The following is a 46597-nucleotide window of genomic DNA, read 5'->3' as shown; positions in this document are numbered from 1 at the left end:
GGAGAATTACTCAAGAGGCTGAAGAGGACGGTTTGCTAAATCGTTAGGTCGGGTAACTGGCGCGGGGGTTCGAATCCCCCATTCTCCGTATACAGAGTGCTGTGACGTGAGTGTGGGGAGTTCGTATAAACTTATTAATTAATGTTTTGGAGAATTACTCAAGAGGCTGAAGAGGACGGTTTGCTAAATCGTTAGGTCGGGTAACTGGCGCGGGGGTTCGAATCCCCCATTCTCCGTGATATAATTTGAGAATCTTTATCAACTCTAGTGGATTGGTAAAAAGTCATATTCTGGAGAGAGCCACATTGGCACTCTCCTTTTTTTGGCTCTTTGTCAACTGTAGTGGGTTGAAGAAAAGCTAAGATCGAGAAAGGACAAATTTTGTCCTTTCTTTTTTGATGTTCAGAGTGATGAAAATCCTTTTTTTGAAGTTTTCAAAGTTTCGAAAACCAAAGGTATTTCGTTTGATGAGCTTAATGAGATTATAAGTCGCCTCTAATTTTGCGTTAGAATAGGGTAGTTGAAGGGCGTTGACAATTTTCTCTTTATCTTTGAGGAAGGTTTTAAAGACAGTCTGAAAAAGAGGATGAACCAGCTTTAGATTGTCCTCAATGAGTCCGAAAAATTTCTCGGGTTCCTTATTCTGAAAGTGAAAAAGCAAGAGTTGGTAGAGATGATAGTGGTGTTTTAAGTCATCTGAATAGCTCAAAAGCTTGTCTAGAATTTCTCTATTCGTTAAGTGCATACGAAAAGCAGGGCGATAAAATCTCTTATCGCTGAGTTTACGGCTATCTTGTTGAATGAGCTTCCAGTAGCGCTTGATAGCCTTGTATTCATGGGATTTTCTATCGAATTGGTTCATGATTTGGACCCGCACACGGCTCATAGCACGGCTTAAGTGTTGAACAATGTGAAAGCGATCTAGAACGATTTTAGCACATGGAAAAAGCTGTTTAGCCAAGTCATAGTAAGGGCTAAACATATCCATTGTAATGATTCTCACCTGACAACGAACAGCTCGATCGTAGCGCAGAAAGTGATTTCGGATGATAGCTTGTGTTCTTCCCTCAAGAACAGTGATGATATTAAGATTGTCAAAATCTTGTGCAATGAAGCTCATCTTTCCCTTAGTGAAGGCATACTCATCCCAGGACATAATCTCTGGAAGATGAGAAAAATCGTGCTTAAAACGGAAGTTATTAAGCTTGCGAATGACAGTTGAAGTTGAAATGGACAGTTGATGGGCAATATCGGTCATAGAAGTCTTTTCAATCAACTTCTGAGCAATTTTTTGGTTGATAATATGAGGAATTTGGTGGTTCTTCTTGACTAGAGAAGTCTCAGCTACCATCATTTTCGAGCAATGATAGCACTTAAAACGACGCTTTTTAAAGAGGATTCTAGTAGGCATACCAGTCGTTTTAAGGTAAGGAATCTTAGACGGTTTTTGGAAGTCATATTTCTTCATTTGGCTTCCGCGATCAGGGCGAGATGGGGCGTCATAGTCCAGTTTAGCGATGATTTCCTTGTGTGTATCCCTATTAACAACATCTACAAATTGGATATTAGGGTCTTTGATGTCTAGTAATTTTGTGATAAAATGTAATTGTTCCATAAGATTCTTTCTAATGATGGTTTGGTCGCTTTTCATTATAGGTCTTATGGGACTTTTTTTCTACACAAAAATAGGCTCCATAATATCTATAGGGGATTTACCCACTACAAATATTATAGAGCCGTAGTTTGACAACAGGCCCTCTTGAAGCTGTTATCAAATGAAATCAAGGGCTAGCTAGAAGCTAGTTGAATCAGCTCATTTTTAGGAAGTTTGGGTGGCTAACTTTATTATATAACTTTCATAAATAATATGCTTTGAAAATACCATTTTTAAATAAAAATACTTGCCTTAAAGTTTGAATAATGTTAAAATAAAATAAAAAATATAGTAGGAGTGAAAATATGTCAGGACAAATTCGTGTATCTCCAGAGACTCTCCAATCACGTGCACGTGAATATGGAAAAGCTGCAAACGACATCAGAGTTATTTTGAGCAATCTTCAACGCTTGCAAGATACCTTGCGTTCAGAGTGGGAAGGTGCTGCGTTCCAAGGCTTTGATCAACAATTCCTTGAATTGAAACCAAAGGTTGAAAACTTTGCTGATTTGATGCAACAAATCAATACACAACTTGATAAGACTGCTCAAGCGATGCAACAAAATGACCAAGATTTATCTAGAAACTTTGGTCTTCAATAATCTAAAGTTGAGGTTGAGGAGAAATCCTCAACTTTTTTACTATATCTAGTTAAGGAGAAAATGTGAAAAAGAAAGTTTTATTTAGTTTAGGATTGTTATTGTTGTTTGTTACACTGCTAGTGTCTTTCTTTGCTATTGTAAAACCAACACCTATCAGTCGAACGAATTCCGAGTCTTCAGTACAACAAGCTCCCATCAAAGTTGCAGTTGTTAATGAGGATACAGGCAAGATATATAATGGACAGCCAATTAATATCGCTAATACTTTAGTAAATTCGTTTATTTCTAAAAATAATTACAAAGTGGAAGTGGTTTCTCGATCAATTGCTGAAAGTGGTTTGAAAAATGAGAACTATCAGTTGATGGTAGTCTTCCCAAGTAAGTTTTCAGAAGAGGCTTTAGCTCTTGAATCCTCATCACCTGTTCAGGCGAAGTTTCAATATCAAATTCAGTCAAGTGATCAATTAACTGTTAAGCAGGCAGAACAAGCTGTAGTAGCTTTTAAAGAGCTTTTTAATAAGGACTTGATTAATATTTATTTTACTAGTATTATTGGAAACTTAAGAACTGCACAAGGGCAGGTCTCAGATGTAGTTGCAAATGAACAAGAGTCACTAGCGTCCTTTAATAATAACTTGGTAAATCCTCTTGCTCAATATAGCCAGCAATTTAATGGCTTAGGTTCATCGCCCAATAATCTATTATCAACTTATTCGTCATTTAACAAAGATTTATTAAATAGTAATGATGCATTTAAATCAATTATTTCTGTTGATAAAACATACGAGGGAACAATCGAACAAATAAAAGCTCAACAAAAAAAATGGCAAAGTTCTTTGGATACTAGAGAGCAGGCTTTGTCAAACTATGATAATGATTTTTCTAAATTGTCAGTTGAGGGACAATTATCTAAATTAACAGATATAAATACTCAGATTACTGAGAATTTATCAGAGCCCGCTATTTGGAAAGAAACTTCTGACACAGTAACTTCCTATAATAAAGATATAGCAGATCTTCTTGATATTTTAAAGAATAATAACAAGGATATTGATGATACTTTATCTAATTATGATACAAAGATTAGAGAAGCAGTAGAGTCTTCCTTAACTAAAAACTCTTCAGTGGTAGATGGAGCAAGTAAAACTCTCGGTAGTTACATCAAGTCGTTGAATACTAGTATGCAAAATCAAATTACGAGCAAGTGGCCAAGTGTATATTACGATGATGCAGCTATTAATAACCTTTCCTTATCTGATACTGATAAACAACATTTGAAAAATATTAGTGCTTTTATACAGTGGTATAGTAAGAAGACAGGGAAAGAATTACCAACTTTGCAAGCTACAACACTTGAAAATAATGAACTTTCTCATTTAAAGGATGATATAAAATCTAAGAGTACAACAAGACGTGAGCTAACTTTACCTTCATTTGAAGGAAAAGTTTCAAAATTAATTCTAATGGTACCAAGTGGATACTATCTTAAGGAATCAAACTATGAATTTTCTGATCTTGGGGGTGGTAACTATCAACTTAATATTCCTATTGAAGCTTCTGCTGGCTTGTCTATTTCTTATACACTAGGAATCAAGAATGAAAATGATATCAGCGTCTTATCGCCTGTGGTTGTGAAATATAAATTAGATACGACTGAGGATGTGAAGGTTGTAAAGGAAGATGCTCCATACGTAGAGGAAACAACAGTGACAGAGACAGCTCATGTAGCGCCTGTCACTCCATCTACTCCTGTAGCATCATCTACCGTTTCAGGAACGAGTGCCCTTACTACTGAAGAAAAAAAACCAGTAGAAATTATCACTGTAACGAAGACTATCACAACTACCAAGACAAATCAGACAGAAAAAAAAGTTTTGAATCGCCATTATGAGATGCAAGACATTATTTCTAACTGGGAATATAATCCTACGAAACTAACTCAAGCTATTTATAAAGATGTAGATGCATATCTACAATTGTCAGGTCTTGTCTCTGCGTATTATGGTTTAGATTTATCTAAAAATACGTACTCAGAACATATGTTTATTCCAGCAGAAGGTTCTCTTGCTGCTTTAGCAAATAATGATGACCTCAAGACTATTGTGACCAATCTAATCAAAGCGACCACAGTTGAAGCTTTAAAATCAGATTTGAAGATTTCGGATAAAAAATTGACGGATATTCAGTCTCGATTAGCTAACGCTGAGAAATTAACATCTAATATTGAACAGCTGAGAACAACAACCAAAGATTTAATGAAACAGTTAAGTCAGTTGATTGAGCAGAGCAAATTAGTGGATAAAACGATTAAAGATAAACCTAGTTTTGTTGAAACAGAAAAAGTAGATAATACCGATATGGTTACAGTTAGTATGGATATGAACAGTGACCTGATTAAACTGATGTCAGCTAGTACAACGTTGATGAACAATACAAAAGCAAATCAGGCTGTTTCTGAGATGATAGAATCTACTATTAATCAGTTGGCGAATGATATTAATGCTTTGGAAAAAGACGGTGAATCATTGAGTGGTCGTGTCTCTGAGTTGAAAAATATCATGTCTAGTGAATATGGATCAAACGAAGAATTTCTTAAAAACTTTTCTACAGTTTTGAGCAATACTAGAACAGGTAACACCAAAAATGAAGCTGTCTATGAATATTTGTCTAATCCTGTTGATGCTTCCAAAATTGGTAATGTAGTGTCGGCTGCTACCAATGCTCAATCACAGTCTAATCGTCAAGATGAGAGATCAGGGCTTCTTATTATCTTAATTAGCTATCTTGTTAGTTTAGTTGTTGCTTATCTTTTCCAACATGCAGATAAAGAAGAATTACAAAGATTAATGAGTTTGAAAGATCGTTTATCATGGAAAAATTCTTCTGGCCCTATGCTCTTCCTTAGTGCTATTTCAGTGGTTGCTGGTTTTATAATTGCGACTGTTTCTGGAATTAAACTTGGTTTCTCTCTAGCACAATTGAGTTGGTTTATAGTACTTCTTATGTTAGTAAGTCTAATGATGACATATGGTCTGAATATTCTTATTGATAAGCTAAAAAGTTTAGGATTTTTGATAAGTGTAAGTCTAATACTACTTTACATCATCTCAGCGACTCAATTATTTGACGAATATTATGTGAACTCAGCTCCTATTTTAGCAACACTTTCTCCTTTGACTTATCTAGAAGGTGTGGTGAAATTGTTTATTAATCAACAAAGTGGAGTGGAACAGTCAGTAGTTGTAATTGTAGTTTTAACGATTGCTTTAGGACTTGGGAATGTTTTCTTGTATCGACAAGTTAAGGATAACAAGTAATATGAAAAAAGCTATTGTCTTTATTTTTCTATTGTTTTCAATTTTTACAGGGGAGAGTGTCGCTTTTGCAAATGATGGCTCCTTGCAAATAGACACCTCTTTAGATAAAAATACAAAGAAAACAGAGATTCAGTACTTTGAACAGGAAGGGAATTTAACAAAGTTATTTCGTCCTGAGACATATAAATTGATTGATACTACTAAAAAAGTTGATGAAGAAAAGTATCAATTAGTTAAAACAAACTTATTTATCACTAAGGTAGTATCAGAGAATGTTGTTAATGATTATCAATCTGCTTTATTTAACAGTCAAATTCAAGCCAATCATAGTGATAAAAAGAATGTTTCACTTAATAATGTAAATTCTCCTGTTTCTTGGACAGCAATTTTATTGTTTATACTAGGGGTAATTGTTACAATCTATTCACTCATATATAAAAAATTACATACATTTAAACAATAAAGTCAATAGAAAAATATTTTAGGAGATACAGCTGTATCTCCTTTTTTTATAAGCAGAAAACTCTTTAATATTCATGTTTTGCGTGATATAATAAACATAATGGTATAAGATTAGGAGATTTTTATGGAAGAGTACATTAATATTAGTCTTGATTGTTCACCTTTTTTATCTGAAATATTAGATTTAAGAGTTCCTATTGAGTTAACCATTAAAGAATTGATACAAATCGTATCCGATACTTATGGCATAGAGGTCAAGACATTGAATCCAAGTGTAAGAAATCAACAGTCTGGAGAGATACTTGCTAGTACTAGTAGTCTAACATTAGTAAAAGACGGAGTGTTATTAAAATTAGAAAGAATATAATTAGGGAGTAAAATATGGAAATTCAAAAACATGAATTAGTTATTGGAGATATCAAAGGAAATCGTGAAATAGCATATGCTCTATTAACGGCAGAACAACCTTATTTTGTAGCTCAAAATGCAATTGAGGAGGAAGATAAATTAACGATTGAAAGTCTTTTGACAGATGAATATTATTCTTGGGATAAGTTGATTACGATGATTGATGAAGAAAAATTGCGTCATCTGATAAATATTGGTCAATTATTTAATTCGCTGAAGGATTCTATTTATACTTATGAATTATCACCCAATAATCTAGTATTTTCACGAAATGGGAATCCCCTATTTGTTTTTCGTGGTGTCAAAGGACAAGTACCACCATATGATGCATTAAGTTTAGATGAGTTTACAGTTAACTTCAAAGCCATGATTGTATCTCTACTAGATAAAAAGGTAAGTTATGAGGAATTGATAGAGGGACAGTCACCGTTTTATAAAGGAAAACTATTTTGTGAAACTATCATGAAGACAGAAAGTTTGGATGAAATTCTGTCTTTATTACTAGAAAATTATCTGGAAGAAAAGGAACAAAATAAAGAAAAATTTTCACGTGTGTCTAATAAACTTGTTTCACGATTGAAGTTGACTACCATAATCACATCACTGATTGGAGTTTTTTCAATTATTGGAATACTTTACTTTGTATTGTTCGCCATGCCTAGCCAACAAATGATTTCTGATTTGCGTTTAGCTTTTGTTCATCAAGATTATTCAACAGTTGTATCTACTGTTAAAAATACAGATTCTAAATCACTTAGCCAGGATGACACCTATATGGTGGCCTATTCAGTAATTAAAACTGAGCCTTTAACTGAAGCGCAAAAGACGGAGCTATCAAAAATATCAACTCAATCAAATACAGATTATCTTCGGTACTGGGTGTTGATTGGTCAGTCTAAAATTGACGAAGCTATAGATATTGCAAGTTACCTAGATGATCCGCAGTTATTGATGTATGGTTTGACTAAAAAGATTGATGAAGTCCAGAGAAATCCTAACTTAACATCAGAACAACGCACGGAGCAATTGAATAGTTATAAAGGCAAGTTGGAAGAGTTGAAGAAAAACTACTTAACACCAGAAGCTAACAAGTCGAACACAACCTCAACTTCCGCAGAGTCAAGATAGGAGTGGTGTATGAATTATTTATTTTTTGAAGACAATGTTTATCCACTCTATACAGGAAACACCTATCAAATGGGGCCTTCAGTAGCTTCTAATATTTATCTTCCTAGCCTTGAAAATGTTACGTTAGAGGTCAAGGAAACGGGAATTGAACTGCTAGGAAGGTCTTACACCCGTGGACATCATTTAGTTTCTATAGACGATAAAATAAATATCTCCTTACTAATTATTGAGAATACAGAGTATTACCTCCTTCCTGAGAAAGTACTTTATTTATCAGATAAGAAAGAAGCATCTATTCGGTTAGTCGATTTTTCTACAGAAATCATTTTGACTTTTGATGGAATAAATAAGACGATTTACAGTGCTAGTCCATATTATATTAATGGTGAAAGAAAAACAGGAAAGCAAAAGATTCAAGATATGGATCAAATTGTTTTTGAACAAGGTGTCGCTTTATCTATTCAAAAACAAGTTCTGTCTATCCACTCACTATTTTCTATCGAGACCTCTTTGTTGCATTTTTCAGAGGTGATGGTTGAGGATCGTTCAAAAGAATTTCATCGTTCTCCTCGGATTATTTTAAGAGAGCCAGAAGAGAAAGTAATAATTGCTCCAGCACCAACAGAGGACGAAGGTAAAAAACAATCATTACTAAAATTACTTATTACTCCGTTAGCAATGATTGCTTTTACCTTACTGACGGTTTACTTTACACGTAGTGGTGGAATGATGTTTATGATGATGGGGATGTCTGTTATTACTATTGGAACCTCCATTCATACTTATTTTTCTGACAAAAAATCACATAAAGAACTTCAGGAACAGAAAATTGATGAGTATATGAAATATTTGGAAACCAAGTATTCACAATTAGCCAACCTACGTGAAGAACAAGTTGAGGCTTTGGTGTATCACTTTCCTGACATGGATCAAATTTTGGAGATGGTCGAAAAAACTGATAGACGTATTTACGAAAAAACACTCTATCACTTTGATTTTCTGTCTTATCGTTTAGGTTTGGGTGAAGTTGGCTCCAGTTTCTACATTGAGTACTCTGATTCGGAATTGACTAAATATAATGTAACTGCTAATCAAAAAATTCAAGAATTACTTTCTTACTATCGTGTGACTGATCAGGTTCCTATTACTCATACATTAACGAGTCCCACAGGATATATAGGGACACGTCAAATAGTGATTGAACAAGTTCAACAGATGATGATGCAATTAGCGACTTTCCAAAGTTACCATGATTTACAGTTTATTCCAATTTTCCGAGAGGAAGAGTTGGAGCTATGGAATTGGAGCCGATGGTTACCTCATACGAAAATTAAAGCACTAAATAGCCGTGGTTTCGTTTATAATCAACGTACTCGCGATCAACTATTAACGTCACTCTATCAAGTTATTAAAGATAGGAAGTTAGATAGTGAGCAGGACAAAGGGAAAGAAAAGCAATACAGCCCTCATTATATTCTCTTTATTACAGATTTAAGCCTGATGTTGGATCACAACATTATGGAGTACATCAATGAAGATTTATCCCATTTAGGGATTCATTACGTTTTCGTAGAAGAAGTACTTGAAAGTTTACCAGAACACGTTAAGACTGTTGTTGACTATCGAGGAGATAAAAAAGGTACCGTATTACTTCAGGATGGCAATTATACAAATAAAGAAATTACGCCTCTTCCTCCTGTAAGTTTATCGGAAAAGGAAAATTTTGCGAGAAATCTTGCGGGGATTCATCATGTTCAGACTTTACGTAATTCGATTCCGAATAGCATTACCTTCCTAGAGATGTATGGAGTCAATAAAGTAGAGGAACTAGATCTTTTAAAACGATGGCAAGACAATGAGACTTTCCAAACAATGGCTGTTCCTCTAGGAGTACGAGGTCGTGATGATATTCTTTATCTAAACATTCATGAGAAGGCTCATGGACCTCATGGATTGATTGCTGGTACTACGGGATCAGGAAAGTCTGAGCTTATTCAGTCCTACATTCTATCTTTAGCTGTGAACTACCATCCGTATGAGGTTGCTTTCCTCTTGATTGACTATAAAGGGGGAGGAATGGCCAATCTCTTTGCAGACCTACCTCACGTCGTTGGTACGATTACGAACTTGGATGGCAACCAGGCTAATCGAGCTCTGGTATCTATAAAAGCTGAACTGAAGAAACGTCAGCGTATCTTTGCAGAAAATGACGTTAATCATATCAACCAATATATGAAACTCTTCAAAGAAGGGAAGGTCAAAGAACCATTACCACACCTATTAATCATTAGTGATGAGTTTGCAGAGTTGAAGGCGAATCAACCAGACTTCATGGATGAATTGGTCTCTACGGCTCGTATTGGTCGTTCATTGGGAGTTAAATTAATTTTAGCCACCCAAAAACCTAGTGGGGTTGTCAATGATCAAATTTGGTCAAACTCTAAATTTAAAATAGCTCTTAAAGTACAGGATGTTGCAGATTCTAGAGAAGTAATCAAAACACCTGATGCTGCAGAAATCACACAGACGGGTAGAGCCTATCTTCAAGTCGGAAACAATGAAATCTATGAATTGTTCCAGAGTGCATGGTCGGGTGCGGATTATAATCCAGAAGGACGAAATCATGTTCAAAAAAATACAACTGTGTATGAGATTACAAGTAATGGTCAATACAATGCGATTAATAAAGACTTGAGTGGTTTAGTCAATAAAAAAGAAGCAAAGGCTGTTCCAACAGAATTGGACGCCATTGTAGAAAAAGCTCGTGAAATATTTGACGGCCTTCATATTCATCAGGTAGCTAGTCCTTGGTTGCCACCACTTGAAGAAAGGATATATGCAAAAGATACACAATCGACTAAATTCAAGGATTATTGGGGGCGTTCAGAGGAATTACAACCTATTTTAGTTGGGTATCAAGATATTCCTGAAAGACAGGAACAATCCTCCCTTTATTTCAATATGGAACAAAGAGGCCATATTTTATTAGTTTCTAGTCCAGGATTTGGGAAGTCCACTTTTCTACAGAATTTTGCGATGGACGTGATTCGTAAGCACACACCAGAACAAGTTCATTTCTACCTCTATGACTTTGGTACTAGTGGCTTAATCTCTATTTCTGATTTTCCTCATATTGCAGATTACTTCACCTTGGATGAGACTGAGAAAATTATGAAATCTCTTCGATTCTTGAATAGAGAGATAAAAACTCGGAAAAGTGCTCTTTCTCAAGCAAGAGCCACAAATCTAACGCAGTACAATCAGTTATCAGATGAGAGTTTTCCAACTATTTTCATCGAGATAGATGGTTTTGATAGTGTGATGGATGCCCCATTCGTAGATACCTTTTATGATACTTTAAATGTCATTGCTCGAGATGGAGCTTCTCTAGGAATCTATCTAGTCGTGACACTTTCTCGTCTCAATGCGATGCGTTTACAGTTACAATCCAACTTTAAGACCAAGATTTCTCTCTTCTTATTTGATAACAGTGACTTATCAGGTGTAGTAGGACGTTCCAATATTCCACTCGATGAAATCAAAGGCCGTGCCATAGCTAAATTTGATGATATCGTTCAATTCCAGGTGATGTTGCCGTACAGTAGTGAACATTACACGGACTACATAAAGGAAGTTCGTGCAGAACAAGAAGCAATGGCTGTGGCATACGATGGACCAATTCCTACAGGCATCCCAATGTTGCCAGAAAAGGTAACCAAAGAAGTGATGGCAGAAATCTTAGAAAGCAGTCAAGACTTTATCTTGGGACTTGAAAGAGAAGCAGTTGTCCCAGCATCCTTTAGTTTTGAACGTCCGATGCTTGTAGCTTCAAATAGTCCTGCTTTTGTAACGAATTACTATAAATTACTAGAATATCACCTAAACCGTTTATCAGGTAAGTACAATACTGTTATTTTAGATCCTAGTCAGCGCATTAACAATCAGTTCTTTGATGGGATTCAACGTTTTGATACTTCTTTAGAGGTTGATAATGTCATGAAGACGATATTAGAAGACTTTAAGAAACGAGTTGCGTCTCCAAATCAGGACTATCCAAAATGGTTAATTTTGATACCAGATCTTGCTGCGACGGCTATGGCGGCTGGAGTGAGTGAACTGGACTTCAAGCAACTCCTTAGTGAAGGAGCTCAGTATGGAGTAACCTTGCTCTTTATAGGCGCCTACCAAGATCTAGTAGCGAACAATTACGACACTTTTGTAAAATTGGCGAATCAGTTAGTGGATCAAGTCTTTCTTGGTGTACGTATTAGCGATCAAGATCATACTCGCTATCCTTACATCACAAATGAGCCGGCACTGAAACCGAACCAGGGTTACATCCTTTATCCTGATCGCTATGAATCGATTCAATTATTAGAAATTTAGAGAGGGTATTTATGTCAGATACTAAATTATTACCACTAGGCAGTGTTATTGTTTTAAAGGGAAGTACTAAAAAGATGCTCATCATTGCTCGTGTGATTGCAGCACCAGTCAAAGGAGATCTCTACCGTTTTGATTACGGAGCTTGTCTCTATCCAGAAGGGATGGTAGGAGATAGTCTTATCTACTTTAATCATGAAGATGTTTTCAAGGTTGTTCAAGAGGGTTATAGAGATGAGGATAATGAGCTTATGCTAGAACATATTGCTTCGGTTGTATCTACAACAGATATTCCCAAGGGTAATGTTGCTGAGTTGAATGAAGCAAATGAACTAGGAGGATAATACATGGGTGAAATAGACTATGATCAAATCTATTATCTTCAAGGTAGAGTGAATCAACACTACTCCAGCATCTCCTCCGCCCAATCACGGATTACTTCCATCGATGAAAAATTGGAACGTCTTCGCACGGCCAAGAAGTCTGTAAGTGAAATCCAACAGAATGTTCACAATATCAAGTATCCCATCATGCATCGAAATATTCAACCTGAATGGCAAGGTAAACAAAAAGATGACTTCACCAAGCAGTGGGAAACCTTCTCCAGTGACTACACGAGTTTCCAAACGGAGATGAATACCTTCTATGATGCCATCTGTGATGAAATCACTAGACTAGAAAACCAAAAGAACGAAGAAAATGGCATTATTGGCTGGTGTCAGAGTCAGATTAACAATCTGGGGAATTTCATCGAGAAGCTACTACATACGAAGGAGGGGTAAGGTCATGTATGGAACGATTCAATTATCCGAGGTTCTGTTTAACTCGCACATCAGTAGTTTGACCAAGGCTCAGGCTAGTTTGGCTGGAGTGAGTAAGCCAACCTTCAAAACGACATCGGAATCCAAGGTGCTCGATTTGTATCAGGAACAATTTGAGGAGCTCTGTCAGCTGATGACGAGCTATGCATCCTTATTGGAAACAGACATTGCCTTGATGGCAGCTACAGGAAAAGAATTGGCTCGTACAGATACAGTATTGGGACAAACTCTGTTTCCTGGCTTGCAGTAGGGAGGTTCTATGAGTTACAATATAAAATTTGATGATATCACCTCTGTCCAAGTGGAAAGTCAAAAGACCATGAATGCTTGGGGAGAGGCCATCAATAATCTCAATACCGCTATGACAGACTTCATCAACAATCAAAACCTCCAAGGTCAGGCCGTCTCGAGTATGCGAACTTACCTAGTAGAGGTTCATGGGACCCTCCTTCAAACTCTGGTCAACTTGATGAATGACTACTCATCTAACCTCTTGCTTTACAAGGACGGTTACTATCAGATTGATTCGAGCAATCATGCAAAGCTACCAGGTCAGGTGTTTACAAACCTTCATAGTGACTTAAAGAGTTCACGGGACAATCTAAAGAGTGAGATTGAGCTCTTAAATGCGACCAAGGACAAGATTTCAGACTTGGTGAGCTATTCAGGAAGTAGTCATACCAGTACGGTCATGGACTATAACTTCCTCATGAACCAGGTCAAGAACTTGGACAGCTCCATCATCCAGTACGAAAGCAGCCATGCGGGTCAGGATTTGGTTGCCTTTAAGGAACTTTTAGCTGCGACCAAGGCCTTGATAGCAGAGCATGCGGGCAAGTCTCGCACTGTAGGAACTTATCAGTCAGGAGATTTCGCTAAACTCCAATCTGTCCAACGCTTTGCGATAGCCTACCAACAAGCAACCAAGCAGATGGAGAGTCGCGTTGAACGAGTGAAAGCTGCCCAGGAGCGGGACAAGGCTCGTTTTGAAGCCTTGGCTGCGGAGGATCGAGCCAAGAAGGGGTGGATAGACCTGGGTCTTGGTGTGGTGACCGTTGCGATTGGTGCTTTAGCGATTTGGGCAACTATGGGTGCAGCGACACCCTTGGTTGTTGGATTTTGGCTAACTGCAGGTCTGGGGACGACGGCTTATGGGGCGTCTAATATGTACGAGGCAGGTCAGAATATCCAACTTGGGAATGCAGGGGATATCCATACAAAGGCAAAAAATCCTATCCGAGATACGCTTTTCATGGGGAATGACAAGCTGTATCATCAGGTTGGTGGGCTCTTTGTGACGGCGAGTGCTATCATGATTCCTATAGGGCATACGCAGAGCGTTGTCAAGGGCTTGACCCAGTTTGCGATAGGGGAAGCTGGCGCCTATACAGCGGGTCAGGTTGCCTATCATGGAACCAAGCTCCTAGGTGGTAGTGAAGAAGATGCCCAAACCGCAAACTTTATCGGGAATATCGTAGGAGGTTATGCGGCCTCCTCAGCAGCCAGCAAGTTTAGTCTCAATAAGGTGAAAGTAGATGTCGAAGCACCGAAGTATAACCGCGAACAGATCCTGAAGAATATAGAAGAAAGCAAGCTTGCGAGGGAATCCAGTAACTTTGATCAATATCTCGCGAAGGAATCATTGATAAAGTATCCAACTTTATTAGATAGTAAAGTCAAAATTGTTGATAAAGCAAAATTACCAGATTGGATTGGAGAATCCTTTACAGATAGTAATTATAGGACGGTTATTACAACAGAAGAAATAACACTCTATCGAACATTTGGTGGATACTCTGATGCGGGAGGAGGGTTTGTCACTACAACACCTGCTTCAAGTCGTATACAAGCTAAAATAGATACTGCACTATTACCTGAATGGAAGAATACTAGACAATATGAAGCAGTAATAAAAATTCCAAAAGGAGTAGAATTAAATATTGGAAAAGTTGCTCCTCAAACAATAAATTCCTCAGGATTTATATTAAAAGGAGGAGCTGATCAAGTTTTATTACCAAATCCATGGCCATTAGACTGGATAGTAGATATACGAGTTGTACCAAATTAAGGTTTTGAATTATGAAAAATAAATATATGAAGTATACAGACAAATTACAAGATTTAATTGACTTAGAATATCCAAGTCAGAAGTTATACCCGGGAGTTATACAGGATATATATAACCTAACTAAGCGCATAGAACGAGAGGAAAATATCAATAATATTAGTTTTTTTAGTTTAGCAAGAAGATTTGTAGATGAAACAATGGATTATAAAAGCGAAATTTTAGTAGTCTTAAAACAATTAGAGAAAGAGTTTAAAAAAGAAAATTGATGGACAATAGATTAATTGATTTGATAATGAATCTAAGAATTTGTTATGATAAAAGTATAGAGATACAATTATTTAAAGAATTATTAAAGACAAAATTTTTGTGCCCTATCAGTATTGATGATCAACAAAATTTAACTATTAATAGTGTAGTAGATAGTAATGATTTAAACTTTTTACCCCTTTACATAAAGGAAACCGATATCAAGGGAAAAGACAGAGAACTTGAATATTTAGAAATATCGATTGAAAATGCTACTAATCTATTAATTAGATTAAAAAATTTTAGTGGTGTGTCTATAAATCCTAGAACCACTAACTTTAATATAAGATTAGATGATTTAAAAAATATTATTGAAGCATTTTCAGAAGATAGCGTCGAGATTATATCGGAAATATCAAATGAGCCAATTTCTGAAAAATTAGAAGAATTTGATGATATTTTTAATAAATTCAAAGTAATTGATAGGGTTTTTCTGTTAAAGATAAGAAAAGCAACAGAAACAAATTTTCATTGGCTATTTGTTATTGATTGTTTAGACTTTAATTTGATAATTGCTCAGTTTTCTAGCGAGGTTAGTTCTTTTTTCCCCAAAAATGAAGTTATAGATTTCCTTCCATTAAAAACTCACTTTTCGTATGATGTAACAAGAGATGTATTACCAATCTATAAACGTTGTTTATAACACATTTTTAAATATGCTCAGTGCTCTCTTAATGCGAAATCTAAAAAAAATAATTTAAGAATGAATCTTATGAATTTCAAAAATTTAGGCCTAGTGAAACTTAGAATAAGGGAAACGTTGCTGAGTTGAATGAAGCAAATGAACTAGGAGGATAATACATGGGTGAAATAGACTATGATCAAATCTATTATCTTCAAGGTAGAGTGAATCAACACTACTCCAGCATCTCCTCCGCCCAATCACGGATTACTTCCATCGATGAAAAATTGGAGCGTCTTCGCACGGCCAAGAAGTCTGTAAGTGAAATCCAACAGAATGTTCACAATATCAAGTATCCCATCATGCATCGAAATATTCAACCTGAATGGCAAGGTAAACAAAAAGATGACTTCACCAAGCAGTGGGGGACCTTCTCTAGTGACTATACGAGCTTTCAAACGGAGATGAATACCTTCTATGATGCCATCTGTGATGAAATCACTAGACTAGAAAACCAAAAGAACGAAGAAAATGGCATTATTGGCTGGTGTCAGAGTCAGATTAACAATCTGGGGAATTTCATCGAGAAGCTACTACATATTATAGAGAGTTTTCAACTAGAAAGATTGGTAACTTCAAGACAAATTTCAAAGATGTTGAAACGAAAATAACTGTTGAGCCTCGTAATGCAGCAGGTGAAATTCAGCGTATCCAATTAAAAGCAGTCGGTGTAGATAAAACTGGAAAAATTCGTATTCCAGATTATACAACTGCAAAAGATGGTTTGTCCATTAAACACCAAACAATCCTTGATAATATCGAAAGAAATGGCGGAGTCATTGTTGGTAAGGGGAATGGTAAATTTGTTGGTAGTGTAGAAATTCCAAAGAGAACTCGGATTGATGTAATTAATAGTAGCAACCCCAAAATTAAAAACTTTAAGATGGAGCTGGAAAAAATACAGCGAGCAGATATGTCTAGAAAAATCGTTGATGGTTTGATTAGTACAGAAAAGGGTCAACGTTTAGATCCTTCCAGATATCTTTCACACCAAGAGATAGAGACACATCTAAATATGTTTAAGGATGGAGTTGTAAAGGTTATCAGTAAAGAAGGATTTAATAAATCTGTAATGGAATTTGGTGGGAATATTGGACCAGAAAAGGGACATTATGTAATGCCAAAATTTATATATGATAAAGCTGTATTGGCATCAGATGGGAATCCGAGAGTATTAGAGGAACTACTAGGCTTAGATAGAGGGTATTTAGGTGATTCACCTCTTACTATTAATGTTAAACACCCTAAAAATTTACGTATGCCATCAGGCAATGAGCCAGGTGCTTGACAAGGCCTTTGGGAACCAGGAGGTTTTACAAAGGGAGGTATACCAGAGGCAGTTGTAGATCAATTTAAACCAGGCGATTATACAATAGGAAAGATATTTGAATAGGTGTTTGTATGACAACAGAAATTCAGCAATACAAAAATTGTACGATATTAAAAAACAATAATGATTATCAGATTTTGTGGAGTAGAGGAAAAGAAGTGCTTAACTTTCCCATTAGCCAGGAATTAGCAGAACGTGTTTCAAAATCAGACAAAGATTCTTTAGAAGTAATGTTTTATTGTGAAAATCATCGTTGGCCTAAGGCAGATGAGTTAGAAGATTATAATCAATCGGATACGATCATACATAGAGGCAATGGATTTATTGTATATGAGACAGATGGCTATTACGAAATAGGCTTTTTCAAAGAAATTGGCGGAGCCATGGGTCCAGAAGTTCGCTATCCTATTTCTAAAGAACTAATGGATAAAGCATTTGAATCTTCTAGGGGAGCATATGAAGTCATGACCTATGCTGAAACAGGGCGCTGGCCCCTAAAGCAAGACGATATTGATAGAAACTACATACGTAATCATCCTGAAGCTGTTCTACTAAATATAGAGGATAAACGTGAGTTATTTGATGTTAAAGAGTTTAAATCTCTTGTACAAAAGGCTGTATCTTCGAAATTAAAGCCAACTGAACTTGATGCAATTGGTACAGTTGATAATCATTTGGAACTTCTTCTAGTAGACCCTCTCAAGTGGCAGGAAGAAATTGAAGCAGTTCATTTGGAACTTCTGCAGGAAAAAATGAACAACTATATCTACTTCCTCGAAAGCAAGCAGTATGTGGAACGATACGGTGATAAGTTTGACAAAAAAGTCATCCATATCACATTCCAGCATTCTCCATCTGACAACGGTTTGGCCTTTCTCGCAGCGGTTCAGAAAGTGTTACAACCCACAGATATGAGCTTGAAGATAGAATTGCCAGAGTGATAAAGGGAGCGGAAACGCTCTCTTTTTGTGGTATAATGGGAGAAGGATTGGCCCTATATCAAAAATAATTTAATGAACTCCACCCACTGATGACGAGCTATACATCCTTATTGGGAGCGGACATCGCCTTGATGGCAGCTACAGGAACAGAATTGGCTCGTACAGATACGGTATTGGGACAAACGATGTTTTCTGGCTTGCAGTAGGGAGGTTCTATGAGTTATAAGATAAAATTTGATGATATCACCTCTGTTCAAGTGGAAAGTCAAAAGACGATGAATGCTTGGGGAGAGGCCATCAATAATCTCAATACCGCTATGACGGAGTTTATCAATAACACCAATCTCCAAGGGCAGGCCATTTCGAGTATGCGCACCTACCTAGTAGAGGTGCATGGGACTCTCCTTCAAACTCTGCTCAACTTGATGAATGACTACTCATCTAACCTCTTGCTTTACAAGGACGGCTACTATCAGATTGATTCGAGCAATCATGCAAAGCTACCAGGTCAGGTGTTTACAACCCTTCATAGTGATTTAAAGAGTTCACGGGACAATCTAAAGAGTGAGATTGAGCTCTTAAATGCGGCCAAGGACAAGATTTCAGACTTGGTGAGCTATGAAGGAAGTAGTCATACCAGTACGGTCATGAACTATAACTTCCTCATGAATCAGGTCAAGAACCTGGACAGCTCTATCGTATCGCAGAAAATGATTTCGGATAACAGCTTGTGTTCTTCCCTCAAGAACAGTTCGGTTAAAATCATGTTTAAAGTGAAAGTCATTGAGCTTTCGAATAACAGTTGAAGTTGAAATGGCCAGCTGATAAGCAATATCAGTCATAGACGTCTTTTCAATCAACTTTTGAGCAATTTTTTGGTTGATAATACGAGGGATTTGGTGATTTTTCATGACGAGAGAAGTCTCAGCGACCATCATTTTCGAACACTGATAGCACTTGAAACGACGCTTTTTAAGGAGAATTCTGGTAGGCATAGCAGTTGTTTCAGGGGAAGGAATTTTAGATGGTTTTTGAAAGTCATATTTCTTCATTTGGCTTGCAATCAGGACAAGATGGGGCGTCGTAGTCCAGTTTAGCAATAATTTCCTTGTATGTATCTCTATTAACAACATCCATAATTTGGATATTAGGGTCTTTAATATTGAGTAGGTTTGTGATAAAATGTAATTGTTCCATATGATTCTTTCTAATGATGGTTTGATCGCTTTTCATTATAGATCTTTTGGGACTTTTTTCTACGCTTCATAATCTCCATAGTGGTTTTACTCACTACAGAATTATAGAGCTCTATTATCTAATGCTGTTTCAGTAACTTTCATACTAGAAAAAATCATAAATAGACTAGACTTAGTGGTATACTAGAGTTAGGGACTTTAAGTGGCTGGGGGATAATTGAGATGAAAAATGGAGTAAAATTTTATAGTATTTTTTATAGATTTATGCTATTTATCTTTGTAGTATTTCTAACTGTGATTTCAATGTTCTTAGATGCAAAAAAAGCGCAAATTCGCTTTTTTAACCTATCCTTGATTATTGGGCAAGAGGAGTTGAGGATTGTTACGGTTGCGGTTTTGCTCCTTACTTTTCTTTTATCTTTCATGTTCAAATGGAAGTGTTTAATCCATAAAACTGGGATTTACCTAAGAAAAATTGATTTATTTATAGCTTGGGATGAGATTAAAGGTCTTAGCCATGTCTGGATTAATGACTATCATCGTGGACCTCATGGTTTCTTTTTTTATAATCGTAAGACGATAGTTATTTATAGGAAAAATTATCAACCGATTTGCCTTTATAATATTTCAATATTGGCCTTATATGTGGCTAAATGTTATCATCCAAAATTGAAAACCAATATAGTCTCAGCAACGTTAGCAAGTCTCTTCAATATGGCTTTAAATGCATGGTTCCTGTACGAGATGTTTAGTAAAGATTTGGTAAATATAAAAGCTGAAGTCTTTATGTTTTGGCTGCTTTTGTATGCTGTTAAAGTTTTTGCGCTGCCATTGATTATGCTTGGATATGAGAATCACTGCTATGGAGCTTCTTTGGTACATAGCACGGCATATAAAAAGAATGCCTCGAAAGCTATTCCACCTGTAAAGTGCTGGTAGGAAGCTAGCTATTTATATATCAGTTGCTTTCTACATTCAAAAAGCACTATATGTTGCTAGTTGCATATAGTGCCATTGTTAAGTCCAGCTAGTGAGTGAGATTTCACCACTATGGAGCCAGATTTCTGTCTGATCATCAAGCTGGATAAGGAGTTGCCCTTTGTCGGAGATGTCCTTGGCGACTCCTTTTTTTTCAGTCTGTTCTTGGATAAAACTGACCTCTCTTCCTATGACGAGAGAGTGTTCTTTATAAAGATAGAGTAGTTCTTCGGGTGCTGTTTGGTAGAAACAACGCCAAATTTCTGAGATTAGTTCGTTTCGTGTGATAGGAGCTGGTGGTGTAAAGAGACTTCCAGCTTTTTCTTTTATCTCTTTGGGAAAATCCCTGATGGCAAAGTTGATTCCAACGCCGATAATGACGTCTGTTACTAGGCCTGTTTCCACGGATGTCATGGCTTCGGTGAGGATACCTGCTATTTTTTTATTTTTAAAGTAGATATCATTTACCCATTTGATACCCACGTCAATCAAGGTGAGGTTTTTAATAGCTTTGTAAATGGCACCTGCTGTAAGTAATGTGTAGGCAGGAAGCTGGTCATAGGCGAGATTTGGCTGAATATGTAATGACATATAAATACCTCCCTGAGCAGGAGAGTAGTAAGGGCGTTGAAAGCGACCACGACCTGCTGTTTGACATGTAGAAAGATAGAGACTATTTCCCTGGCTTCCACCTTCAATACCTTCTTTTGCATCTGTTTGAGTAGATTTTGTTTCAGGTTTGTAGAGAATGATTAAGTTGGTTTTATCTTGAATCAAATCAGGCAATATCAGATCGCCTTGAATAAGCTTGTATCCTCTATTTTTGATACTGTCAATCACGAGCCCCTCTTGTTGGAGGCGTTGGATTGCTTTCCAGATGGATGTACGACTTAACGACAGTTCTTCTGCAATTTTTTCTCCGCTAACATAGTCGTTTTTTCTAGCTAATATTTGGTAGACTAGTTGGTGTGATTTCATTGACTTTCCTTTCTAGCTAAGAGGGAGTGAGAGAATTCTTTTCGAGTTTGACTCGGTGTTTTATGAAAAAACTGCTTGTAGGCTTTTGAGAAATGAAGAGGATCTGAAAAACCCACGGAGTATGCAATGACTTTGATCGTTTCGTTGGTATGTTCTAGTAACTGTTGCGCACGATTCATTCGAACGAAAAGCAAATATTCTTTTGGAGAGAGTTGGTGAAATTCTTTAAACACACTAGTTAAGTAACTTCTATGAACCGATAGCTCTTTTGCTAAATCTTGAATGGTGAGTGATCGAGGGTAGTGACTATCTATCAATCGTTTGCAGTCAAGATAGAGTTGGTGGGTTGATGAAATATTCTCTTTTTTCTGATTGGGAGCAATAGTTCCTAGATGAAACATTAGTTCATGGAGTTGCCCCATGATATGGAGTTGTGCTAGTTCGTTTGATTTTGTTATCTGAGCGAAACGGACAATACTATCAACGAGTTTTGCAGTTGTATGTGTATGACAGTTTTTTGATTGGATGAGGTAGGATTGATCAGAAATTTGAGACAGAGCAAAATAGTCAGGTGCCCTCCCTCCAGTAATCCCCAACCAGTAGTAAGCCCAAGGATCCTGGCTATTTGCTTGATAGAAGGTTAATTCATCTGGTTTTAGTAAAAAGAAATCTCCTGCCTTTAAATCAACAATTTTACCCTTATAATGGAATTGACCTTTTCCTTTAGTAATGTAATGTAGTACATAGGTATCTCGAATAGCTGGGCCAAAAGAGTAGTTAGGCGTACATTCTTCATAACCGTAAAAGCTAAGCGAAAGATCAATTGTTCCAGTCTGGTATTCTGAAAAAACGAGCATGTGCCACCTCCTACCTAACATTTTACCATACTTTGTAGACATTTCTCTATTTTAGAAAGCGCTTTTATGTGATAAAATTTTATCAAGAAATCGAAGAGGTGAAATATATGGGAGTTCGAATAGAGAATAATCTATTTTACGTTGAGAGTAAAGGTCTAAGTTTGATTATTGAAAATAGGGACGGGTTCTTGTTATTAAAACATTTAGGAAAGACTATTAAGAACTATAATGGTGCCAATAGTGTTTATGAACGCGATCATGCTTTTTCAGGTAATCCAACAGCTACTAATCGAACCTTTAGTTTGGATACGCAACGTCAGATTTTTGGACAACATGGTTTGGGTGACTTTAGAAGACCAACCTTACAGGTTCAGCACAATGCAACTGAAGTAACGGACTTTCGATTTGTAGAAGCAAGGATTTTAAAAGGTCAGAATGGTCCACAGGGTTTACCTTCTCCACACAGCATGGACGATACAGAGACTCTTGCCTTGATTTTAAAAGATTCTAAGGCTCAACTTAGTCTTACTTTGTATTATACTGCTTTTGATAATGATGCGACAATTGCTAGCTACAGCAAATTGGAAAATAATAGTAATCAGGAAGTTGTCATCCATAAGGACTTTTCTTTTATGGCTGATTTTCCTGCTGCAGCTTACGAAATAGTGACTTTACAGGGAGCTTATGCTCGTGAAAAGACTGTCCGACGTCAACAGGTAGAACAAGGAATCTTTTCAATTAGTTCGAACCGTGGTGCTTCTGGTCATGCTCAAACACCAGCTCTTCTATTATGTGATCAAGGAGTCACAGAGGATGCTGGAAATGTGTTTGCCCTGCAACTACTGTATAGTGGAAACTTTGAAGCTTTTGTTCAAAAGAATCAATTGAATGAAGTTCGGGTGGCTATTGGCATTAACCCGGAAAACTTTTCTTGGAAGTTAAATCCTGAGGAAAATTTTGAAACACCGGTAGCTTTAGTGACCTTTTCAGATCAAGGATTAACTGGTATTAGCCATGAAAGTCAAAATTTTGTACTTAAGCACATTATGCCAAGTCAGTTTTCTAAAAAAGAACGTCCAATTCTAATCAATAACTGGGAAGCAACTTACTTTGACTTTCAGAGAGAAAAACTGTTAGAGTTGGCAGATGAGGCTAAGAAAGTTGGAATTGAACTTTTTGTATTAGATGATGGGTGGTTTGGCAATCGCTTTGATGATAATCGTGCTTTAGGTGATTGGGTTGTTAATGAGAAAAAACTGGGTGGAAGCCTAGAAAGTCTGATTTCAGCTATCCATGAAAGAGGTTTGCAGTTTGGGCTTTGGTTAGAACCTGAAATGATTTCTGTTGATAGTGATTTGTATCGTAAACATCCTGACTGGGCTATTCAGGTTCTAGGATATGAGCATACCTATTCTAGAAATCAATTAGTACTTAATCTTGCGAATTCTCAGGTAGTAGAATACTTGAAAAATGTTTTATATGAACTCCTCTCTCATCATAAAATTGACTACATCAAATGGGATATGAATCGTAATATTACTAATCTGGGGAATGGTTCGAACTATCTAGAGACACAGATGCAGTCTCATCAGTATATGTTGGGACTTTACGCACTAGTTTCTTATCTGACAGAGAAGCACAGCCATATTCTCTTTGAGTCCTGCTCTGGTGGTGGTGGCAGAAATGATCTTGGTATGATGCGCTATTTCCCACAAGTCTGGGCTAGTGATAATACTGATGCCATAGCACGTTTACCAATTCAATACGGCTCATCCTATCTCTATCCAACCATTTCCATGGGAGCTCATGTGTCAGCAGTACCAAATCATCAGATGGAACGAATGACACCATTGGAAACTCGTGGTCATGTGGCAATGATGGGAAATCTGGGCTATGAGCTTGATTTGACAAGTTTATCAGATGAAGAGAGGGCTGAGATTGCTAATCAGGTGAACTTGTATAAAGAATTGCGACCAGTAGTCCAGTTGGGAAACCAGTATAGGTTAATCAATCCAGATGCTGAATCCAATGAAGCAGCTGTACAATTTAACTATGGAAATCAAACGATTGTAACCTACGTCCGAGTCTTATCAGTTGTGGAAACAATGGAAACAACTTTAAAGTTAAAAGATTTGGATGAAGAGGGACGGTATGAATTACAGGAAAATGGTGTAGTTTACTCAGGTGCAGAACTCATGTATGCGGGTATTACTATGGAGCTTCCGCAGGGAGATTATCTCAGCAGGCAGTTACATTTCATTAGAAGATAAGGAGATAAAATCATGAGATGGTATAAAAAGATGAGCTTAATTGCTACTACAGGACTCTGCCTTTTGGGACTGTCAGCTTGCAGTAGCCAAGAGGAGTCAACTGATGGCAAGGTAACGATTGAGTTTTTTAACCAGAAGACCGAGATGGCGGATACCTTGCAAAGGATAGTGGATGATTTTGAAAAGGAACACCCTAAAATTGATGTGAAGCTGACTACAGTACCCGCAGCTGGAATTGTTCTGAAAACTCGGATTTTATCAGGAGATGTTCCAGATATTATTAATATCTATCCTCAAAATATGGATTTTCAGGAGTGGGCAAAAGCAGGTTATTTTGCAGATATGACAGGGAAATCTTATCTTGAGAACATCAAGAACGACTATGCTGAAAAGTATGCAATCAATAACAAGGTTTATAGTGTGCCTTTAACGGCTAACCTTTATGGAATCTATTACAATAAAACGAAGTTCAAAGAATTAGGACTTGAGGAACCGAAGACTTTTAAAGAGTTTCAAGAGATTGTTAAAAAGATAAAAGATAGTGGGCATTCTCCGTTTGCAGTTGCAGGCAATGAAGGCTGGACATTAAATGGTTACCACCAACTTTCTCTCATTACCCTTACAGGCAGTGGAGACGCAGCTAATAACTATCTTCGCTTTTCAAAACCGAACGCTATCTCTGCAGATGATGCTATTTTAAAAGCCGATGCAGAACGACTAGATTTATTGGCAGATAATGCTCAAGATGGTTGGCGTGGTGCTTCTTATAATGATGCGGTGGTAGCATTTTCGAGTGAAACAGCTTTGATGATGCCACAAGGATCGTGGGCATTAGCGGCAATTAATCAACAGGATCCAAAATTTGAGGTGGGGATGTTTGCCTTCCCAGGAGAACAAGTAGGAAAAGAAGTTACTGTTGGTGCAGGGGACATGGCATTATCAACTTCGGCTACTACTAAACATCCGAAAGAAACCGAAGAATTTATCAGCTATATGACTAGTCCAAAAGCTATGCAGTCATATTATGATGTAGATGGATCACCAGTTGCTGTAAAAGGCATACAGGAAAAAGAAGACTCAGCGCTTACAGAGATTTCTAAACTGGCATTTACTGACAAACATTATGTTTGGTTGGGCCAACACTGGAATTCTGAAGAAGATTTTTTTAATCTAAGTGCGGGTTACTTGATGGATAAAAATCTGAAAAATATGGCAAACAATCTCAATGCTTTCTTTAATCCAATGAAGGCAGATTTGGACTAGAATAGGAGTTAAGATGATATGGCTATTCGAAAATTTTTAAATAAATACTGGGGTTGGACTTTTTTGCTCATCCCGCTTGCTTTACAAGCTGTCTTCTTTTACTTTCCGATGGTGCAAGGTGCTTTCTATAGTTTTACTAACTGGACTGGATTGACCTATAATTACAAATTTGTTGGTTTGAATAACTACAAATTGCTGATGATTGATGGGAAATTCTTCACAGCTATAGCCTTTACTTTGATTTTAACTCTGGCATTGATTATTGGAGAGATCACGATTGGGATGGTTGTGGCACGAGCCTTAAATTCTAAGATGAAGGGGCAGACCTTCTTTAGAGCTTGGTTCTTTTTCCCAGCTGTTTTATCTGGTTTGACAGTTTCTTTGATTTTTAAACAATTCTTCAACTATGGTCTTCCAACGATTGGAAGAATTTTAGGGATTGGTTTTTTACAAGAGAGTCTATTAGGAACACCTGTCGGAGCGGTAGTGGCAACTATTTTTGTTCTTCTATGGCAAGGAGTAGCAATGCCAATTATTCTCTTTCTTGCTGGTCTTCAGAGTATTCCAAATGATATTTTAGAGGCTGCATCAATTGATGGTGCAACAAGTAAACAAACTTTTTGGAAGATTGAATTGCCCTATTTATTGCCAACGATTTCTATAGTTTTTATTCTGGCTCTTAAGTCCGGTTTGACAGCCTTTGACCAGATTTTTGCATTGACAAGTGGTGGTCCAAATAATGCTACAACGTCTCTTGGACTTTTAGTCTACAACTATGCCTTCAAGAGTAATCAATATGGATATGCGAATGCAATTGCCTTGATTTTATTCTTAATTATTGGAATTGTTTCTCTTATCCAAATCAAGCTATCTAAGAAATTTGAAATCTAATAGAGGAGTCCTACACATGAAAAAAGAAGAAAAATTGAATCAGTTTTGGAAATATGTCCTCTTGATAGTCGGTGGTATTCTTATACTTGTTCCTTTGTTGGTAACAGTATTTAGTTCTTTCAAAACAACTAAGGATATCATGAATCATTTCTTTAGTTTGCCTAATCCTTTTACATTAAGTAATTATGAACGCTTGATTTCGGATGGGATTGGAGGCTATTTCTGGAATTCAGCTGTTATTACGGTGTTATCATTGATTGTAGTAGCTTTCTTTATACCAGCTGCAGCTTATTCCATTGCTCGAAATATGTCCAAGAAAAAAGCCTTTGCAATTATGTATTCGCTCTTGATCTTAGGGATATTTGTTCCATTTCAGGTGATTATGATTCCCATCACAGTTATGATGAGTAAACTAGGTCTAGCAAATATGTGGGGGCTAGTAATACTCTACCTAACTTATGCTATTCCACAGACTCTCTTCTTGTATGTCGGTTATATAAAAATCAGTGTACCAGATAGTTTGGATGAAGCTGCGGAAATCGATGGGGCTGATCGTTTTACAATTTATCGTCGAATCATTTTTCCAATGTTGAAGCCCATGCATGCGACAACTTTGATTATCAATGCTCTCTGGTTCTGGAATGACTTTATGTTGCCACTCTTGATTCTGAATAAGGATTCCAAGATGTGGACTTTACCTCTCTTCCAGTACAACTACCAAGGTCAGTACTTCAATGACTATGGCCCAAGTTTTGCATCTTATATTGTGGGAATTGTAACGATAACCATTGTCTATCTCATCTTCCAAAAACATATCATTTCAGGAATGAGTAACGGAGCAGTGAAGTAAGAAGTGCTTAGGGAATCTATAATTCCATACACAGATGAACGGTTTAGCTTATTGACAATTCTATGTAGAAAACAAGAAAGTCGTACTTAGTTGCTTGCAGTTTAGTACGAGTTCAATGTGAACAAAAATCTAAAAATATCTTTTATTTACGAAGCCAGGTCATATGAGACTTGGCTTTCATCAGAAAAAGGAGAACATTTATGACCATTCAAAATAAAACTATGTTGATTACTTACTCAGATAGTCTTGGAAATAACCTTAAAGACCTGTATGAGAATTTGGAAGAACATTTTGGCGATGCTATTGGGGGAGTTCACCTTCTACCATTTTTCCCATCAACAGGTGATCGTGGATTTGCACCAGTCGACTATGATGAAGTGGATCCAGCGTTTGGTGATTGGGAGGATGTTAAGAGTTTAGGCGAGAAATATTATCTTATGTTTGACTTTATGATTAACCATATTTCTCGTCAATCTAAGTACTATAAGGACTATCAAGAAAAACATGAAGCCAGTGAATTTAAAGATCTCTTTTTAAACTGGGACAAGTTTTGGCCAGAAAATCGTCCGACACAAGCTGATGTAGATTTAATTTACAAGCGTAAGGATCGTGCACCAAAGCAAGAGATTCTTTTTGCAGATGGTTCAGTAGAACATTTGTGGAATACTTTTGGTGAGGAGCAAATTGATCTTGATGTGACCAAAGAAGTAACGATGGCATTCATCCGTAAGACCATTCAGCACCTGGCAAGTAATGGTTGTGATTTGATTCGTCTAGATGCCTTTGCTTATGCAGTGAAGAAATTGGATACCAATGATTTCTTTGTGGAACCAGATATTTGGAATTTATTGGACAAAGTTCGAGATATAGCAGCTGAGTACGGTGCAGAGCTCCTACCTGAGATTCATGAACACTATTCGATTCAGTTTAAAATAGCGGACCATGATTACTATGTTTACGATTTTGCCCTTCCAATGGTGACCCTTTATACTCTTTACAGTTCCAGAACAGAGCGTTTGGCTAAGTGGTTAAAGATGAGCCCGATGAAGCAATTTACGACACTAGATACTCATGATGGGATTGGAGTGGTGGATGTCAAAGATATCCTGACCGATGAGGAAATTGACTATGCTTCAAATGAACTCTATAAGGTTGGAGCGAATGTCAAACGTAAGTACTCTAGTGCAGAGTATAACAATCTAGATATCTACCAAATCAATTCAACCTACTATTCTGCGCTTGGAGATGATGATGTCAAGTACTTCCTCGCTCGTCTGATTCAAGCTTTTGCTCCAGGTATTCCTCAGGTTTACTATGTGGGTCTATTAGCAGGAAAAAATGACTTGAAATTATTAGAAGAAACCAAAGAAGGTCGAAATATTAATCGTCATTACTATAGCAATGAGGAAATAGCAGAAGAAGTTCAACGTCCTGTGGTGAAGTCTCTTCTCAATCTATTTTCTTTCCGTAATCGATCAGAGGCCTTTGACCTAGAAGGGACTATTGAGATAGAAACACCAACAGCTCACAGCATTGTAATCAAACGTCAAAATAAAGACAAGTCCGTAACAGCAGTAGCAGAAATTGATTTGCAAAGTCAGACCTATCACGTTTTGGAAAATGGCAGCAAAATTCAGTTCTAGTGCTATATTAATGAAAGAGTTTTTTGTGGCGAAAACGTGTTCATTGTTCCCAAATGACGGAAAAAATGGTAGAATATAAAGATAGTTTAGCATTTATCTTCTGGAGAAATCCAGAACAGAAAGGATCCGTTTTGAAATCAATTGGATTACTGGATAAGATAAGAGGGCTTTCGAGAAAAGATTTCTTTTTGTATCTGATGATCATGAGTATCTTTTTACCTTTTTATTTGTTCTTAGCACTCTTTGCTTTATATTTGATAGGTTTACTTATTACTGGGGAGATGAAGGGGATTATCAAAGGATTGGCCAAACATCCTGTACTTCTCTTTTTTATTGCCTACAGTAGTATCATCTCCATCGTCGCCAAGAACTGGCTTGGATTGGTTGCATCTTTACTGATGTTTCTCTTCCTTATTTTCTTTAGTTTTTACCAGAAACGTCTGACACATGCTTTCTTTCGACTGATTCTGCAGACAATCTTGTTTGGTAGTGTGCTCTCTGCTGTTTTTGCTACTTTGGAGCATTTCCAAATTGTAAAGAAATTTAATTATGCCTTTCTTTCGCCCAATATGCAAGTATGGCACCAGAACCGTGCAGAGGTGACCTTCTTTAATCCTAACTACTATGGGATCATTTGTTGCTTCTGTATCATGATTGCCTTTTATCTCTATACAACGACGAAGCTAAGATGGTTGAAAGTCTTTTGTGTGCTAGCAGGTTTTGTGAATCTATTTGGTTTGAATTTTACGCAAAATAGAACAGCATTTCCTGCCATCATCGCTGGTGCCATCATTTATCTCTTTACAACCATTAAAAACTGGCGTGCCTTCTGGCTCAGTATTGGAGTTTTCGGGATTGGCCTTTGTTTCCTCTTCTCAAGCGATTTGGGTGTCCGTATGGGAACACTAGATTCTTCAATGGAGGAGCGTGTTTCAATCTGGAATGCGGGTATGACTTTGTTTAAACAAAATCCGATCTGGGGTGAGGGTCCACTGACCTATATGAATTCCTATCCGAGAATCCATGCACCCTACCACGAACACGCGCATAGTCTTTACATTGATACTATTTTGAGTTATGGTTTGATTGGAACCATTCTCCTATCCATTTCTTCTGTTATCCCGGTTCACATGATGATGGATATGAGTCAGGAGTCTGGTAAACGACCAATTATCGGTCTTTATCTCTCTTTCCTTACAGTAGTCGCTGTACATGGGATTTTTGACTTGGCTCTCTTCTGGGTTCAGTCAGGATTCATCTTCTTGCTGGTTATGTGCAGTCTACCACTGGAACATCGAACACTGGTATCCGAAATGACAGATTAAGTTGATCAAGATTAGAGATCTTCTACTTTAGGTAGGAGGTCTTTTTTTGTTTGGTGGAAATTATTTCTAAATCGAAATAGTTGACAGATGGAATGATAAGTATTACAATGGAATATAATTCGATATAGAAATAAATTGGAGAAGTCATGAAAGATAGTCATTTAGTAGCCCATCATATTCGTTTGTTGAATGGGCGGATTTTTCAAAAGTTACTGAATCAGGATCCTGAAGCCCTTTATCGGAGTGAACAGGGCAAGATTCTCACTGTTTTATGGAATAGTGAGACAGGATGCGCTACGGCCACAGATATTGCGCTGGCGACTGGTCTTGCCAACAATACACTAACAAGCATGATTAAGAAACTTGAAGAGCAAAACCTGGTCATCATCAGCCCCTGTGGAATAGATAAGAGAAAAAAATATGTCAAGTTGACGGAGCGTGGTTGGTCTCAGAAAGAAGTTGGCAGTCGTGTCAGTCAAAAATTAGATGCGATTTTTTATAAAGGCTTCTCAGAGGAAGAAATTCGCCAGTTTGAAAGTTATCAGGAACGCATTTTGGACAATCTGAAAGAGAAGGAAAATGAGGTTTAGAATGGGGTAAATTAGTTATTAAAAGTTTGGTAACTTGATCAACCGAGGAAAGTTTTAAAATGAGGACTGAGAATGATTGAATACAAAAATGTGGCGCTACGCTATACAGAAAAAGATGTCTTGAGAGATGTCAATTTACGGATTGAGAATGGGGAATTTATGGTTTTAGTTGGGCCTTCTGGGTCCGGTAAGACGACCATGATCAAGATGATTAACCGTCTCTTGGAACCAACTGATGGAAATATTTATATGGATAGCAAGCGCATCAAAGACTATGATGAGCGTGAGCTTCGTCTTTCTACTGGTTATGTTTTACAGGCCATTGCTCTGTTTCCCAATCTAACGGTTGCGGAAAATATTTCTCTAATTCCTGAGATGAAAGGCTGGAGTAAGGAAGAAATTGCTCAGAAAACAGAAGAACTTCTAGCAAAAGTTGGCTTGCCAGTAGCTGAGTATGGGCATCGACTTCCAAGCGAATTATCTGGTGGAGAACAGCAGCGAGTTGGTATTGTCCGAGCTATGATTGGCCAGCCTAAGATTCTCCTCATGGATGAACCTTTTTCAGCCTTGGATGCTATTTCGAGAAAACAGTTGCAGATTCTGACGAAAGAATTGCATAAAGAGTTTGGGATGACAACTGTTTTCGTAACTCATGATACGGATGAGGCATTGAAATTAGGTGATCGTATTGCTGTTTTGCAGGATGGAGAGATTCGTCAGGTGGCGAATCCCGAGACGATTTTAAAAGCGCCTGCCACGGACTTTGTAGCAGACTTGTTTGGAGGTAGTGTTTATGGCTAATTTGATATCAACTTTTCAGGATCGTTTTGGTGATTGGGTAACAGCCCTATCTCAACATTTGCAGTTATCACTTTTGACCTTGTTACTAGCTATTTTTATTGCGATTCCCTTGGCTGTTTATCTTCGCTATCATGAAAAGTTGGCGGATTGGGTCTTGCAGATTGCTGGAATTTTCCAGACTATTCCGTCTCTGGCTTTATTGGGACTTTTTATCCCCTTGATGGGAATTGGGACCTTGCCAGCTTTGACAGCTCTAGTGATTTATGCGATTTTTCCGATTTTACAAAATACCATCACTGGGCTGAAGGGAATTGATCCGAGTCTGCAGGAGGCTGGGATTGCCTTTGGGATGACTAGATGGGAGCGTCTCAAGAAATTTGAAATTCCACTTGCTATGCCTGTTATGATGTCTGGTATTCGGACGGCAGCGGTTTTGATTATCGGTACGGCAACCTTGGCTGCCTTGATTGGGGCAGGGGGGCTGGGTTCCTTTATTCTTCTAGGAATCGACCGTAATAATGCCAGTCTGATTTTGATTGGGGCACTTTCTTCTGCAGTGCTGGCCATTGCCTTTAACTTCCTACTAAAAGTGATGGAAAAAGCAAAATTGCGGACGATTTTCTCTGGTTTTGCCTTGATGACGGTCTTGCTGGGTCTGTCTTATAGCCCAGCCCTCTTAGCTCAAAAAGAGAAAGAAAACTTGGTGATTGCTGGGAAATTGGGACCGGAACCAGAAATTTTGGCCAATATGTATAAGTTGCTGATTGAAGAAAATACCAGTATGACTGCGACTGTTAAACCAAATTTTGGGAAGACAAGTTTCCTCTATGAAGCTCTGAAAAAAGGGGATATTGACATCTATCCTGAATTTACTGGTACGGTGACTGAAAGTTTGCTTCAACCCTCACCTCAAGTGGGGCATGAGCCAGAACAGGTTTATCAAGTGGCGCGTGATGGCATTGCCAAACAGGATCATCTGGCTTATCTCAAACCTATGTCTTATCAAAATACCTACGCTGTAGCTGTTCCGAAAAAGATTGCTCAAGAATATGGCTTGAAGACCATTTCGGACTTGAAAAAAATGGAAGGACAGTTGAAGGCAGGATTTACTCTCGAGTTTAATGATCGTGAGGATGGAAATAAGGGCTTGCAATCAATGTATGGTCTCAATCTCAACGTAGCGACCATGGAGCCGGCCCTCCGCTATCAGGCAATTCAGTCAGGCGATATTCAAATCACGGATGCCTATTCGACCGATGCAGAGTTGGCACGTTATGATTTACAGGTTTTGGAAGATGACAAGCAACTCTTCCCACCTTATCAAGGGGCTCCTCTGATGAAAGCAGCTCTTCTTAAGAAACATCCAGAGTTGGAAACGGTGCTTAATAAACTGGCTGGTAAAATTTCTGAAAGCCAGATGAGCCAGCTCAACTATCAAGTTGGTGTCGAAGGCAAACCAGCAGAACAAGTAGCCAAGGAATTTCTACAAGAACAAGGTTTGTTGAAGAAATAAAAAGAGAGGAAAGTCAGTGGTAGCTACTAGCCACTTTCCTCAGCAGACAAAATCCCATCTCGTCTATAATTCGAGATGGGATTTTTAGTGTTAGAGTAAGATAAGCAAGAGCGTGATCAAAGCCGCTAGTGTGCCCCTTATAATGTGGTGCGATATATTTTGACTTTCTTGCTGTTGCCCATTCCAGTAAGCACCGTAGCAGATGATGCTAGAGCCCACTATCCATAAGACGACAGTTGCAAGCGGGATAAAGAAAAAGATAGCAAGAGCTAGTGAGGTGAGACAGCTCCCTACCAAGATACACATATTTCCCCGACAGTAGTTTTTTTCTTTCATGGCTGCGAAAGCAGCCGCGAGATGGAGAAGTGAAAAACCGAGAGCTAGTACAATCGTCAGAATTCCTAGGATAATAGAAGTTAACATGGTTGATTCCTTTCTTCGTAATAGGATTAGATATCAAGTGATTTTGTAGAAGTCATCTCAATCACATCTAAGTAAAATCTCACTACTTGGTCTTCTGTATAAGATTTTCCTTTTTTTAGCCACCAGGTCAGTGTTTCGATAAAATTAGTTACTACAAAATGTTTGAGGTAGGAGGCTGGTATGTTCGGATAGGCCTCTTGCAAATCCTCCGCTACCATGGGGTAAACATGGTGTTCGAGTTCCTTGTGTAGTTGGCGGAGAAAGTAGTCGTTTTTGGAAAAAAGAAGACTGGTTACATGGTCTTGGTTTTTTTGAAAATGTAAAAAGATATGTGCGAGGTAGTCTTCTGTAGTCAAGTGTTCTTCCCTTTCAAAGAGATGATGAAAGAGGTAGCGACAGAGCTCATCTAAAAGCAGTTCCTTGCTCTCGTAGTGACAGTAAAAGGTCGAGCGCCCAACATCTGCCAAGTCAATGATATCTTGGACAGTAGTGGCATCATAGCCCTTGTCGTTCAAAACTTGTAGAAAAGCTTGATAAATGGCTTTTTTCGTCTTACTAACCCGACGGTCTCTTTTTTGCATATAGACACTTGAGGCAAACTATTCAGAACTGAACAAGGCTGACAGTTTGCTTCTATCCTTTCTTTGGATTTTATTAGATAATACAAATGAAAGAAGTATATATACCTATTATACCAAAGGAGGGAGAGAAATGAGTTCTAAAACATCTATCTGGCTAGCCTTTTTCTTGAATCTATCATTTTCTGTTGTCGAATTTATTTTTGGGGTTATCTTCAATTCAAGTGCTGTATTAGCGGATGCGGTTCATGATTTGGGCGATGCTCTTGCCATAGGTTTATCAGCTTGTTTGGAAACTATTTCCAATCGTCAGGAAGACAAACGTTATACTCTTGGTTATAAACGCTTCAGTCTGCTAGGCGCCATGCTGACTGCCTTGATCCTTTTGACAGGATCTGTCATGATGCTCTTGGAGAATATTCCTCGCCTCCTATCCCCTCAGCCTGTCAACTACCAAGGGATGCTGTGGTTGGGAGTTATTGCGATTCTTATCAATCTCTTGGCTAGTCTGATTGTTCGTAAGGGGCAGACCAAGAACGAAGCTATCCTGACCTTGCATTTTTTAGAGGATATTCTAGGTTGGCTAGCGGTCATTCTGGTTGCTTGTGTTTTGTATGTAACAGATTGGTACTTTCTTGATCCACTCTTGTCTCTTTTAATTTCTAGTTTTATCCTCTGGAAAGCCATTCCTCGTTTTTGGTCAACACTTAAAATTTTCTTAGATGCTGTGCCTGAAGGGGTCGAGACTGCCGAGCTAGAGAAAGAGTTAGTAGCGCTAGCTAATGTTAAAAGTGTTAATCAACTCAGTATTTGGTCCATGGATGGTCTGGAAAATGACGCCATTGTCCACATCTGTATCAAGGACTGGGAGCAGATGATGAAAACTAAAGAAGCAGTGCGTCAACTCCTAGAAGAAAGAGGTGTGCAGAATATCACTATCGAAGTGGATGCCAGCCAAAGCAATCATGCCAAACACAAGCGGAATGTGCATGACCTAGAGCATCTCTCGGGACACCATCACCACCATCATCACTAGAAAAAACGGCCTCTTTATGAGATCGTTTTGTGTGCTCTCTAAAGGTCATTCTAGGGATTTTATAACCGTGAAGAACTTCTTTGTTGAGAATATTAAAACCATCCCAGTCCCCCTCCTCAGTATAGAACGTGATGCTAGAGAGAATGGTAAATAGGTATCATTGTCCGGTAATCCTATATCATTCCCCTATCTTGAATGAGATTGATTGCAAACTAAGAAAGTGTAGAATTGTAGAGTAATTTTTCAAGCTCAAAAAGGTTGGCATAGATAAGAAATCTTGCAGTTGGCATTTGTTTTTGAACTCATTCATTTTTGACCCACAAAGAGAAACTTACAACCATTGATTTCCTATAAGCTGATAGATTTTAGATGAGCCAAATCATGTCCCGTCGTAACCATTGGCATTGCCATAGTCCAAGAGTTGCTGAAAGGGGTGAGTCCACATGTGGGTCATTATGATATTACCAAGAATGAAGAAAAGCTACTGTGAAACTCCAATCTAGCGATACCGTTACTACTCACGCAATACAAAACACTGCTATAGTAGCAGTAAGGTTCATGGTTCTCTCTTTTTATTTTTGAAATTCCTAGGGAAAATACCAATACGGAATAGAATAAGTTTGTGTCTCAAGAAAATTATTTGAAGGCACAAGAGTAATAAGTTTTATGCCCTTACTCATTCTGATTTCAAACAAAAATCTACAAAAGATGTATAATAAAAGTGAGAAACCAATAGAAAAGGAGTGGTTCTATGAAGAAAACAGTTTATACAAAAGCTGGTCAGGTTGGTCTTATTGAAGTGGAGCATCCGCAAATCATTGAGGCAGATGATGCTATTATCCGCATTGTCCGCACTTGCGTTTGTGGCTCTGATCTGTGGAGCTATCGCAATCCAGATATTGAAACAGGCCATCAGAATAGCGGGCACGAAGCGATTGGTATCGTTGAGGCAATTGGTAATGCAGTGACGACCGTTAAACCTGGCGATTTTGTTATTGCTCCATTTACTCATGGATGCGGGGAATGTGATGCCTGTCGAGCAGGATATGATGGCACCTGTGATCGTCATATTGGCAATAACTGGTCAGATGGGGTGCAAGCAGAATATATGCGCTTCGAATATGCCAACTGGGCTCTTGTCAAAATTCCGGGTCAGCCCTCTGATTATACAGAAGGTATGCTTAAATCCCTCTTGACTCTTGCGGATGTGATGCCAACTGGCTATCATGCTGCGCGTGTGGCAGATGTGAAACCTGGGGATAAGGTTGTCGTTATCGGTGACGGGGCTGTTGGGCAATGTGCTGTTATCGCCGCTAAAATGCGTGGTGCATCTCAAATTGTTCTCATGAGTCGTCACGAAGACCGTCAACAAATGGCTTTGGAGTCAGGGGCGACAGCTGTTGTGGCTGAACGTGACGAAGAAGGAATTGCCAAGGTTCGAGAAATTCTTGGTGGAGGAGCAGATGCAGCTCTTGAGTGTGTCGGTACTGAGGCAGCGGTTGATCAGGCTCTTGGTGTCCTTCACAATGGTGGTCGTTTGGGCTTTGTTGGAGTTCCTCACTATAGCAATCGAGCTCTTGGTTCAACTTTTGCTCAAAATATTACGGTAGCAGGCGGAGCAGCCTCTGTAACGACTTACAACAAACAGTTCTTACTGAAGGCAGTCCTTGATGGCGATATCAACCCAGGCCGCGTCTTTACTTCAAGCTATAGATTAGAAGATATTGACCAGGCTTATAAAGATATGGATGAACGCAAGACGATTAAGGCTATGATTGTGATGGAATAAAAAAGAAAATCCTAATGGAGATTTGAGAATCTCTATTAGGATTTTTTGCGTTGGTATATTTGTGGAGTTATGGCAGCGTACTCTCTCTCAAAGTCAGTCTGGTGCCCAGCATGGTTAGGCTAGGGATTTTGCGACCATGGAGAACTTCCTTATTAAGAATATCCATACCTGCTCGGCCCATTTCCTCGGTATAGACGGTAATGCTAGAAAGAGGAGGATAGACCTGCTTGGTCAGGCTAGTGTCGTTAAAAGAAATGAGGCTGACGCGGTCTGGTAGGCTAATTCCAGCTTCTTGAAGGGCACGAAGGGCACCGATGGCTAAACTATCGCTGGCGGCGAAAAAGGCTGGTGGGAGTTTATCACCCAACTTGTGAATGGCCTCCTTCATCAAGTCATAACCAGACTGGGCCGTAAAACTCCCCTGAAAGACCAGTTCTTCATGGTAGATACCATTTGCTTGGGTAATGTCTTTGAAATTTTCTAGTCGCTTATCCTGGATAATTTCTTCCTGGTCGGTTGTTTCCTCAAGGCCTGTGAGAATTCCAATACGGTTCATACCTTGGCTGAGGAAATGGTCTACAACTTGTTTTACAGCAGTGTAAAAGTCCGTGATAATACAGGTATGACCTAGTGAGAGGGTATCGCTGTCTATAAAGACTAAAGGTTTTTGGTATTCTTCAAAGGCAGCAATCTGAGCTCGGCTAAATTTTCCGATGCAGAGAATGCCAATCACTTCCTCGCTCAGTGTAAAAGGATGGTCATTAAAATAGCGCAAGATATCATAGTCCAACTCTTGGGCTCTTTTTTCAATACCGAGACGAATCTGATAGTAGTAGAGGTCGTCCAATTCCCCTTGTTCGCTGACCCATTGGATAATGGCAATCTTCTGCTTGGGTTTGTGGGATTCGCCTGTCTTGAGGTGTTTGGTGTAGCCCAGCTCTTCAGCGACGGTTAAAATGCGGTGTCGGGTTTCTTCTGTGACAGATAGGCTCTGGTCGCGATTGAGGACACGAGATACGGTCGCGATAGAGACAGAGGCTAGCTGTGCAATGTCTTTTAAGGTAGCCATAAATCCTCCTTCTTTTAGGTTAGTATATCATATTTTTCTTCTTTTTACCGATTGTTTAGTAAAACTTTAGTAAAAAGGATTGACCTTGGCAAATCCCTTGGATACAATAGAAGAAAACGATTACACGTTAAGGTGACTTAACGACAGTCAAAGGAGAATTCATATGACACAACATCTTACTGCTGAAGCCCTTCGCAAAGACTTTCTTGCCGTTTTTGGTCAAGAAGCAGACCAAACTTTCTTTTCACCAGGTCGTATCAATTTGATTGGCGAACACACGGACTACAACGGTGGTCACGTTTTTCCAGCGGCTATTTCTTTGGGGACATACGGTGCAGCGCGCAAGCGTGACGACCAAGTCTTGCGTTTCTACTCAGCCAACTTTGAGGACAAGGGCATTATAGAAGTTCCTCTAGCTGACCTCAAATTTGAAAAAGAGCACAGCTGGACCAACTATCCAAAAGGGGTTCTTCATTTCTTGCAAGAAGCTGGGCACGTGATTGACAAAGGGTTTGATTTTTATGTTTATGGGAATATCCCAAATGGTGCTGGTTTGTCCTCATCAGCATCCTTGGAACTTTTGACTGGTGTTGTGGCAGAGCATCTCTTTGATTTAAAACTAGACCGTTTGGATTTGGTTAAAATCGGAAAACAAACAGAAAATAACTTTATCGGAGTTAACTCTGGTATCATGGACCAGTTTGCTATCGGTATGGGAGCTGACCAACGTGCCATTTACCTAGATACCAACACCTTGGAGTACGACTTGGTGCAACTTGATTTGAAGGACAATGTTGTTGTTATCATGAACACCAACAAACGTCGTGAACTAGCAGATTCTAAGTATAATGAACGCCGTGCTGAGTGTGAAAAAGCAGTAGAAGAATTGCAAGTTGCCTTGGATATTCAGACCTTGGGTGAATTGGATGAGTGGGCTTTTGACCAATACAGCTATCTGATTAAAGACGAAAATCGTTTAAAACGTGCTCGCCATGCTGTGCTTGAAAACCAACGTACCCTTAAAGCTCAAACAGCTCTTCAAGCAGGTGATTTGGAAACATTTGGTCGTTTGATGAATGCTTCTCACGTTTCTCTAGAACATGACTATGAAGTAACTGGCTTGGAATTGGATACCCTCGTTCACACAGCTTGGGCTCAAGCAGGTGTTCTCGGTGCTCGTATGACAGGGGCAGGATTTGGCGGCTGTGCCATTGCCTTAGTTCAAAAAGATGCTGTTGAGGCCTTTAAAGCAGCTGTTGGCAAGCGCTATGAAGAAGTCGTTGGATATGCTCCAAGCTTCTATATCGCTGAAGTTGCAGGTGGCACTCGAGTTTTAGACTAGGAGAGAAGTAAATGGAAGCTGTAATATTTGATTTAGATGGCTTATTAGCTGATACTGAGATCATTTCTCTAAAAGTTTATCAAGAATTGCTTAAAGATTTTGGAATTCCTTTCACAGAAGAAACATATTCTAGAGAATACAGTGGACATAGGGAAGAGGAGAATGTTCAACGATTTTTAGATACCTATGATTTACCTTGGAACTTTGACCAAACCTTGGAAAAAGTTTATGAACTGGAAGCTCGAATATTGGTCAAAGGTGTAAATTTAAAAAAAGGTGCTAAAAATTTGCTTGCTTTTTTGCAAAGAGAAGGTATTCCAATCGCTCTAGCAACTTCAAGTGTTGAATCTAGAGCTAGAATGATTTTGGATAGTAATGGTATACTGTCCTTATTTGACCATCTAGTTTTTGCAAAAGATGTAAAGCGAAGCAAACCTTACCCTGATATATTTTTAAAGGCCTGTATTGATTTGAATGTTTTACCAGAGAATTGCTTAGTATTAGAGGATAGTGAAGCAGGGATTGAAGCAGCGTATAGAGCTGGGATACCAGTTATTTGTATTCCAGACTTAAAAATGCCAGCACAGTCTTTCTTAAATAAAACAGAACAAGTTTTTCAGGATTTAGATGCTGTCAGAGACTATTTAGAAAGTAAGAAGGAGAATCAATGAGTCAGGGAATTCTAGATGCATTTATCACGGAAGTCATTGCTGAAAGTTCATTTGAGGAAATGGATCGAATCTACCTGACTAATCGTGTCTTAGCACGGGTGGGCGAAGGAGTTTTGGAAATTGAGACGGATCTAGATGATTTGATTGATCTCAAGGACCAGCTAGTCGAGGAAGCGGTTCGATTAGAGATGATTGAGGATAGTCAGACTGCGCGTGAAATCCTTGGTGCTGAATTGATGGACTTGGTGACACCTTGTCCAAGTCAGGTCAATCGTGACTTCTGGACAACCTATGCCCAATCTCCCGAACAGGCAATAGCAGACTTTTACCAACTTAGCCAGAAAAATGACTACATCAAACTCAAGGCCATTGCTAAAAATATTGCTTATCGTGTTTCATCTGATTACGGAGAACTGGAAATCACGATTAATCTCTCTAAGCCTGAAAAGGATCCTAAGGAGATTGCTGCGGCTAAGTTGGTGCAAGCTAGCAATTATCCCCAGTGTCAACTCTGTCTAGAGAATGAGGGCTACCATGGTCGGATAAACCACCCAGCTCGCAGCAATCACCGCATTATCCGTTTTGAAATGGCTGGTCAGGAGTGGGGATTCCAGTATTCGCCCTATGCTTACTTTAATGAGCACTGTATTTTCTTAGACGGTCAGCATCGTCCCATGGCTATTAGCTGTCAGAGCTTTGAGCGTCTGCTGGCTATCGTTGAGCAATTTCCGGGATATTTTGCTGGATCTAATGCTGATCTGCCGATTGTGGGGGGGTCTATCCTGACCCATGATCACTATCAAGGAGGCCGTCACGTATTTCCTATGGAAATGGCTCCTTTGCAAAAGGTTTTCTGCTTTGCTGGATTTGAGCAGGTCAAGGCTGGGATTGTCAAGTGGCCTATGTCAGTGCTACGTTTGACTTCGGATTCCAAAGAAGATTTGATCAACTTGGCTGACAAGATTTTACAGGAATGGCGCCAGTATTCAGACCCTGCAGTGCAGATTTTAGCAGAGACAGACGGGACACCGCATCACACCATCACACCGATTGCGCGTAAGCGTGATGGTCAGTTTGAGTTGGACTTGGTCTTGCGGGACAATCAGACATCGCCAGAGCATCCTGACGGCATCTATCATCCCCACAAGGATGTCCAACATATCAAGAAGGAAAATATCGGCTTGATCGAGGTCATGGGCTTGGCTATCTTACCACCTCGCTTGAAAGCAGAAGTGGAGCAAGTTGCCAGCTATCTTGTAGGAGATGATGAAGCAGTTTCCGCTTATCACCAGGAATGGGCCGACCAACTCAAAGCCCAACATCCAGACCTAAAAGATAAAGAAAAAGCCCTTGAGATCGTCAAGGACTCTGTGGGTGCTATCTTTGCGCGTGTACTTGAGGATGCCGGAGTCTACAAGCAAACGGAGCAGGGACAGGCAGCCTTTATGCGCTTTGTTGAGCAGGTTGGAATTTTCCCAGATTAGGAGCTTTCTCCTTGCACAGTCCTATAAAAAGTAGTATCATAGTGTCGTTTGAACTATCAGGAGGAAACGATGAAAGATTTTCATTTTGACGCTATATCTGCCTTTGAAAATTACGAAATTGAACAAATGAGAGATGGTCACGTTGTGGTGACGACCAAAGTAGTGGACTCGTCGCTCAACTACTATGGCAATGCCCATGGTGGCTATCTCTTTACCCTTTGTGATCAGATTAGTGGTTTGGTGGTCATTTCACTAGGGCTAGATGGAGTGACGCTTCAGTCCTCTATCAACTACCTCAAGGCAGGAAAACTCGACGATGTGCTGACCATTAAAGGAGAATGTGTCCATCAAGGTCGCACAACCTGTGTCGTGGATGTCGATATTACCAATCAAGAAGGCAGAAATGTCTGCAAAGCAACCTTTACCATGTTTGTCACAGGCCAGCGGTCTGAAGAAAGACAGGTGAGGATATAAAGTACTGAGAGCTGACCTGCACTCTAAGAGTTAGACATTTCTCTGTCGAACTTTTGGAGTGCAGGTTAGTTCTGATTCTCGCAGATGAACCAACTGCTTCCTTAGACCCCCAAAAATTCTGAGGAGCTACTTTCTATATTAGAATCTCTAAAAAATCCGAATCGAACGATTATTATTGCGCCCTACAATCCTCTGATTGGGGAGCAAGCGAATTAAGCGATTCGAGTTACCGATTTATCTCATTGATGATAAGAGAACATTAAGTTAGAAGAAAGAGTCACAAATACACTTTGTGGCTTTTTTATTTCCGTAAAAATGGTAAAATAGTAGGAGTAGAAATGGAGTTTGAGACATGAAAGTAATCGATCAATTTAAAAATAAGAAAGTCCTTGTTTTAGGTTTGGCTAAGTCTGGTGAGTCTGCGGCTCGTTTATTGGATAAGCTGGGTGCTATTGTCACTGTTAATGACGGCAAACCTTTTGAAGAAAATCCAGCTGCTCAAAGTTTGCTGGAAGAAGGAATCAAGGTTATCACAGGTGGTCATCCTTTGGAACTCTTGGATGAAGATTTTGCTCTGATGGTGAAAAATCCAGGTATCCCTTATAGCAATCCCATGATTGAAAAGGCCTTGGCAAAGGGGATTCCAGTCTTGACTGAGGTGGAATTGGCTTACTTGATCTCAGAAGCACCGATTGTTGGTATTACTGGCTCAAATGGAAAAACTACCACAACGACCATGATTGGGGAAGTTTTGTCTGCTGCTGGTCAACATGGTCTCCTATCAGGGAATATCGGCTATCCAGCCAGTCAAGTGGCTCAAACTGCGACAGCCAAGGACACTCTTGTCATGGAACTTTCTTCTTTCCAACTGATGGGTGTCCAAGAATTCCATCCTGAGATTGCGGTTATTACAAACCTCATGCCAACTCATATCGACTACCATGGTTCTTTTGAGGAATATGTGGCAGCCAAGTGGAATATCCAGAACAAGATGACAGCAGCTGATTTTCTTGTCTTGAACTTTAACCAAGACTTGGCAAAAGAATTGGCTACTAAAACACAAGCCACTGTTGTTCCATTTTCAACACTTGAAAAGGTTGATGGAGCTTATCTAGAGAACGGTCTGCTCTACTTCCGTGGGGAAGTGGTCATGGCAGCGAGTGAAATCGGTGTTCCAGGTAGCCACAATGTAGAAAATGCCCTTGCGACCATTGCAGTAGCCAAGCTACGTGGTGTAGATAACCAAATCATCAAGGAAACTCTTTCAGCCTTTGGTGGTGTTAAGCACCGTCTCCAGTTTGTGGATGAAATCAAAGGGGTCAAATTCTATAACGATAGCAAGTCAACCAATATCTTGGCTACTCAAAAAGCCTTGTCAGGATTTGACAACAGCAAGGTCATTTTGATTGCAGGTGGTTTGGATCGTGGAAATGAATTTGACGAGCTGGTGCCAGATATCACTGGACTCAAGAAAATGGTCATCCTTGGTCAGTCTGCAGAACGTGTCAAACGTGCAGCGGATAAGGCTGGTGTAGCTTATGTGGATGCGACCGATATTGCAGATGCGACTCGCAAGGCTTATGAACTTGCGACAGATGGAGATGTGGTTCTCCTCAGTCCTGCAAATGCTAGTTGGGATATGTATGCAAACTTTGAAGTACGCGGTGACCTCTTTATCGACACAGTAGCGGAGTTAAAGGGATAATATGAAAAAAATAGTTTTTACGGGTGGGGGAACAGTCGGACACGTCACCCTTAACCTTTTGTTAATGCCCAAGTTTATCGAAGACGGCTGGGAAGTCCACTATATCGGGGATAAGCATGGAATCGAACATCAAGAAATCCTCAAGTCAGGTTTGAATGTGACCTTCCATTCCATTGCGACTGGGAAGTTGCGTCGCTATTTTTCTTGGCAAAATATGCTGGATGTCTTCAAAGTTGGATGGGGAATTGTCCAATCGCTCTTTATCATGTTACGACTTCGTCCACAGGCTCTTTTTTCAAAGGGTGGATTTGTCTCTGTACCGCCGGTTATCGCAGCGCGAGTTTCCAGAGTACCAGTCTTTATCCATGAGTCAGACCTATCTATGGGTTTAGCTAATAAAATCGCTTATAAGTTTGCGACTAAGATGTACTCAACCTTTGAGCAGGCTGCTGGTCTCGCAAAAGTCGAACATGTGGGGGCAGTGACCAAGGTTTCAGGCCAAAAAACTTCAGAGCTAGATGAATTGGTGGATATCCAAACCCACTTTAATCCTAAATTACCCACAGTATTGTTTGTCGGTGGTTCTGCAGGAGCTCGTGTCTTTAACCAATTGGTGACAGATCATAAGCAAGAACTGACAGAACGTTACAATATCATCAATCTGACAGGAGATTCTAGCCTCAATGAGTTGAGCCAAAATCTCTTTCGAGTTGACTATGTGACGGATCTCTATCAACCTTTGATGGAGATGGCAGATGTGGTGGTGACGCGTGGCGGTGCCAATACGATTTTTGAGCTCTTGGCCATGGCGAAACTCCATCTCATCGTACCATTGGGGCGTGAAGCAAGTCGAGGAGACCAGATTGAAAATGCAGCCTACTTTGTTAAGAAAGGCTATGCAGAAGAACTGCAAGAAAGTGACTTGACCTTGGAAAGATTGGAGGAGAAACTCAGTCACTTGCTTAGTCACAAGGATCAGTACCAAGCTAGCATGAAAGCTTCAACTGAATTGAAATCTCTTGATGATTTTTATGCCCTACTAAGAAAAGACCTATCATAAGGAAAACCAATGTCAAAGGATAAGAAAAAAGAATCAAACCAGAAACAAGAATTGTCTGAATGGCAGAAGCGGAACCAAGAATACCTGAAAAAGAAGGCTGAGGAAGAAGCTGCTCTAGCTGAAGAGAAGGAAAAGGAAAAACAAGCTCGAATGGGGAAAAACTCTAAGTTGTTAGAGGAAAGTAAGAAGTCATCAAGTGATTCCGACCAGAACGAAACTGTTCCAGACGAAGAACCATCCGAAAAAGAAGAAAAATCACAAAAGGATGATCATAAAGTCAAAGAGGAAAAAGAGAAGAAGAAAAAAGAAAAACCAGAAAAACCTGCCAAGCCGAAAATTGCTCCTGTTCATATTTGGCGAGCTGTGAGTATCTTGGTACCGAGTGTTCTGGTTCTCCTCCTTTCTATCTATCTCTTGACCCCTCTTTCGACTATCAAGCATATCGAGGTTAAGGGCAATGTCCAGACTCAAGCGGATGACATTAAACAGGTTTCTGGCATTCAGGATAGCGACTATACCTTGTCATTGTTATGGAACAAGGAGAAGCACGCTGAACAGATCAAGTCGAATCACTGGATAGAGTCAGCAAAGATTGACTACAAATTTCCGACAAACTTTACGATTGAAGTTAAAGAGTTTGAGATTGTTGGCTACTATGTGACAGGTGAAGACCACTATCCAATCCTATCTAGTGGAACAATTGACTCAAGCCCTGTCAACCTTTTGAACCTGCCTGAGACCTACCTAACAGTCACCTTTAACGATGAGCAGCAGGTGAAGGATTTGATAACGGGTCTTTCTAGCATTAGTGAGGACATAAAGAGTCAGATCCAGAAGATCGAACTAGCTCCAAGTAAGGCAACTGCCGATCTTCTAAAAATTACTATGCAGGATACAGATGAAATAGTAGTTCCCTTGTCAGAGCTGAGTAAGAAATTACCTTATTACAGCAAAATTAAGCCACAACTAGCAGAACCGAGCTTCATCGATATGGAGGCAGGAATCTATAGCACTAGCCTGGCTGATAAACGTTTAGAAGAAGCTGAGGAAAAGGCTAAACAAGAAGCTAAAGAAGCAGAGAAGAAAAAACAGGAAGAAAAAAAAGCTGAAGAAAAGAAACAAGAATAAGAATCTTCAGTTTTTACTTGACAAGTGTCGTTATAAATAATAGAATAGTAGAAAACTTTTAAAGCAGTCCAGAGAGGCAGCTAAGGTTAGACAGTGAAAGGGTGGAAACTACCCGTTTTTCGTGGAACCTAGCTGCTAGCAGGTTCCTTTTTTTGAGCAATGGACTGTTAACAAAGAATAGGAGAAAAGAATGCGTGAGAGTCGCCCGGTCATTGCTCTGGATTTTCCAAGTTTCGAGGAAGCCAAAGAATTTTTAGCCCTTTTTCCAGCAGAGGAAAAACTCTATGTCAAGGTAGGAATGGAAATCTACTATGCAGTAGGGCCCGAAGTTGTGCGTTATTTGAAATCATTGGGACATAGTGTTTTTTTGGATCTCAAGTTGCATGATATTCCAAATACAGTCAAGTCAACCATGAAAATCTTGTCAAGTCTGGGTGTCGATATGACCAATGTTCAGGCTGCAGGTGGGCTTGAAATGATGCAGGCTGCGCGTGAAGGCCTTGGTGATCAAGGGATTCTTATCGCGGTGACCCAATTGACCTCAACATCCGAGGAACAGATGCAAGACTGTCAAAATATCC

At 39.0% G+C, this 46597-nt stretch carries 41 protein-coding genes, 2 tRNA genes and 3 pseudogenes (1 of these 46 running past the window's edge); 39 read left to right on the top strand and 7 right to left on the bottom strand.

Annotation, left to right across the window (positions count from 1 at the left end):
* Both HF881_RS09335 and HF881_RS09330 read left to right on the top strand, forming a co-directional pair.
* Positions 1-88 (top strand) — tRNA-Ser (locus HF881_RS09335).
* Between the two features lie 60 nt (positions 89-148).
* Positions 149-236: transfer RNA gene (locus HF881_RS09330), tRNA-Ser, on the top strand.
* A 122-nt stretch (positions 237-358) separates the two neighbouring features.
* On the opposite strand, the gene HF881_RS09325 is transcribed toward HF881_RS09330, so the two are convergent.
* Complete coding sequence (locus HF881_RS09325) at positions 359-1615, bottom strand: ISL3 family transposase (RefSeq protein WP_206283201.1); 1257 nt, start codon at positions 1613-1615, stop codon at positions 359-361.
* A 344-nt stretch (positions 1616-1959) separates the two neighbouring features.
* Between HF881_RS09325 and HF881_RS09320 the strand changes: the two genes are divergently transcribed.
* From HF881_RS09320 to HF881_RS09245, 16 genes and pseudogenes are all read left to right on the top strand, one after another.
* Positions 1960-2256 carry a WXG100 family type VII secretion target gene (locus HF881_RS09320; RefSeq protein ID WP_000016588.1) on the top strand — a complete coding sequence of 99 codons (297 nt, stop codon included), beginning with the start codon at positions 1960-1962 and terminating at the stop codon, positions 2254-2256.
* 62 nt (positions 2257-2318) lie between these two features.
* Positions 2319-5573 (top strand): type VII secretion protein EsaA, encoded by a 3255-nt coding sequence (gene esaA, locus HF881_RS09315; RefSeq protein ID WP_169447262.1) that lies wholly within the window; start codon positions 2319-2321, stop codon positions 5571-5573.
* A gap of 1 nt (position 5574) precedes the next feature.
* A complete protein-coding gene (gene essA / locus HF881_RS09310; RefSeq protein WP_169447261.1) occupies positions 5575-6036 on the top strand; it encodes a type VII secretion protein EssA in 462 nt (153 codons plus the stop codon).
* Positions 6037-6159: 123 nt separating this feature from the next.
* Positions 6160-6402, top strand: coding sequence for a type VII secretion protein (locus tag HF881_RS09305; RefSeq protein ID WP_169447260.1), 243 nt, complete (start codon positions 6160-6162; stop codon positions 6400-6402).
* Positions 6403-6416: 14 nt separating this feature from the next.
* On the top strand, positions 6417-7571 hold the full coding sequence (gene essB, locus HF881_RS09300; RefSeq protein WP_169447259.1) for a type VII secretion protein EssB: 1155 nt from the start codon (positions 6417-6419) through the stop codon (positions 7569-7571).
* A 9-nt stretch (positions 7572-7580) separates the two neighbouring features.
* Entirely contained in the window at positions 7581-11957 is a 4377-nt protein-coding gene (gene essC / locus HF881_RS09295; RefSeq protein ID WP_169447258.1) for a type VII secretion protein EssC, read from the top strand.
* Positions 11958-11968: 11 nt separating this feature from the next.
* Positions 11969-12298, top strand: coding sequence for a DUF4176 domain-containing protein (locus HF881_RS09290; protein WP_169447257.1), 330 nt, complete (start codon positions 11969-11971; stop codon positions 12296-12298).
* Between the two features lie 3 nt (positions 12299-12301).
* Complete coding sequence (locus HF881_RS09285) at positions 12302-12736, top strand: DUF5082 family protein (RefSeq protein ID WP_169447256.1); 435 nt, start codon at positions 12302-12304, stop codon at positions 12734-12736.
* Positions 12737-12740: 4 nt separating this feature from the next.
* Positions 12741-13025 carry a TIGR04197 family type VII secretion effector gene (locus HF881_RS09280; protein WP_169447255.1) on the top strand — a complete coding sequence of 95 codons (285 nt, stop codon included), beginning with the start codon at positions 12741-12743 and terminating at the stop codon, positions 13023-13025.
* Between the two features lie 9 nt (positions 13026-13034).
* Positions 13035-14843 (top strand): T7SS effector LXG polymorphic toxin, encoded by a 1809-nt coding sequence (locus HF881_RS10560; RefSeq protein WP_169447254.1) that lies wholly within the window; start codon positions 13035-13037, stop codon positions 14841-14843.
* A gap of 26 nt (positions 14844-14869) precedes the next feature.
* Positions 14870-15109: a hypothetical protein gene (locus HF881_RS09270; protein WP_169447253.1), complete on the top strand. Its 240-nt coding sequence runs from the start codon at positions 14870-14872 to the stop codon at positions 15107-15109.
* The gene (locus HF881_RS09265; RefSeq protein ID WP_169447252.1) at positions 15109-15792 is read left to right on the top strand and encodes an enhanced serine sensitivity protein SseB C-terminal domain-containing protein; all 684 of its coding nucleotides are present in this window, start codon (positions 15109-15111) and stop codon (positions 15790-15792) included. Before HF881_RS09270 ends, HF881_RS09265 begins: the two co-directional genes overlap by 1 nt.
* Before the next feature lie 158 nt (positions 15793-15950).
* Entirely contained in the window at positions 15951-16442 is a 492-nt protein-coding gene (locus HF881_RS09260) for a DUF5082 family protein (protein ID WP_240956800.1), read from the top strand.
* A 113-nt stretch (positions 16443-16555) separates the two neighbouring features.
* Positions 16556-17119: a hypothetical protein gene (locus HF881_RS09255; protein ID WP_169447251.1), complete on the top strand. Its 564-nt coding sequence runs from the start codon at positions 16556-16558 to the stop codon at positions 17117-17119.
* Positions 17120-17391: 272 nt separating this feature from the next.
* Positions 17392-18102, top strand: coding sequence for a DUF6572 domain-containing protein (locus tag HF881_RS09250; RefSeq protein ID WP_240956803.1), 711 nt, complete (start codon positions 17392-17394; stop codon positions 18100-18102).
* Between the two features lie 215 nt (positions 18103-18317).
* A pseudogene (locus tag HF881_RS09245) lies at positions 18318-18749 on the top strand (T7SS effector LXG polymorphic toxin); the annotation flags it as partial.
* 36 nt (positions 18750-18785) lie between these two features.
* On the opposite strand, the pseudogene HF881_RS09240 reads toward HF881_RS09245, so the two are convergent.
* Positions 18786-19299: pseudogene (locus HF881_RS09240) on the bottom strand (transposase family protein); the annotation flags it as partial.
* 221 nt (positions 19300-19520) lie between these two features.
* On the opposite strand from HF881_RS09240, the gene HF881_RS09235 reads away from it, so the two are divergent.
* Positions 19521-20237 carry a hypothetical protein gene (locus tag HF881_RS09235; RefSeq protein ID WP_169447249.1) on the top strand — a complete coding sequence of 239 codons (717 nt, stop codon included), beginning with the start codon at positions 19521-19523 and terminating at the stop codon, positions 20235-20237.
* Between the two features lie 78 nt (positions 20238-20315).
* Here HF881_RS09235 and birA read toward each other — a convergent pair whose 3' ends face one another.
* Entirely contained in the window at positions 20316-21254 is a 939-nt protein-coding gene (gene birA / locus HF881_RS09230; RefSeq protein ID WP_169447248.1) for a bifunctional biotin--[acetyl-CoA-carboxylase] ligase/biotin operon repressor BirA, read from the bottom strand.
* The gene (locus HF881_RS09225) at positions 21251-22111 is read right to left on the bottom strand and encodes an AraC family transcriptional regulator (protein WP_169447247.1); all 861 of its coding nucleotides are present in this window, start codon (positions 22109-22111) and stop codon (positions 21251-21253) included. The genes birA and HF881_RS09225 overlap by 4 nt, the downstream gene beginning before the upstream one ends.
* 107 nt (positions 22112-22218) lie before the next feature.
* On the opposite strand from HF881_RS09225, the gene HF881_RS09220 reads away from it, so the two are divergent.
* The 9 genes from HF881_RS09220 (at position 22219) to HF881_RS09180 (ending at position 33257) form a co-directional block, all read left to right on the top strand.
* A complete protein-coding gene (locus HF881_RS09220) occupies positions 22219-24381 on the top strand; it encodes an alpha-galactosidase (protein WP_169447246.1) in 2163 nt (720 codons plus the stop codon).
* A gap of 12 nt (positions 24382-24393) precedes the next feature.
* Entirely contained in the window at positions 24394-25644 is a 1251-nt protein-coding gene (locus HF881_RS09215; protein ID WP_169447245.1) for an extracellular solute-binding protein, read from the top strand.
* An 18-nt stretch (positions 25645-25662) separates the two neighbouring features.
* Positions 25663-26535 carry a sugar ABC transporter permease gene (locus tag HF881_RS09210; protein WP_169447244.1) on the top strand — a complete coding sequence of 291 codons (873 nt, stop codon included), beginning with the start codon at positions 25663-25665 and terminating at the stop codon, positions 26533-26535.
* Positions 26536-26551: 16 nt separating this feature from the next.
* On the top strand, positions 26552-27385 hold the full coding sequence (locus tag HF881_RS09205; protein ID WP_000711270.1) for a carbohydrate ABC transporter permease: 834 nt from the start codon (positions 26552-26554) through the stop codon (positions 27383-27385).
* A 200-nt stretch (positions 27386-27585) separates the two neighbouring features.
* A complete protein-coding gene (gene gtfA, locus HF881_RS09200; RefSeq protein WP_169447243.1) occupies positions 27586-29028 on the top strand; it encodes a sucrose phosphorylase in 1443 nt (480 codons plus the stop codon).
* 131 nt (positions 29029-29159) lie between these two features.
* Positions 29160-30353, top strand: a complete 1194-nt coding sequence (locus HF881_RS09195) for an O-antigen ligase (protein ID WP_169447264.1) — start codon at positions 29160-29162, stop codon at positions 30351-30353.
* Between the two features lie 146 nt (positions 30354-30499).
* On the top strand, positions 30500-30943 hold the full coding sequence (locus HF881_RS09190; RefSeq protein ID WP_169447242.1) for a MarR family transcriptional regulator: 444 nt from the start codon (positions 30500-30502) through the stop codon (positions 30941-30943).
* Between the two features lie 72 nt (positions 30944-31015).
* Positions 31016-31744, top strand: coding sequence for an ABC transporter ATP-binding protein (locus HF881_RS09185; protein WP_169447241.1), 729 nt, complete (start codon positions 31016-31018; stop codon positions 31742-31744).
* On the top strand, positions 31737-33257 hold the full coding sequence (locus tag HF881_RS09180) for an ABC transporter permease/substrate-binding protein (RefSeq protein ID WP_169447240.1): 1521 nt from the start codon (positions 31737-31739) through the stop codon (positions 33255-33257). Before HF881_RS09185 ends, HF881_RS09180 begins: the two co-directional genes overlap by 8 nt.
* 90 nt (positions 33258-33347) lie before the next feature.
* Here the strand turns inward: HF881_RS09180 and HF881_RS09175 are convergent, their stop codons facing one another.
* Together HF881_RS09175 and HF881_RS09170 are read right to left on the bottom strand one after the other, a co-directional pair.
* Positions 33348-33680: a glucuronide permease gene (locus HF881_RS09175; protein ID WP_169447239.1), complete on the bottom strand. Its 333-nt coding sequence runs from the start codon at positions 33678-33680 to the stop codon at positions 33348-33350.
* 26 nt (positions 33681-33706) lie between these two features.
* On the bottom strand, positions 33707-34261 hold the full coding sequence (locus HF881_RS09170) for a TetR/AcrR family transcriptional regulator (protein ID WP_169447238.1): 555 nt from the start codon (positions 34259-34261) through the stop codon (positions 33707-33709).
* 130 nt (positions 34262-34391) lie between these two features.
* Between HF881_RS09170 and HF881_RS09165 the strand changes: the two genes are divergently transcribed.
* Positions 34392-35294: a cation diffusion facilitator family transporter gene (locus HF881_RS09165; protein WP_169447237.1), complete on the top strand. Its 903-nt coding sequence runs from the start codon at positions 34392-34394 to the stop codon at positions 35292-35294.
* Between the two features lie 751 nt (positions 35295-36045).
* The gene (locus HF881_RS09160; protein ID WP_169447236.1) at positions 36046-37083 is read left to right on the top strand and encodes an alcohol dehydrogenase catalytic domain-containing protein; all 1038 of its coding nucleotides are present in this window, start codon (positions 36046-36048) and stop codon (positions 37081-37083) included.
* Between the two features lie 67 nt (positions 37084-37150).
* Here HF881_RS09160 and galR read toward each other — a convergent pair whose 3' ends face one another.
* Positions 37151-38152, bottom strand: a complete 1002-nt coding sequence (gene galR / locus HF881_RS09155; RefSeq protein WP_169447235.1) for a DNA-binding transcriptional regulator GalR — start codon at positions 38150-38152, stop codon at positions 37151-37153.
* Between the two features lie 163 nt (positions 38153-38315).
* Here galR and HF881_RS09150 point away from each other — a divergent pair, with 163 nt between their 5' ends.
* The 9 genes and pseudogenes from HF881_RS09150 to pyrF form a co-directional block, all read left to right on the top strand.
* Entirely contained in the window at positions 38316-39494 is a 1179-nt protein-coding gene (locus HF881_RS09150; RefSeq protein WP_169447234.1) for a galactokinase, read from the top strand.
* Between the two features lie 11 nt (positions 39495-39505).
* Positions 39506-40165: an HAD family phosphatase gene (locus HF881_RS09145; RefSeq protein ID WP_169447233.1), complete on the top strand. Its 660-nt coding sequence runs from the start codon at positions 39506-39508 to the stop codon at positions 40163-40165.
* Positions 40162-41649: a UDP-glucose--hexose-1-phosphate uridylyltransferase gene (locus tag HF881_RS09140; RefSeq protein WP_169447232.1), complete on the top strand. Its 1488-nt coding sequence runs from the start codon at positions 40162-40164 to the stop codon at positions 41647-41649. Before HF881_RS09145 ends, HF881_RS09140 begins: the two co-directional genes overlap by 4 nt.
* Before the next feature lie 69 nt (positions 41650-41718).
* Entirely contained in the window at positions 41719-42123 is a 405-nt protein-coding gene (locus HF881_RS09135; RefSeq protein WP_000651224.1) for a PaaI family thioesterase, read from the top strand.
* A gap of 71 nt (positions 42124-42194) precedes the next feature.
* Positions 42195-42339, top strand: a pseudogene (locus tag HF881_RS09130) (ABC transporter ATP-binding protein); the annotation flags it as partial.
* Positions 42340-42475: 136 nt separating this feature from the next.
* Positions 42476-43828: a UDP-N-acetylmuramoyl-L-alanine--D-glutamate ligase gene (gene murD / locus HF881_RS09125; RefSeq protein WP_169447231.1), complete on the top strand. Its 1353-nt coding sequence runs from the start codon at positions 42476-42478 to the stop codon at positions 43826-43828.
* A gap of 1 nt (position 43829) precedes the next feature.
* The gene (locus HF881_RS09120; RefSeq protein WP_169447230.1) at positions 43830-44888 is read left to right on the top strand and encodes a UDP-N-acetylglucosamine--N-acetylmuramyl-(pentapeptide) pyrophosphoryl-undecaprenol N-acetylglucosamine transferase; all 1059 of its coding nucleotides are present in this window, start codon (positions 43830-43832) and stop codon (positions 44886-44888) included.
* Positions 44889-44897: 9 nt separating this feature from the next.
* Entirely contained in the window at positions 44898-46016 is a 1119-nt protein-coding gene (locus HF881_RS09115) for an FtsQ-type POTRA domain-containing protein (RefSeq protein ID WP_169447229.1), read from the top strand.
* A gap of 190 nt (positions 46017-46206) precedes the next feature.
* Positions 46207-46597, top strand: partial view of an orotidine-5'-phosphate decarboxylase gene (pyrF, locus tag HF881_RS09110; RefSeq protein ID WP_001209287.1) — the 5' portion only. 311 nt of this gene lie beyond the right edge of the window; only the first 391 of its 702 coding nucleotides appear in the window; its start codon is at positions 46207-46209; its stop codon lies beyond the right edge, outside the window.

It is taken from the genome of Streptococcus sp. WB01_FAA12, from assembly GCF_012843315.1.
GTDB lineage: Bacteria > Bacillota > Bacilli > Lactobacillales > Streptococcaceae > Streptococcus.
This window is presented reverse-complemented; position numbering and strand designations above follow the sequence as displayed.

Coding starts and splice junctions, on each gene's coding strand:
- HF881_RS09325 (WP_206283201.1), bottom strand. CDS start 1,615: ATGGAACAATTACATTTTATCACAAAATTACTAGACATCAAAGACCCT.
- HF881_RS09320 (WP_000016588.1), top strand. CDS start 1,960: ATGTCAGGACAAATTCGTGTATCTCCAGAGACTCTCCAATCACGTGCA.
- essA (WP_169447261.1), top strand. CDS start 5,575: ATGAAAAAAGCTATTGTCTTTATTTTTCTATTGTTTTCAATTTTTACA.
- HF881_RS09305 (WP_169447260.1), top strand. CDS start 6,160: ATGGAAGAGTACATTAATATTAGTCTTGATTGTTCACCTTTTTTATCT.
- essB (WP_169447259.1), top strand. CDS start 6,417: ATGGAAATTCAAAAACATGAATTAGTTATTGGAGATATCAAAGGAAAT.
- essC (WP_169447258.1), top strand. CDS start 7,581: ATGAATTATTTATTTTTTGAAGACAATGTTTATCCACTCTATACAGGA.
- HF881_RS09290 (WP_169447257.1), top strand. CDS start 11,969: ATGTCAGATACTAAATTATTACCACTAGGCAGTGTTATTGTTTTAAAG.
- HF881_RS09285 (WP_169447256.1), top strand. CDS start 12,302: ATGGGTGAAATAGACTATGATCAAATCTATTATCTTCAAGGTAGAGTG.
- HF881_RS09280 (WP_169447255.1), top strand. CDS start 12,741: ATGTATGGAACGATTCAATTATCCGAGGTTCTGTTTAACTCGCACATC.
- HF881_RS10560 (WP_169447254.1), top strand. CDS start 13,035: ATGAGTTACAATATAAAATTTGATGATATCACCTCTGTCCAAGTGGAA.
- HF881_RS09270 (WP_169447253.1), top strand. CDS start 14,870: ATGAAGTATACAGACAAATTACAAGATTTAATTGACTTAGAATATCCA.
- HF881_RS09265 (WP_169447252.1), top strand. CDS start 15,109: ATGGACAATAGATTAATTGATTTGATAATGAATCTAAGAATTTGTTAT.
- HF881_RS09260 (WP_240956800.1), top strand. CDS start 15,951: ATGGGTGAAATAGACTATGATCAAATCTATTATCTTCAAGGTAGAGTG.
- HF881_RS09250 (WP_240956803.1), top strand. CDS start 17,392: ATGTTTTATTGTGAAAATCATCGTTGGCCTAAGGCAGATGAGTTAGAA.
- HF881_RS09235 (WP_169447249.1), top strand. CDS start 19,521: ATGAAAAATGGAGTAAAATTTTATAGTATTTTTTATAGATTTATGCTA.
- birA (WP_169447248.1), bottom strand. CDS start 21,254: ATGAAATCACACCAACTAGTCTACCAAATATTAGCTAGAAAAAACGAC.
- HF881_RS09225 (WP_169447247.1), bottom strand. CDS start 22,111: ATGCTCGTTTTTTCAGAATACCAGACTGGAACAATTGATCTTTCGCTT.
- HF881_RS09220 (WP_169447246.1), top strand. CDS start 22,219: ATGGGAGTTCGAATAGAGAATAATCTATTTTACGTTGAGAGTAAAGGT.
- HF881_RS09215 (WP_169447245.1), top strand. CDS start 24,394: ATGAGATGGTATAAAAAGATGAGCTTAATTGCTACTACAGGACTCTGC.
- HF881_RS09210 (WP_169447244.1), top strand. CDS start 25,663: ATGGCTATTCGAAAATTTTTAAATAAATACTGGGGTTGGACTTTTTTG.
- HF881_RS09205 (WP_000711270.1), top strand. CDS start 26,552: ATGAAAAAAGAAGAAAAATTGAATCAGTTTTGGAAATATGTCCTCTTG.
- gtfA (WP_169447243.1), top strand. CDS start 27,586: ATGACCATTCAAAATAAAACTATGTTGATTACTTACTCAGATAGTCTT.
- HF881_RS09190 (WP_169447242.1), top strand. CDS start 30,500: ATGAAAGATAGTCATTTAGTAGCCCATCATATTCGTTTGTTGAATGGG.
- HF881_RS09185 (WP_169447241.1), top strand. CDS start 31,016: ATGATTGAATACAAAAATGTGGCGCTACGCTATACAGAAAAAGATGTC.
- HF881_RS09180 (WP_169447240.1), top strand. CDS start 31,737: ATGGCTAATTTGATATCAACTTTTCAGGATCGTTTTGGTGATTGGGTA.
- HF881_RS09175 (WP_169447239.1), bottom strand. CDS start 33,680: ATGTTAACTTCTATTATCCTAGGAATTCTGACGATTGTACTAGCTCTC.
- HF881_RS09170 (WP_169447238.1), bottom strand. CDS start 34,261: ATGCAAAAAAGAGACCGTCGGGTTAGTAAGACGAAAAAAGCCATTTAT.
- HF881_RS09165 (WP_169447237.1), top strand. CDS start 34,392: ATGAGTTCTAAAACATCTATCTGGCTAGCCTTTTTCTTGAATCTATCA.
- HF881_RS09160 (WP_169447236.1), top strand. CDS start 36,046: ATGAAGAAAACAGTTTATACAAAAGCTGGTCAGGTTGGTCTTATTGAA.
- galR (WP_169447235.1), bottom strand. CDS start 38,152: ATGGCTACCTTAAAAGACATTGCACAGCTAGCCTCTGTCTCTATCGCG.
- HF881_RS09150 (WP_169447234.1), top strand. CDS start 38,316: ATGACACAACATCTTACTGCTGAAGCCCTTCGCAAAGACTTTCTTGCC.
- HF881_RS09145 (WP_169447233.1), top strand. CDS start 39,506: ATGGAAGCTGTAATATTTGATTTAGATGGCTTATTAGCTGATACTGAG.
- HF881_RS09140 (WP_169447232.1), top strand. CDS start 40,162: ATGAGTCAGGGAATTCTAGATGCATTTATCACGGAAGTCATTGCTGAA.
- HF881_RS09135 (WP_000651224.1), top strand. CDS start 41,719: ATGAAAGATTTTCATTTTGACGCTATATCTGCCTTTGAAAATTACGAA.
- murD (WP_169447231.1), top strand. CDS start 42,476: ATGAAAGTAATCGATCAATTTAAAAATAAGAAAGTCCTTGTTTTAGGT.
- HF881_RS09120 (WP_169447230.1), top strand. CDS start 43,830: ATGAAAAAAATAGTTTTTACGGGTGGGGGAACAGTCGGACACGTCACC.
- HF881_RS09115 (WP_169447229.1), top strand. CDS start 44,898: ATGTCAAAGGATAAGAAAAAAGAATCAAACCAGAAACAAGAATTGTCT.